This is a genomic window from Acinetobacter sp. SK-43 (genome assembly GCF_015351505.1).
Classification (GTDB): Bacteria; Pseudomonadota; Gammaproteobacteria; order Pseudomonadales; family Moraxellaceae; genus Acinetobacter; species Acinetobacter junii.
Window position 1 is genome coordinate 1 of record NZ_JADKPY010000008.1, and the last position, 57671, is coordinate 57671.

Sequence of the window (57671 nt, forward strand, 5' to 3'; positions counted from 1 at the left end):
TTTTCACCTCGTCGGTGAAAAATTCAACACAATAAAGTTAATCAACTTAACCGTTTAAAGCTAAGTTATTTGCTTCATTGCGTCGGGATGTGTGCATTATAGGAGGTTTTTTTTGGTGCGCAAGTGTTTTTAGAAAAAGATTGTGGTGAGTGTTGTTTTTTTACCCACAACACCCATAAAAATACAGCAAAAATCACATTAAAATATTGAATTTAAACAAATAAATTAAATTTTCTTTTAATTTATTCGTTATTTCTTTATTTGCACACTGATAATTTTAATCGGTTGCTTTGGTACATTTTGATGCATTCCATAATTACCTGTAGGCACATTTACGATTTTATCAACAACATTCATTCCTTTGGTGACTTTACCAAATACGGCATAACCTGCATCCATAGCTGAACGATTCAAGAAGCTATTATCAGCAACATTAATAAAAAATTGACTTGTGGCAGAATTAGGATCACTCGTGCGTGCCATTGCTAAAGTTCCACGTGCATTTTTGAGACCATTATTTGCCTCATTAATAATTGGAGCTTTAGTTGCCTTCTCAATCATATTGGCATCCATCCCCCCACCTTGAATCATAAATCCTGGGATGACTCGATGAAAAATGGTTCCAGCATAAAAGTTACTTTTTACATAACTCTCAAAATTTTTTGCTGATACGGGTGCTTTATCATTAAAAAGTTCAATTTCAATATTCCCCATTGAGGTTTTCATATCAATAATTGTATTTGCAAATAGCTGACTACTTGCTAAAACCAAACTGGTTGCGAGGAATAGTTTTTTCATGATTACTGTTCTCAATTTAAAGTCTATTTAGAATGGGTACCGATTTTAGTTTTCTATCTATAATTTTGCTATTTCTAATTGTTAATTAAAGCATGCCGATGTTCCACGTGAAACATAGGCATTTTTGAATCAGCTATGTTTATCCCAAAATTTTCTAAAGTTCTTGGCTATTTCGATTGTATTGCGCTTAGCCTTGCTAGAAATAGGTGTCAAATTGATAAATCCATGTGTTTGATCTGGATAATCTACATATTGAACTTTAACTCCGCTTTGTCTCAATTTATGGCTGTAAATTTCCCCTTCATCATGAAGCAAGTCATGCCCAGCTGTAATAACATATGCAGGTGCAAGCTTTCTCAAATTACCATAGGTTGGAGAGATCAGTGGATTATCCAAAGCGATGTTGTGTTGAGTCGCATAATACTGAGTAACATAATCAACATCCTTACTCGTCAATACAAACCCTTCACCGTATGCATAAAATGATGGATGTCTACTTTTGAAGTCAACAACTGGATATATAAGTAACTGAGCTTGTGGAGCATAAGATTTACCAGCTGTGTGTTGTGCAACGACTGTACTGATATTTCCGCCTGCACTATCACCAGCAACAGCAATTCTATTTTTATAAATCTTTAATTGTCGACGATTCTGATAGACCCATGCTAATGCATCTTCACATGATTTGATTAAAAGCTGCGGAGAAGCTTCAGGTGCAAGTGGATAATCGATACTTAATACCTGTACTTTGGCATATTTGGCAATGAGTCGACACACCTCATCATGAGTATCCAATCCACCAACCACAAAACCACCACCATGATAGAACAAGATCATAGGTAGTTTTTTATTGGGTGCAGGATGATAATGTCTAGCGAAGACTGTTCCACTTTGTAAAGGTAATCGAATGTCTTCTACCGATTCAATCTGTGTCGCTTTGTTTAGGATAGCCAACATTTGTGCATCAAACTGGCGGCGTGATTCAATTGGATCTTCCCCGATAAACCCTATACGCCCTTGTTTAATTTGCACCGCCATTAAGCACTTGGTAAAGGCGTCTAAGTCAGGATATTGATAAGGATAACCTAAAACTTTTGCGAGAGATTCTTGAACTATTTTGGGAAGTTTATCTAATGCACGTGCAGCTGTACCTTGTCCTTTATCTAAAATCGTTTGAATTTTCTGAGGTAATGCTGTCACGTTTGTCCCCTTTATCGCACTGTTCATAATTCTTGTTCTTTCCGACTATATGCTTTTATAAAGCCAGAGATCAAGATCAAGATCAAGATTTCAAAAATATGATGTACGCTAAAGAGCTAAGCTTAAAAAGTCATTAACTATTCTGCTTAATCCAAACTGATTATTTTGCCAATCTATGTCAAAAAATGCTTCATGAGCGTCATTAAAGGATGAGAGTTTTTTCTATTCACTCTCATCCTCTGGATCAAGATCCATTTGTGCTTAACGAGTAAATTGATGCAATGTATAGCAGTACATTTTGATCAATTGGATTGGGCATCTATCGCACCAATTAATCATATCTTTTACTCAAGAACGAAGAAATTATTGTGCCGAAGCATCTGCTGAGCCTGAAACAGAACCAGAAACACCTGCTGAAGCGCCACCAGGTTGAACATCAACAGATGAACCCGCTTGTACACCTACGCCACCTTGTACGCCTGAAGGGCTAACACTAGTTTGTGCTGAACCAGAAGCATCAAGACCACCTTGTGTTGAACAACCTACAGCTGTGAATGCAACACCAGATACAACCATAGAGATTAGGGCTAACTTTTTCATTGTGTATTTCCTTTCATTATGACAAAAAGCAAAGTTGTCTTTGCGTTGCCTATGATTCACAATTTTTTCGATGAACGTGGTGAGGATTGGTTGCAGTTTGTTGTTTAAGCCGTATTGTTTTGCAATTTTTATTAAATCAGTTTAGATGAGCATTCACTTAATTTTGCAATCCTTTGAATTAGATTAAATATTTATAATTTATTATTTTTCTGCAATACGATTCGGATCAGATCATACAAATATAGTCTTATCTTCAATATTTATCATTTATACAAAGTGCTATTAACACTGCTAAAAACTTACAATTAAAAAGTTTGAGTTAACAATAGATGTATTAAAAATAAAAAAACCGTGAAAATTAATCACGGCTTTCTTCGTTTACAGCGAATCTAAGGCCACTGCATTTCACCTTTTACCACTTTAGCACCTAATTCCAGACTGCTTGATTCGCTTAAAGTTGGATATTCTTTTTGCATCATTTGAATTAAATCAGTCGATGTTTTCGTAACTTTTGCTGCTTTCTCATATTGCTTCAAATAATCGATAGAAAAGTTAACTGCATCCAATCCTTCTGCTGCACTCGCTTTCATATGTGCAGGAACGACTACATTCGGTTTTAATGATTTGATACTTTCTAATGCCTGTACCACTTCGTTACGATCTTTTGTTGTAGGAGTATCCGCCATCCATAAATGAATCCCAGAAGAGACTGGAATACCGCCTACAACTGCTTTAGCACTTGGAATCCACAAATAAGTCAGCTCATTTTTTCCTTAATCTCAATATTTTCATTTTCAAATTTTAAGATCTTAGCCGTATACGCTTGCGGAACAATAATTTGACTCGGTGCATTGGCTCCCATTTTGGGTCCCCAATAAGCAACTTTTAAAGCCTGAGTATCTTGAATATGTTTTACCGTTTCAGGAGTTGCAATGATTTGCACATTTGGGAAATATTGTTTAAATACATCTAAGCCAAAATAGAAGTCAGGGTCACCGTAACTGACAAAAATTGTTTTTAAAGTTTTACCGCTGTCTAAAATATCTGCCGCAATACGTAAAGCTTCCGATTTAGAAAATTGCGCATTGACCAGTAAGACTTCTTTGTCACCTTAGATTAATGTTGAAGTCACGCCAAAATGTTCAGGCTTTGCTAGGAAGTTCTGAATTTTTAAGTCCTGCGCAAAGCTTGTTGATGTTGCCGCTAATGCAGTAAGTGCAAGTGTGAATGATTTGATATTCATTAATATGTCTCCTATCTGATAAGAAACACTTTAAGTTGCAATTATTGCCAAATAAACACCCTAAATTAAGATAAAATGTTGCATAAATTGCAACAATAAGAATTCTATATGGATACTTTAAAAGCCATTCAAGTTTTGTATGTATTGCTCAACAAGGCAATTTGAGTAAAGCAGCAGAACATTTAGACTATTCGAAAGCGATGGTGTCACGCTATCTTGAACACTTGGAACAAACCTTTTCTACTCGTCTATTTCAGCGTAATACACGTAAAGTTTCTCTTACCCCTGCGGGTGAAAAAGCCTTGGTCTATTGTGAGAATATTTTACAGCAGCAACAGTTGCTTGAAGGTTTGGCTGCACCTGAACAGCATAGTGGTACGATCCGTTTTACTTGTGGTTTATTTTTGTTTCAACTTGGGGTAAATGAATGCATTAAGCAATTTAAAAAATTATATCCACACATTCATTTTGATGTGTATTTAACTGAAAATACGGTTGATTTGATGGATGCTCAGTTTGATCTTGCACTCAGAATTACACAAAAAGTTGCTGATGGTTTAATTGCTCGCCCTGTTTGTGATATTGAATCTATCTTTTGTGCGCATCCACATTATTTACAAGATCACACTCCCCTTTCACACCCAAGCCAACTGATTCAGCATGAATGTATAGCCCACCATACGCATAATCAGTATTGGACTTTGTTTGATACAGATCAACAACCTCAGAATTATCCATTAAATGTTACGTTTAAAAGTAATGATGTGATTGCGCTCTATCAAATGTGTCTCAAAGCAGAAGGCATTGCCATGTTACCAACGCTATTGGTGCGTCAGGATATTGCACAACAACGTTTGCAACAGGTATTTACAGATTTTTCTGCACCAGACCTAACCTTGTCGTTAGTCTATGCATCAAGGCAACATTTACCGAAAATCACACAAGAATTTATTGCTTTTGTCATCGAAAACTTAAATTTTTACTTAAATCAGCAAAATTAAAAGATTTAAATCAACCTGAACGCTTGAATTTTGTCGCCTTGCCCATACTTCATCCCTATCTATGAATGACCAAGATGTGGCAGTTCGGGTTTAACCCTATGAGCATTCACGCCAAAAGGACTGTACATGTTTAAGAACTTTTTTCAACGGAGATCATCAATGGCTAATGAGCACAATGAGCAAGCTCAAGACATTCAAAATGAGCAACAGACTGAACAAACTCAAGCTGAAGGTGTAGAGCAGGCAAACGAGCTTAGCGTTGAAGATTTACAAGCGCAAATCACCAAACTCGAAGAAAGCTTGAAACTCGAAAAAGCACGTACTGCCAATGCTGTTTATGAAGCACAAAAGAGTGTTGAACGTATCCAGCGTGAATCTGAAAAACACAAAGATACCGTTCTTGAGAAATTTGCTAAAGAGTTGTTGGATTCAGTCGACAATCTTGAACGTGCGATTCAAGCCGCTGGTGATGAACAAACACCTTTACTTGAAGGTGTAAAGCTGACTTTGAAATCGCTACTGACAACACTTGAAAAATTTGGTGTGGTTGAAGCAGATACACAAAATGGTTTCAACGCAGATCTTCATCAAGCAGTCGGTATCGATCCAAACGCTCAAGCGAACCAAATCGGCACTGTATTACAAAAAGGTTATACCTTAAATGGTCGCCTACTCCGCCCAGCAATGGTGATGGTTGGTCAATAAATTGACGTTGAGCATTTAAAATTTTGCTCAAAACACAATAATTCGAGAGTTTTTTGATTTTTTTTCATAAAAATGCTTGAAAAAAACCGATTGACTCTCATATCGAATAACAAGCAAATCCCCTTTTAAATTCCATTTATTAAATAGGAAATCAGGGGGTTCACAAAATTTTAGAGGAACATCCCAAATGGCAAAAATTATTGGTATTGACTTAGGTACTACCAACTCATGTGTTGCTGTACTTGAAGGCGATAAAGTAAAAGTAATCGAAAATGCTGAAGGCGCACGTACAACTCCATCAATCATCGCTTATAAAGATGGTGAAATCTTAGTTGGTCAAAGCGCTAAACGTCAGGCTGTAACAAACCCGAAAAACACATTATTCGCAATCAAGCGTTTAATCGGTCGTCGTTATGAAGATCAAGCGGTACAAAAAGACATCGGTCTTGTACCTTACAAAATCATTAAAGCAGACAATGGCGATGCTTGGGTTGAAGTAAACGATAAAAAATTAGCGCCTCAACAGATCTCTGCTGAAATCTTGAAAAAGATGAAGAAAACTGCAGAAGACTATTTAGGTGAAACAGTTACTGAAGCGGTGATTACAGTTCCTGCTTACTTTAACGATGCTCAACGTCAAGCAACTAAAGATGCGGGTAAAATTGCAGGTCTTGATGTTAAACGTATCATTAACGAACCAACTGCTGCCGCTCTTGCGTTCGGTATGGACAAAAAAGAAGGTGACCGTAAAGTTGCAGTTTACGACTTAGGTGGTGGTACTTTCGACGTATCAATCATTGAAATCGCAGACCTTGATGGCGACCAACAAATCGAAGTGTTATCAACAAATGGTGATACTTTCCTTGGTGGTGAAGACTTTGATAACGCGTTAATTGAATTCTTGGTTGAAGAATTTAAGAAAGAACAAAGTGTGAACTTGAAAAATGATCCACTTGCGTTACAACGTTTGAAAGAAGCTGCTGAAAAAGCAAAAATCGAGCTTTCTTCATCAAATGCAACTGAAATCAACCTTCCATACATCACCGCTGATGCAACTGGTCCTAAACACTTAGTGATCAATGTAACGCGTGCAAAACTTGAAGGTTTAGTTGCTGATTTAGTTGCTCGTACAATCGAGCCTTGCAAAATCGCGCTTAAAGATGCTGGTCTTTCGACTTCAGACATCTCTGACGTAATTTTAGTTGGTGGTCAGTCTCGTATGCCACTTGTACAACAAAAAGTACAAGAATTCTTTGGTAAAGAGCCACGTAAAGACGTGAACCCTGATGAAGCTGTTGCAATCGGTGCTGCGATTCAAGGTGCTGTATTGTCTGGTGACAAAACTGACGTTCTTTTATTAGACGTAACACCATTAACTTTAGGTATCGAAACAATGGGCGGTGTATTAACACCAATCATTGAGAAGAACACTACGATTCCTGCGAAGAAATCACAAGTGTTCTCTACTGCTGCTGACAACCAGCCTGCTGTAGATATTTCGGTTTACCAAGGTGAACGTAAAATGGCTCAACAAAACAAATTGTTGGGTAACTTCCAATTAGGCGATATCCCACCTGCTCCACGTGGCGTACCACAAATTGAAGTATCGTTCGACATCAACGCTGACGGTATCTTAAAAGTATCGGCTAAAGATAAGAGCACTGGTAAAGAGCAATCAATCCAGATTAAAGCGAACTCAGGTTTGTCTGATGCTGAAATCGAAGCAATGATTAAAGATGCTGAAGCGAATGCTGAAGAAGACCGCAAATTTGAAGAGTTAGCGAAAGCTCGTAACGAAGCAGATGCTTTAGTATCTAGCTCAAACAAAGCAGTTAAAGATCTAGGTGACAAAGTGACTGAAGATGAAAAAACTGCAATCGCTACTGCGGTTTCTGAGCTTGAAGCAGCAACTAAAGAAAATGATGTTGAAGACATCAAAGCAAAAACTGAAGCTTTACAAAACATCTTGATGCCAATCACTCAACGTGCTTATGAACAAGCACAAGGTGCTGGCGGCGCAGAAGGTTTTGATCCAAATGCATTCCAAGGTGGTGATGCGGGTCAACAACAAAAAGCGGACGATGGCGTTGTAGATGCTGAGTTCACAGAAGTTAAAGATGACAAAAAATAATTTGTCTCTTTAAAAAAGACCGCGCGAAAGCGCGGTTTTTTTTATTTTAAGATTCATTATTTTGATCGAAATATAGTTCACCTAAAATCGGCATAAATAATGGTTCGACTCCAGAAGCTTTTATTTCTTCTAAAAATTCAGGGATATTCACACCAGGTAATAATTTTGGTGGTTGATCAATAGGTGTGAGCATCGTATCCCAATGACATGGAATAATGTATTTAGGTTTCAGCAAGCGCACGACATCTTTGACATAGTTCGGGCGATATTTGCGTCCAATCGCACATAGACAAACAATATCTGCTTGCCTCCCTTGTAATTCTTGTTCAATAAAATCAGCTGAATCAATGTGTACAACGCGAAGATGCCCCGTATTAATCCACCAATTAAACACTTGGCCATGCCGTAGGTGATGAAATTTCGGTGGATAAGGTGGCGGTGTAGTCATATCCCCTGGTAATGGCACCCGACCAAACAATGCTTTGCCATGAATCGACGGCAGCCCAACAACTTGCCATTGCCCACATTCAATAATTTCCCGGCCTTTGGTTTCCAGCATTTGTGCTTCAGACAAACCTGCCGATCTCCCATACATCAAAGCAGCCTTCGAACCAATTAGGCGTGCACCTGTTTGTTTACATACCTCTGGTGCATCCAAGATATGATCGTAATGCGCATGCCCAATTAACACGTCATCGGCATTTGGAATATATTTTTTGACTAAAGTTGGGTCACTGAGCAAAGGTTGCGTGAATGTTTGCCAAAAATTCGGACGACTAATAAAAGGATCCAAAACTATAGTTCGATGTTGATCTGAAAGTATAAATCCTGCTGTTCCCAAGTATTGAATCTTTAAATTTTGGAAACTACTTTTTGCTGGTGAACTCGCATTCCACTGGTGATCAGGTACTTTTAATAAATAGTTGCGCATCTGCATTCCTTGATTATTTTTATCATTCCAAGTATTGCGTTATTAAAGCAAAAGCCTAAACACAATGATATATTTTCTTAATCCACTCTTTTACAGTAGTGCTACTTTATGTATGAAGTTAATATGCTTCTACAAGATTGATGCAATGTAAGCTTAGACAAGAATATTCAAAAATGCCTCGCCTTCTGATAGTTGTATTTATACTGATTGCTGTATTTTGGCTGAATTATCAAAGTCGGGAACATCCACAACTCAAATTTAATGCGCTTTCAGATCGAGTGCTTCATCCTTTTGATACCCGCCTACGTTATCGTATCGGCGATGTTGACCCACGTTTTAAACTCAGCATCGAACAAGTAAGACAAATTAGCGAACAAGCAGCGACGATTTGGAACGATGGAACAGGTCAGCAATATATTGTTTATGATCCAAATGCTCAGCTTACAATTCACTTGATCTATGATGAGCGTCAATTTGAGAGTGAACAACAACGCGCTCATCTCAATCAACTCAAAATGAATCAACAAGAATGGATCAATAAAAAACAAGAATTAGATCAAATGGAACAGCAATTAGCCTTCAATAAACAAAGCCTAGATCGAAAAAAACAAGAATTAAATCAACAAATTGAAAACTACAACCATCAAGTATTGTTGGCTAAACAAAATGCTACTGATCATGATCGCCAATATTTTCAACAGCAACAATACGAATTACAACAACTTGTACAAAAACTCAGGCTTGAGATTGATAACTTTAATCAAAACATCGTCGAACTGAATAGAAAAATTGACAGCTTAAATTCGCTAGATCAACAACTTGATAGTTCTGTAAAATTATATCGACAGCGCTTTCAGCCACGCCTTTTTCACAAAGGGCTATTTAACGGAAAACAGATTTTGATATATGAATTCCAATCTGAAAATGATCTACGGCTCACCCTTGCTCATGAATTTGGACATGCACTGGGGCTCGCCCATCATAATGATCCACAAGCATTGATGTATCCATTAATGCAAGACCAAGACCTCAATAATTTCCGTTTAAGACTTGCTGATTTGGAGTTACTTCAAAGCGTGCAATAAAGAAAGTTACAGAAGGTGAAGTACATCTCATTTAAAAATTAAATTACAAAAAATAACAATTTGATTTTTAACTAGAAAGAAGCTTAAGTTATGCATTTTCGGTCAATTGATCAATTTTAAAGCATTGATTAATCTAATGTTATGAATAAAAAAACAACAGTATAGACTCCATCTCTCTTTTATTTCGTTGTGCTATGAATCGCATTATTTTTTTATTTTAAGGAAAAAAATCACACTTTTTCATATTAATTATTAATTAGATGGCGTTTTGACGACATCAAAATTTTGCTCAAAAATGAATTTTATTTGGGGGGATGTTGCTCATGCGTTATCAAGCTTTGTCCATTATTGTTGCGTGTTTGAGTCTAAATATTAGTAGTTTAAGCCATGCTCAAAATAATCCGCACAATGCAACTCCGCATCAGCATCAAGTTGCTGACATGCCCCTACGCTATCGTATCGCTCCAATAGATCCTCGTTTTAATTTGAGTAGCAAACAAGTCCTAGAACTGACTCAGCAGGCTGCAAAAATTTGGGAAGAAGAAACGGGTAAAAAGCATTTCATTTATGATCCAAATGCTGAATTTACAATCAATCTAGTTTACGATGACCGTCAACAACACACCTCAAATCGCTTACAAGGTCTCAATCAACTTAAGCAAAAACAGCAACAATGGGAAATAGACTCTCTAGAAATACAACAAGTAAAAGATGAGATACAACGTGCAACTGCCTCAATTGCAAGCAAACAAAGCCAACTCACTGCACAATTCCAACAATACAATGCAGATGTACAACGCTTCAATCAAATGCGATCTTCCTCTAAAGAATGGGCAGATCAACTAGCACAACGTCAAAAAAAACTACAGCAACAATCTGCTGAATTGAAACAAGCAATCCAACAACACAGTCAAAAAACGCAACAACTAAATCAACAAATCAAAGGGTTAAACCAAAACAATCAACAATTAGCACTTTCAGCAAATCAGTTTAACCAAACGTTCCAACCACGCCTTTTCCACAAAGGTCAATTTAATGGAAAACAAATCTCTGTATATGAGTTCTCTTCTAAAGATGACTTACGTATGACTCTTGCACATGAGTTCGGTCATGCCTTAGGTTTAGATCATACTGATGATCCAACGTCATTAATGTATCCTGTCATTCAAAAACAAAATATGGAACGATTTGCACTAGCACATGCAGATCAACAAGAGTTGGTTCGTGCCGTCAATTAATCATATTAAGAACTTGATTTGCACCGATCAATTTAACCATTCGGTATATTTATTATACAAACAAACTTTTTTATTAGATGAATAGGAAAGTAAATATTGAGGTTAATTTCACATAATATTCAAAGTTTATTATTAAATCTAACATGCTGTAATTATTTTTATTATTCAAATTTAGTACATAAAAAACACAAAAAATGGCAATTTTAAAGCCAATTCCCTATTTTATTTAGAACTCCATTATTAAGAAAAAATAGTAAAAATGGTTTTTTAAGAAAATTGACTGATCATTTTAACTGAATAAAATACGTCCTTTTTCCAGTTTATCTCCTGTATATGCATCCGTTGTCTTGGCTGTTGTTTGATCCTAGCCAAAATAATGGACAGATAGTCCCTCTAAAGCTAACGTAAAGTTAACTTTGGAGATACAAGAAATGGCGAAACGCTTTAGTCCTGAATTTAAACAACAATCGATAGAGTACGCACTAGCAAACACACATGAACCATTAGCTGTCATAGCCAGGAAGTTAGGTGTGGGTTATTCAACACTAGATAAATGGGTACGTGCAATGAATCTGGCTGGAACCAGTAAACGACAACTTACACCAGAACAACAACGTATTGTTGAACTTGAGAAGGAAAACAGACAACTCAAGGAAGCCAATGATATTCTAAAAAAGGCGCATGTGTACTTTCTGACCGCCGATCAAACCAAGAAAAGTACACGGTAATAGCGGATTTAACGATGAAAAAGGCAGTCACTATATCTTCCGCCTGTAAATACTTAGCCGTCAGCCCTTCTGGTTATTATGCTTGGCGTAAGCGACGAGTTGATACTGCTCAGAAATATAAGGATTTAAAAGCAGTGTATTGGTACCATCATGCTCGCTTAGGTGCCCCATCACTAGTTCATGATATGCATGATTTGGGTTATAACCTGAGCGAACGTACGGTAGGAAGAATGCTCAAGCATCTCGGGTTACGCAGTAAAATTTCCCGTAAATATAAACATACGACAGATTCAAATCATCGTTTGCCTACAGCTCCCAATCTATTGGATCGCCAATTTACCGTCACAAAGCCGAATCGGGTATGGACGACAGACATTACATACATTCGAACCAAAGAAGGCTGGTTATATTTATGCGTGATGTTAGATCTGTTTAGCCGTCGTATTGTGGGTTGGCAAACCAGCTATCGAATAGACCGTCAATTGGTGTGTGACGCATTTAATTATGCAATGGCACGTCAGGGTTATCCAAAGGGGGTGATGGTTCACTCAGATCAAGGATCACAGTACTGTAGTCGTGATTTTAGAGCGATACTATTGACGAATGGGTGTATTCAAAGCATGTCTCGCAAGGGGAACTGTTGGGATAATGCTGTTACAGAAAGCTTCTTTCATACATTGAAAGGTCATGTGGTACACGGTAGTGTGTTTACTACTAGAAAAGAAGCCAATGCTGTCTTGTTTGAATATATTGAGATTTACTACAATCGAATGAGGCGACATTCTGCCAATGGTTGGTTAAGTCCAGAAGCCTTTGAACAGAAATATTTTAAGAATTTAGAGGGATCGATTGTTCACAATTCTGTCTAGGATCAGTTTATCATTATTTCAGCATTTACCTCAATCCATACTCATGCTCACCCTGTGTCTCAACATCTGAATGAGGCGGAAGATGATGATTCGCCTCTACACTATCGTATTGCCGATCTTGATCCTCGCTTAAACATTAGTAAGCAAAAAATGATTGAAATTAGTCAAGAAGCCGCCGCTATTTGGGAACAAGGTACGGGTAAACGATATTTTGTTTATGATCCCAAAGCAACATTTACTGTAAATTTGGTCTTTGATCAGCGTCAAGTTCGTAGTATGAAACGAACTGAAAATCTCAAAAATCTAGAACAGGAAAAGCAGCTCTGGTTAGATGAGAATCAAAAACTGCTAAAACTGAAGCAAGACTCTCAACAATTACACACCCAATTAGAATTACAAAAAATTAAATATCAGGCCCAACTCAATGCTTATGCAAGCGCTCAGAAAAAATATCTCAATAAATCAAATACAAAAAATTTAAACTTACTCCAAGAGCGCACAAAACTACTCAATCAGCAAAGAGATGTCTTAAAAATCCTGATCAATTACCATGATCTTAACCATCAACAAATTCAGGTTAAAACAGATGAATTAAAACAACTTCATGAACAGCTAACTCAGTCCGTTGATCGCTTTAATCAAAACTTTGCACCTCAACTCGTTCATAAAGGGCAATTTAAAGGAAAACAGATCTTTATTTATGAGTTTTCTTCGATTGATGATTTACGCTTAACCCTAGCCCACGAATTTGGACATGCTTTGGGATTGAAACATACACATAATCCTAAATCATTGATGTATCCACGAATTAAGGAGCAAGATCCCAAAAACTTCCAACTAACAGCAACTGATCTCGCACTGTTAAATCATACAAATTAATGATGATCCCTCTATAAAATCACATGAAATCTACATTTCTATTCAGGTAACAAGAATAGGTCGATTCTTTGGATTTATTCGTGTTATTGTGTTGATAAAACATCATCTTAGTCTTAACGGAGATCAACATGAGTTATTATCATATCCTCATTGAAGTGAACGACCACATCAGTACGATTGAACAAACTCGTGATATTGAGATCTTGAATATTCAAGATATTAGCCCTTATCTCCACTCGATTTTGATTCCATATTTCAATGAACAAATCGTTGAACTTGAAGATGAAAATGTGACTTGTGATGAGATTCTTCATCTAGAAGTAAAACAAACGCTATTACCTATCGAACATCTGATTGAAGAAGAGCAAAAACAATTACCAAGCGATACAGATGTCACTATTACTGCTTATGAAATCTTTAATGATCGAGATTTGAGCCAAGATGTGACTGCGGTTATTTTTGATATCTTAGAAGCGGTCAAATTAGACGTTGAACCATAAGAAAAAGGTCTACTTAAAGTAGACCTTTTTATTTCTAAATTATTGATAAATCATTTATTGCATCATTTGTTTTGCTTGTTCTTGACGGAAAGCTCGTAATATTTGCTGCCCTGCGCGTCCAGTTGGATTTAAACCGAGTCGTGTTTGTTCTTGTCGAATAGCTTGACGACTCTTATCACCTATTAGTCCATCTACTGCACCAATATCATAGCCACGCTGTAGTAAAAATTGTTGAATTTCGCGGCGTTCCGCACGTGAAGTACCTGCATCATCCGTCGGCCATGAAGTTAAAAATGGCGTACCTCCACGTAATCGGTCAGATAAATGAGCAATCGCTAATCCATAACTTTCCGCAGCGTTATAACTATAAATCGCATCAAAATTTTTGAAGACCAAAAATACTGGACCATTTGAACCTGCTGGTGCCATTAAACCCGCCAATGTACTACCAGAGAGATTTCCTTGAATTAAAGCGGTACCATCGGCACGTGTAAGACCTTGTGCAATCCAGTGATTAAGTGATTTTTTATTACGGCGACTTTCACCTGAAATCGACATTCCATCAGGAATTTTGACTTCAAATCCCCATGGCATTCCTGTTTGCCAACCTGCTCTTTTCAAGAAATTTGCTGTAGATGCTAACGCATCGGTTGTACTAGAAACCAAATCACGGCGACCATCTCCATCAAAATCTACAGCTAAGCTTTCATAGGTTGATGGCATAAATTGTGTATGTCCAAATGCTCCAGCCCATGAACCATAAAGTTGGTCTTGGGTTAAATCTCCACGCTGTAAAATACGCATTGTTGCAAAAAACTCACCGCGGAAATAACCTTGGCGACGTCCTTCACAGCTCAAAGTGCCTAAAGCCTGTAATAAAGGATATTTACCTGAAATGTCACCATAGTTACTCTCAACTCCCCAAACAGCAACGACTGTCTCTGCTGGAACACCATAGGCTTGTTCTACTCGGCGTAGTACGTCTTGATGCTGTGTAAGTTTCTGTTGACCTGCTTGCACACGCTCGTTATCAACCAAACCAGATAAATAATCCCAAATCGGTGTCGAAAATTCAGGTTGATAATTTAATTTATCAATCACTGAATAATCTGGCGTTAGATTTTGCGTATAACGATCATAGGTCGAAGCAGAAACACCAGATGCGATGGCTTGAGAACGTAAATTTGCCAAACATCCCTGAAAATTTGAACTTGGAGAATAAACGTTGCTAGTTGGCGTTACAGTGGTAGCTGAAATGGTAGCACCATTAATCACTAGTTCCGCATGAGCTTGATTGAATAAAGTGAATAAGGCAGTGCCTAGAAAAAAACGCAAAGAATGTTTCATGTCTTAACCAGAATTTTTAAATTTAAATTTCGTATTCAAGATAGCATGCAGCAACAACATGTATCGTTTGGAATCGTAACTTTGAATTCATTTCTTGTCTTTTAAATTTAAATGAATATTTTAAATTCATAAAACTTGCGATTTTTAAATTTAAAACTTCGACCTATCTTTTTAAATTCAAATCAGCACATCTTTTTTGAATTCAAAACACAATCCTAGTGATACAACTTGTTTTAAATTCAAAAAAACCACTCAATTTAAATTTATTTCTTTAGCAATCATCCTAAAACAATCAAGGAGATGAATTAAGCCAATTATCTCTTTAAAATCAGTATATAGTCATTGATACACACCACTAAAATTTAAATTCAAAACAACTTAAATCATCAAGTTTAAATTTAAATCTCACCCAATACTTTTGAATTTAAAAACATCCTAATAACCAAAACTCAGTTTTAAATTCAAATTAAGGACATCATATTTAAATTCAAAACACCATCAAAAGTTATCCACAACCAAACTCCTTATACATTTTTAAATTCAAAAATATTAAGCCAATAAAAAAGCGATCCGAAGATCGCTTTTCGTTGCGTTGTGGATAACTTAGATATTCATGTCAGTCGTCAAAGCTAAAGGCACAGGTAAAATTTGAGCCAATTGACGGCATAAATCTGTTAATTCATCAGAATTATTCGGCATCAAAGTGATATGTCCTAACTTACGACCAGCACGCTCAGACTTATTATAAAGATGTAAATGAGCACCTTTCAGCGCTAAAACGTCCTCAGATTTAGGATGTTGCCCGATGATATTTACCATCACAGTTGGACGAACAACATCTGTTGCACCAAGTGGTAAGCCTGCAACTGCACGAATATGATTCTCAAATTGCGAACAAATCGCACCTTCAATCGACCAATGTCCTGAGTTGTGTACACGACATGCCATTTCATTGGCATAAAGCCCTTGCTCAGTTACGAATAACTCAAGCGTAAGCACACCCACATAATTCAAATGGTTCAATAAACGGGTAATGTAATCTTGTGCAACAGGCTGTAAATCTGTACTGTTTGGCGCAGGAACAATCGAGTGTGACAAGATACCATTGTGATGATGATTTTCTGCCAATGCCCACGTTTTGACATCGCCATCTTGTCCACGTACTGCAATAATCGATACTTCTCGACTGAATTTCACAAAACTTTCAGCGATTAGACTTTTTGCAGGCCCAAGTTCTGCCCAAGCTGTATCAATTTGATCTTCTGAACGCAATACGAACTGACCTTTACCATCGTAGCCACCTGTTACGGTTTTTAATACGATCGGTAAGCCTAATTCAGCAACAGCTTGCTTTAAACTTTCCAAGCTATCCACTGCTCGATACGGCGCAACAGGAATAGCTAACTCATCAAACAAGCCTTTTTCAGCTAAACGGTTCTGAGCCGTCGCTAAAGCAAGACGAGGAGGATGTAATGTTTTGGTCTGAGTCAGAACATCCACATCAGCTACAGGTGTATTTTCAAACTCAAGGCTGAATACTTCAGCACTTGCGATGAAAGCTTGAAGTGCTTGTGGATCTTTACTTGAAAATACAGGACCTAAAATCGCCGCAGGGCAATCTGTTTCTGCTTCGAAAAAGCTACATTGAATATTGAGTGGTAAAGCGGCTTGCGCCATCATACGTCCAAGCTGTCCGCCACCAAAAATACCGATGGTTTTATTCATGATCAACCTCGTTATACTTGACCAGGAATGTTATTACTCGATACTTTTTCAGTTTGTGCAGTACGGAAATCTGCAACATTTTTAGCGATTTCAGGACGAGTCAAACCTAGAATTTGAGCTGCCATAATTGCTGCATTGGTCGCACCAGCTTGGCCAATTGCCAATGTGCCTACCGCGATACCTGCAGGCATCTGCACAATCGATAACAACGAATCAACACCATTTAAAATCGAAGATTTTACTGGCACGCCAAGCACTGGCAAATCAGTTTTTGCTGCGCACATTCCTGGTAAATGTGCAGCACCGCCAGCTCCCGCGATAATCACTTGGATACCACGATCACGTGCTGTTTCAGCATATTCAAATAAACGATCTGGTGTGCGGTGCGCAGAAACCACTTCAGCTTCAAAAGGCACACCCAACTGTTTGAGCATGTTTGCGGTATGTTCAAGTGTTGCCCAATCCGATTGAGAACCCATGATAATCCCGACTAAAGGTTGGTTATCTGTTGCGACCGCATTCATTGGCTTTTCCAAAACAAGATAAAAAGAGGAGAGTGTCTCGACTTGCGCCAAGCACAAAGGAATAAATTGGGGGATATTATAGCGTTTTTTTCAGGCATCCCCAACTACAGAAACGCTTAAGCATCGCATAGAAAAACTAGCTCTGATTACGAAAAACAAAGTAGACGCACCCAAGCAAACACAACATTGCCCAGACATAATCTAATTTAAATGGCTGTTTAAATAAAAAAATCATGAACGGAACAAAGACCAATAATGTCACGACTTCTTGGGTAATTTTCATTTCCCCCAAGCTCCAGCCATATTGATTTAATAATTTCGTTGCGGGGATCATAAAACTGTATTCGAGTAGAGCGATACACCAGCTAAATAGAATCGCTTGCCAAAGCGGAGCATCATGTAAGATTTTGAGATGTCCATACCATGCCAAGGTCATAAAACAGTTTGAAATAATCAATAAACACAGGGCTAAAAGCGTCGGGCTCAATTGTATTTACTCTAAAAATTTTGTAATAATTTTATAGTAAAATCCGTTTTTGAATAAGATTTGAGAAACATAAGGATTATGAAAAAGTTATTTCTACTGACTATTTTACTGTTTTCGATGAGCACAAACCACGCGATAGAATTAGATTTAGATAACCAAAATGAAGCCCTATCTGATTTAGCCAACATGTTCTATAGTGAAAAAAATGACCCTGTATATCGTTTTGAAGCCTTAGATCCTCAAAAACTAGATTATTCTGTAGAAAGTTTGAAATTTATAGATAAATATTTGTTAGATTTAAAGAAAAATAATTTAGATCAAATTTCTGATGATCAAAGATTTAAAACTGTTCTACGTACAGGTGCATATGTAGGAGAAACGATCAGAAAAAATGATAAAAATACAAATTGGCATTGGGTTGATTATGAAACAGCTAAGGAATTAAATCCTGAACTTTTTAATAATTTGGATCACTCAATTGAACTTGCTGCAGTACTAACAGATGGTGAACATTTCATCTTTCCACTGAATAAAGTTGTTAAATTTCTAAAAAATGGTGAAGAAGATAGTTTATATTTTTTTGCGACTACAGCGATGAAATTTTGACACTTCTCGCTTGAATTTTAAGTGAAGAACAACAACGAATTTTGACTATCTTTTCACTGCAAGCCTTGCTATCGTTGCGATTGAATTTTATTGATAACGACAATCATACACACGTGTTCCGTGCTGTATGCAAAGCAGTGGAGTAGGCGAGTTATGCATCTGCATATTTTGGGTATTTGTGGCACATTTATGGGGTCTTTGGCTCTATTAGCACGAGATTTAGGACATAAAGTCACAGGTTCAGATGCGAATGTTTATCCACCGATGTCGACTCAACTCGAAAATGCAGGCATCGAACTGATGCAAGGTTATGATCGTAGCCATTTGCAACCACATCCCGATCTTGTAATCGTCGGCAATGCCATGAAACGTGGTATTGATGCCATCGAGTATATGCTCAATGAAGGTTTACCTTATATTTCTGGCCCACAATTCTTAGCTGATCATGTGCTACAAGGTAAACATGTCCTAGGTGTCGCGGGTACACATGGAAAAACGACGACGACTACAATGTTGGCGTGGGTACTCGATCAAGCAGGTTTAAATCCAGGTTTCTTAATTGGTGGTGTACCGCTTGGTTTTAGCGAAAGCGCACGTTTAGGTGGTGGCAAATATTTCTGTGTGGAAGCTGATGAATATGATTCTGCTTTCTTCGATAAGCGTTCTAAGTTCGTCCATTATCATCCAAAAACTGCAATTTTAAATAATCTCGAATTTGATCATGCTGACATTTTTGATGATCTTGCTGCGATTCAAAAACAGTTTCATCATTTAGTACGCACCATTCCAAGCGAAGGTCGTATTATTGCTCCAATTACTGAAACCAATATTGATGAAGTATTAGCACAAGGTTGTTGGACGCCTGTGGTTCGCACCAGTCTTGAACCTAATGACCAAGCTGCTTTATCAGCGGAGCTGATCAGTGCCGATGGTAGTCATTTTAAAGTCCTTGAAAATGGCAAGGCAATCGGGGAAGTAAAATGGAATATGACAGGACAGCACAGTGTAGCCAATGCTTTGGCAACGATTGCTGCTGCTCAGCATGTCGGTGTCAGCCTTGAACAAGCCTGTGAAGCATTATCTAACTTTGGTGGTGTAAAGCGCCGTATGGAGCTGTTAGGTACTGTGCGTGGCATCGAAGTCTATGATGACTTTGCCCATCACCCAACTGCGATTGAAACTACACTCGACGGCGCACGTAAACGTCTTGGTGAACGTAAACTTTGGGCAATCATTGAACCACGTTCTAACACTATGCGTATGGGCAGTCATAAAGATGGTTTGGCGCACTCTGCGCGTTTAGCGGATGAGGTAATTTGGTATCAACCAGAAGGTTTAGACTGGGATTTACAACCTGTAATCTCAGCATCTTCAAACAAGGCTGAAGTCAGCCGCTCTTTGGATGACATCATTGCCCGTGTAGTGAATGAAGCAGGTGAGGGCGATGCTGTGGTGATCATGTCCAATGGTGGTTTTGGTGGTTTACACCAAAAGTTAATTAAGGCTTTGTCGTAATTAAAGTCAATACTTTCTGAAAAAACTATTCTCTTAACGGAGTCTTGCAAGTTCTTATCTAATTTCTGGATCAGCCTGCGGCTCGCCCTACTTTTCTTTCGGGAAAAGTAGGCAAAACCATTGTCATCTGCAAAACCTGTCCTTTTCTTGCATTTATCAACATATATCGCAGAAACGGACTTTTATTTAGACCACGCAGGTTGCAGATGACGTTTCCGAGTATCACATTTCTTCAAAGTTATGTTAATTCAGATCGTGACAAACGGAATCCCTGCCAAATAAACATATTTGTCCACGCATTTTAAATTGCCATCAACTCAATTTATTGACAATTTTCAACGGCAAAATCTTCATTGCTATGCCCATTGGCAACCACGGCCACTGCGGAACATAAGCTTTCACAGGTTCCTTCTCAATCGCTTTCAACAACGCCTTACAACCTGTCTTTTCATCCACTTCAAACGGTAGTTTTTTCGCACCCTCATTCATTTCAGTACGAATATAGCCAGGGAAAATGGTTGAAACTTTAATTGGCGTATCCAACAACTCTGCACGAATACCTTCCGCTAAATGTGCCACTGCTGCTTTACTCGCAGCATAGGTCGACAAATGCTTCGGTAAACCGCGCATTGCACTCATTGAGGAGATCACTACCAAATGACCTTTGTTTTGCGCTCTGAAGATTTCAACTGCTGCTTCGCACTGTGCCAATGCTGAAATAAAGTTGGTTTCCGCTGTGGCACGATTTACTTCAAAATGCCCTTTACCAATACGACGACCATCACCAACACCTGCATTGACAATAATTCGGTCAATTGTCCCAAATTCCTGCTGAAAAGCATGGAACACCGTAAACACATCATCGTAATGAGTCACATCAAGACTTTTGATTTTGACCTGAATTGCAAACTGGCTTTGCAATTCTTGTTGTAAGGATTCCAAACGATCTAAACGGCGTGCGCACAATGCCAAATTGTATCCTTTGGCTGCAAATTCACGTGCCATCCCAGCGCCTAAACCTGAACTTGCACCTGTAATTAAAATCGTCTTTGTCATTTCCTTCACCTATTCTTATTTATATCCATGTTAAGAGTTCAGCATCACGCGCTTTCAAATAATGATGCTCATTGAAACTGAGTAATTGCAAACGACCATCTGTCCAACGCAATGTGGTGATACTGGCATTGGCAATCGACCAATTCAGCGCAAAAATCTGTTTAGCATTCAAACCTAGAACCTTGCCAACCGCCACAGAAATCACACCACCTGAACTAAACACTACAGCCTGACGTGGTTGCGTGGCATCAATGTGCTGACATAAACCATGTAAAGCACCTTCTACACGTGTTTGAAAGCCTAACCATGTCTCATGATATTCATGGTCATATTGCTCTCCTATCCAGCGTTCAATCGCGCCATCAAAGATTTTGGCAAGATAAGCACGTGGATTGGCAATTAACTCAACATCCTGCTTCAATAACTCAGGTTGATTAAAACGTTCATCATATTTGGCAAATACTTGTTGATGATCAAATTCATTCCAAACCGACTCTGTATGAATTGGTGCATCATTAAAACCTTGAGCCAAGGCTAATTGTGCTGTTTGTTGATGCCGCTGCATTGATCCTGCAAGCACTAAAGGACGTTCTTTCAAGGTATGTTTAAAAAAATCACCCACCACCTGCGCCTGTTGTTCACCTTTGGCTGAAAGCTGATCATAACTCGCAGCACCAAATGATGCCTGCCCATGTCGTACCAAATAGATCGTGGTCATCGTTTTAAAATATCCTGTAATTTCGCCCCATATTCAGGAATTAACTGCTGTGCTTCAGCATTGTTTAGTGCAATTAATTTTAGTGCCCGAATATGTAAGGCATGAATCATGATCCAGAAATCCTTAAAGGCAGGATTATCAGTTTGCTGATGGTAATAACGATAATAAATCTGTTGCGCAATCACCGCCAAACGGAACAAACCAAACACCTCATAAAATGCCCAATTGGTAGGTTGCAAACCAGTTTTTTCCAAGTAGTAGTCCACCACCTGTTGACGTGTCAGCATGCCTAGTAAATTGGTTGGTTGACGACGACTAGACTTCATCAAAGCATCGTCATCTTCTTGAATCCAGTAGGCGAGAGCACTGCCTAAATCCATCAGCGGATCGCCAATAGTCGCCATTTCCCAGTCCAACACTCCGATCACTCTAGTTGGTTGTTGTGGATCTAAAATGACATTATCAAAACGCCAATCATTATGAATGACACAAGTTTTAGAATCCGCTGGAATATGTTGCTGTAGCCATTCCCGCACAAAGCTAAAATCAGGTACATTTGGGGTAAGCGCTTTACTATAACGTGCATCCCAACCTTCAACTTGACGGCGGCAATAGCCTTCGCCTTTGCCCAGTTTTTCCAGTTCTGTACCTTGATATGGCACTTGATGCAATTCAATTAATTTATCCAAAACATTCAGACACAACTGTTGAACTTGTGACTGATCCAATTGTAATTCTTTGGGTAAATTAGCTCGCGGAATGATGCCTTCAATCCGCTTCATGACATAGAAGTCACAGCCGATTATGTTCTCGTCCTGACACAATGCAACCATTTCAGGTAGGACTGGGTAGAATGGTGCAAGATGCTTCTGCACATTGTATTCACGCGCCATATCATGCGCTGATTTGGCTTTAGTACCTTTCGGTGGACGTCGTAGGATTAAATCTTGATTGTCGTATTGCAAACGATAGGTCCAATTCGAAGCGCCACCTGAGTATTGAGTGACTTGTGCTTGACCTTGCAGTTGAACACCTTGATCCTTTAACCACTTTTCAACAGCGGAAATATCCAATTCTTCACCGTGACGAACCTGACCGCCGATATCAATCATTGTCATTTTTTTATCCTTATTAACGACCATAGCCACGTTTTTTCAATTCTAATTTAGCAATCATGCCCTTATGCACTTCATCAGGTCCATCAGCTAAACGTAAACTGCGTGCTTGATTGAAAAATGCTGTCAGCGGAGTATCGCGTGACACACCTTCACCACCGTGAATTTGGATCGCCATATCAACGACGTTTTGCAATACAGTCGGTGCAACGACTTTGATTGCAGAAATTTCAGTGAGTGCTGCCATATTGCCTAAGGTATCCATCTTATAAGCAGCATACAGCGTTAATAAGCGAGCTTGATCGATCTGCACACGGGCTTCCGCGACACGTTCTAAATTGCCGCCAAGTTTAAGAATTTCTTTACCAAATGCCTTGCGTGACATGCCACGATCAATCATGAGTTCTAACGCTTTTTCCGCTGCACCGATACAACGCATACAGTGATGAATACGACCAGGCCCTAAGCGCCCTTGAGCAATTTCAAATCCTTGACCCGCACCACCAATAAAGTTGCTCACAGGTACACGCACATTGTCAAAACTGACCTGTCCATGTCCATGCGGTGCATCGTAATCACCAAACACAGGCAACATCCGTTCAATCGTTACACCTTGCGTGTCGATCGGTACCAATACCATTGAGTGTTGATGATGACGATCTTTGTTGGGGTCTGGCGTATAAGCCATAAAAATAATGATTTTTGCATTCGGATCACCCAAGCCAGATGACCACCATTTACGCCCATTCAGAACAATTTCATCACCATCAATCACTGCCGTGGCTTGCATATTAGTCGCATCGCTCGACGCGACCGCAGGTTCAGTCATGCAGAATACAGAGCGAATATCACCATTTAGTAGTGGTTGCAGCCATTGTTGTTTTTGTTCCTGACTGCCATAACGCCATAGCAGCTCCATATTGCCACTATCAGGTGCATTACAGTTGAATACTGTCGGAGCCAGTAAACTACTCCCCGTCAATTCAGCAATATGTGCATATTCCTGTACCGATAAACCTGCACCTAGTTCAGCATCAGGCAAGAACATATTCCATAAGCCTGCTGCTTTGGCTTTGGTTTTGAGTTGTTCGAGTTGAGCTGGCCACTGCCATTTGGTCCAGTCACCATCGACATTAAGTTGATGCACTTCATCCCAAAATGCTTTTTCAATCGGTTCTATTTCTTGTTGGATAAACGCCTGTGTGCGAGCAATAAAATCCTGTGCACGTTCAGATAATGCAAACATCATCATTTCCCTCAAGGTAAATATGTGGCGAAACTGAATTCGCTGCTTTACTTCACCTTAAGCGAAAACTTATTATGAATGAAATGATTTTATTTTATGCAAAACTATGAATCAGATTCATAATACAAATCCATTGGAAGTGGGTAACTTCCTTCGTATTGATATCAATCTGTATCCACTTTTTATTGCGATTTTTGAGCAAAAAAGCATTTCTAAGGCCGCTCAACTTCTTTGTATTAGTCAATCTGCGGTCAGTCATGCTTTACAACGTTTGCGTCTGCAACTTAAAGATGAATTATTTGTGCGTAGTGGACAAAAAATGCTTCCCACACCTTTTGCCGAACAAATTTATCAACCGATTCAAACGGCGTTATCAACGATTCAAAATATTGCGATTCCACAACACGACTTTGATCCTAGCATGCTACAAAGCTTGAAAATCGCAATTCATGATGAAATTGAACCGATTATTTTTCCTCAATTAGTGCATCATTTTAGTCAACTCAATCTCGATATTCAGTTTTTGAGTTCCAAACTTGATCGAAAAAATATGCTGGCTGATCTTTCAGCACAACAAATTGATTTTGTGATTGATCTAGTACAACCCTATCAAGAAAATTTACAGTTTGAAAACTTGATTGAAGATCATTTTGTGGCGTGTACACTTCAAACAGAGATGGATTTATCGCTCTATTTATCCTCACCACATATCGGTGTGTCCTCTCGGCGAACAGGATTATTGCTTGAAGATATTTATCTCAATCGACAGCAACTTTCTCGACAAATTTTTATGCGCTGTCAGCACTATTCCACTGCTTTACAAGTCTTGGCTCAGTATCCCAAGGCGATTCTCACCATTCCTCACAGTATTTTAAAACATCTGCATTATGCGCAAGATTTAAAAATACATCAGTTACCCATCGAGCTGCCTAAAATTAAAATGGGGATGTATTGGCACGAACACGTCAGAAAGAATCCTCGCCATCAGTTTCTTCGAAATGAAATTTTGAAAATTTTTTGAGCCTACAAAGTTAGCGTATTAAAACGCCAAACTTGGTGGTAGTTCAAATGGAAAGGAAGCTTAATGCGTTGTGATGCTTTGCTCATCATCACAATTCATCAAAAAGCTTTAGACAACATAAGACGAAGGATGTAGACAATCGCCATCACAAACACAATGTGTCCAATCTGATTAAAGATAAATGGCATACACAATAGAATAAAAACCGTGATTGGATAAATCTAACGTCTCCATCCCTTTAAATAAAACGCTTCATAAAATAGCCATACGCAGGTGCTATAAACAACTAAACTTGCGGCAATAATCAAACCCATCATTTGAGCTGAAATTTCGGCATGTTTCGTTGAAACATCGACCGCAGCGGCTAATGCAGCCCCTAACACAGCAATACTAATAAAAATGAGAAAGTGCCCATAACCCCATAAAAATGGTTGTACACCACGGCGTTGATGGTGGTGATGACTGCGATCAAAATAAACTCACCACATCGCAAACATCATCAATAGCCCATCTACAATCAGAAAAATCTCTTCAAGATTCAATACCTGATTCGAAAATGCATCTTGAGTAGCAGCAAAACATCCAATAATCGACTCATCTAATACGATAATCGTCAACAAGCCATAACGCTCCACAATATGATGTGGGTGCCAAGGTGTGATCGCATGTTTTCGGCATAGAATGGTACTGCTAATTCACATATTACCAAGACTAGAAAGAGCAACTGACTAAGATGAATCGAACTAAAATTAGTAATCAACCAACCTAATTAAACTATTACAATGCCGATGGCATATCGATAGGCGGTTACTTTTCGCAAAGGATCATGTTTAGCGACACGAATCCACTGAGTCACCAAAGCCAAACGCATAATCACATAACCGATAATGATCATGTCAAAATTATGCTGCTGAAATACCGCAGGAATACCTGCCGCCATGACTAAAGAACCAGCCATTTGCACAAAGGTCAAACAACGATACAGCGTATCGTCATTGTCATAGGCTGAAGCAAACCAAGAAAAGTTCATCCATGCCCACCAAAGTGCAAAAAAACACCATAAAGTAGGTCGGTAAAGCATGCCACAAATGACCTTCGATCATAGCGTGATGCAGTTGTTGACCTGCAGTTGCAATCGCAACAACAAAAACCAAATCAAATAACAACTCCAAAGGGGTAGCGGCACGATGTGATTCTTGGGGATCCCGTGGTGCAAATGCCTTTAATGTTGTGTGGTGAAGTTTTTCAGCACTCATATGTTTTTTCTCTACGCTGTATTTTGTTCATCATTGCAAAGAAAATCCTTCAGAATGAAAGGGCAACAACGAGCATGATAAAATATTGTTGAAAATTTATTCATTCAAAAATTGCACAAACACACAAATTATGTAATCCTATATACATATTTGGATGTTACCGTCCATACAGAATTAGTTTGACAAGGGGAGTAGCCTCCTCCAAGCCCAAGTGCATATCATGCCTTCGGTGTCAGAGTTTCGTCATTACACTTTGCAAAAAGTCGGACTCTGAGCATCACAGTACATTGTGATGTAGGCAAGACCTTGATCATGTTGAAACAGATGTTTTTTATTCATCTGGCAACTGGTCAAGGTTTTTTTATGCCCATTTGCCAGATAGGGAGTTGTGATGGACACTATCGGTAATATATGGCTATATGCCATCTTCTTTGGCATCGTCATCGTGATGCTACTGATCGATTTTTTGGGCTTTAAACAAAAGCAAAATCAGGATGTTCCAATTAAGCAAGCGGCTTATTGGAGTATTGCTTGGGTTTCAGTTGCGGTAATGTTTGGTGGTGGTTTGTGGTTCTATTTACAACAAACTGTTGGGGTAGGTATAGCCAACCAAAAAACCATGGAATACTTTGCAGGTTATTTGTTAGAAAAATCTTTAGCGATTGACAACGTTTTTGTTTGGTTAATGATTTTCTCTGCATTTGCGATTCCTTCTGCACTGCAACGTAAAATCCTACTCTACGGCGTATTAGGTGCCATCGTATTAAGAACCATCTTTATTTTTATTGGTGCATGGTTCGTTCAAGAGTTTTCATGGGTTCTTTACATCTTCGGTGCATTCTTGGTCTATACAGGTTTCAAATTCCTAAAAGGACAAGACGAAGAAACCAATATCGAAGATATCAAAACCTTAAAATGGTTACGCAAACATATGCGTATCACGCCACAACTTGAAGGTGAAAAATTCTTTGTTCGCCGTGATGGTTTGTTGTGGGCGACACCATTATTTTTAGTTCTGATTTTGGTTGAAGGTTCCGACGTTATCTTTGCGGTCGACTCAATTCCAGCGATTTTTGCGGTAACAAGTGATCCATTTATCGTATTGACTGCAAACCTAATGGCGATTTTAGGCTTACGCGCAATGTTCTTCTTGTTGGCTGGTGCGGCAACTAAATTGCATTACTTACCATACGGTTTAGGGATTATCTTACTGTTTATTGGTGCAAAAATGCTGATGCTCGACGTGTTTCACATGCCGATTTGGATTTCATTAGGCTTTATCGTGCTCGTCTTAAGCATTACAGCTTACCTTTCTCTGCGTCATAACAAAAAACAGCTACAATCATAAACGAATTACCCAAGACATCTGAGCTTCAGATGTCTTGAGATTTAAAAACCTAAAATTAGACTGTACATTAAAAAAACAGATCAATATGATATGTCGGCTTTACGATTTTATCTTTCTGATTAGAAACATAATAAACAAAGTTGCTTCGCCATGAAGGCGCTTACAACTGAATTAAATGAGTGGCAGATTATGCGTTCTAAAAAAATCAATCTCGTTGTCGTCCCGCTATTATTAACTGCATGTAGCCATAATGATGGTCCATTGGTTCAAGATGTTTACAACAACCAATATGACTGCGCAGCTGACTGGAATACTGACACTTGTGAAGAAGAGAATAACAACGCGAGTAGTGGTTATTACGCAGGTAGTTATGGATCAAACCGTTATCTAGGACCACAATACTACCAAAATAATCGTGAGGTCTCGTTTAGAGGTCATACTTTACGACCTAGAAGCAATCTTAGTATGGGACAACCCACTGTTTCAACTACGCTGAAAAGTTCTTCATTATCTTCTCCAATCCGTGGCGGATTTGGACGTGGTGGCATGTCTTTCGGTGGTTAAATTAGAACAACAATATGAAAAGAAAATTATTTTCCCCACGTACCGATTGGCAGCTTGAACACCAAAAGATTGGGTTCGATTATTTTAATCTACCTTCATTGGACGGTTCTATTTATTGGTCGGAAGGTGTCGCCTACGAGTTCACGCTAAAACAAATCGAACAGTTGGAAGATGCAGCAAACGAACTTCATCAAATGTGTTTAGCTGTAGTAGGGGATTTAATTCAACGTGGTGATTATCCCAATTATTTCCAGATTCCACAGGCTGCTATTCCACATATTGAGCATTCATGGCGACGGAATAGTCCAATGCTCTATGGACGTTTTGATTTCGCCTATGATGGACTGCAGATCAAAATGCTGGAATACAATGCTGATACACCCACGGGTTTATTGGAAGCCTCTGTAGCGCAATGGCTATGGATCGAACAAGTTTCAGGCATTGCAAATCGAGATCAATTCAACAGCATTCACGAAGACCTGATTAAGCGTTGGAAAACTATTTTACCTCGGGGAAGCCATCTCCACTTTGCAGCTTGTCAGGAAGCAGGGCGAGAAGATTGGGGCAATTTAGAATACTTAATGGATACTGCCTTTCAAGCTCATTTACAGGTCTCTGAACTGTCAATGGAAAATATTGGTTGGAATGGTCAGAGTTTTGTAGATCTAAACAATCGACCGATTCAAAATCTATTTAAGTTATATCCGTGGGAATGGATTTGGGAAGAATCATTTGCCCAGTATCTTCAGCCAGAAACGAACTGGATCGAACCGTGTTGGAAAATGTTGCTCTCCAATAAAGCGATTTTAGTTGAGCTATGGAAGCGGTATCCAAATCACCCACTGTTGGTTGAAACCTATGCCTATGACCCTGAACAAAACTTCAGTGGAAAATGGGTAAAAAAACCAATCTTGGCGAGAGAAGGGGCAAATATCCGTGTCTTGCAAGATGGTCAGGATCAGGGCGCTGCTTCAGGTAGTTTTTATTTTGATGATTATGACAAATATGGTTATGTGATTCAGAAGTGGGTCGACACGCCATTATTTTCTGGTCAGTTACCGACACTGGGGTTATGGATGGTCGGACATCAATGTGCAGGCATGTCTATTCGTGAAGACTGTTATGACATTATTGGCAATGATGCACATTTCGCAGCGCATTATTTTATAGAGTAAATCTAGATAACAATCATCAATCGGTCAGGGTTTAATGACATACATCCTGACCGTATCAAGTTTAAATCGTATGTGCTGCCACACGTTTCATATAAGACACTAAACGTGTAAAAAATAAAATTTGCAGAAAAATTGTAAAGGCTGACACACACCATTCATACCATATTGCAAATGCAGTTTGAGCCAATCCAAAATATTGATAGATCAGCAAAAGAACAACTCCAAAAACCACACCAGCAACCGTGGTTTGAATCAAGATCGGAAAGGAGAGGGCGGTGATCCGATTCAAAAAATTGATTCCCTCATCAGCACCATTGGCTTGATAGGTTCGTTGAATACCAATCAGCATAATCAATAAAGTTAAAATAGCTTCTAGGCTAATCACACGTACATCATAATAAGGTGAATACATCCCATAGTAATACACCACACTCACGACCAAAGCCGCAGCTAAATAATAATTTTTATAATGCTGTTTGCTCAAAGTATCTTCGGCAAGTTCATGTGCAAGTGCTTTGGTATTCCAAAAATACATGCTTATTTTTCCAAAAAGTATAATTATTGCTGACAATTTACTCATTTGAGCTTAAAAGTAAAGTGAATTGATTCAGATGATTAGTTCACTTCAATCCATTTTACTGCGTCAAAATATGAGAACAATCCAGTAAAATGATCAAAATCAGGTACAATCAACCGAAAAAAGTAAAATTGTAGGTTGTTATGACTTTGGCTACTCCCATCACGGTTGTTCGTGGTCGCTTCTTAGATATTCAAAACATAGTTTCACACGCGACAGAGATCGCAGAGCAGGTTCGTTATATTGAGGATGGTGTTCTGATCACTGAACAGGGCAAAATTCGCTGGTTTGGCCCTTGGGAAGCTGCTCAAGATCATCTTCCTACAGATGTTGAGATTCAACATTACCCAGAACAACTGATCATCCCTGGAATGATTGATACGCACATTCACTTCCCACAGACTGAAATGGTGGGTGCTTATGGCGAACAATTATTAAGTTGGTTAAATACCTATACATTTCCAACAGAAATCCAGTTTAAAGACAAAGCCTATGCACAAGAAATTGCCAAATTTTTTGTTAATGAACTACTCAAAAATGGTACGACCACAGCTTTAGTTTTTTGTACCGTACATCCAGAGTCTGTTGATGCCTTATTTGAAGCCGCAGAACAGCACCAAATGCGTTTAATCGCAGGCAAAGTAATGATGGATCGTCATGCACCTGAAGCGCTATGTGATAGCGCAGAAAGCGCTTATGTTGATTCTAAAGCATTAATACAGAAGTGGCATGGTCAAGGTCGCGCACTTTATGCGATTACCCCACGTTTTGCACCAACCTCGACACCAGAACAACTTGAACGAGCAGGGCAACTTAAAGCAGAGTTCCCTGATGTGTATGTGCACACACATTTAAGTGAAAATAAAGATGAAATTGCATGGGTGAAAGATTTATTTCCTCATCAAAATGGTTATCTTGATGTTTATCACCACTATGGTTTAACAGGTCAACGCTCCGTTTTCGCACACTGTGTACATTTAGAGGATACTGAGTGGAAATGTATGCATGATACAAACTCAGCAATTGCTTTTTGTCCAACATCAAACTTGTTCTTAGGCAGTGGCTTATTTCCCTTAAAGAAAACATGGGATCAGCAAGTCAAAGTTGGACTCGGTACAGATATTGGTGCAGGAACTTCGTTTAGCCTATTGCAAACAGTCAATGAAGCCTACAAGGTACAACAACTACAAGGCGATAAATTATCCGCATATGAATCGTTGTACCATGCCACTTTAGGTGGCGCAAAAGCGCTAGATTTAGATGATAAGCTGGGTAACTTTACTGTAGGTAAAGAAGCGGATTTTGTAGTACTTGATCTTAAAGCAACGGCATTACAACAATTGCGTCAATCACGTGCTAAATCCATCGAAGACAGTTTGTTTGCACTATTTACCATGGGCGATGACCGCAATATTGAGGCGACTTATATTTATGGACAAAAAGCCTATCAGCAAAACCAAAGCATTTAATTCAAAAAGCTTAGGACTTCTCTTATTGGCGATCGGATGTGCTGTCTTACTTCGACGAGACAGTCATTCCTCTCAAAATGATACATTTTCATCAGCATCAAAAGATGCATGAAAATTCATTTTGTTTTAAAATTCTCGTATTAACTCAAGATTTCGAGGTGTTGCAGGTCAACACCTTTTTTATTTTCCCATTTTTAAAGTTTTAGGAATCTATCGATGACTGTTGCAATGCGCGTAATGATTTCCAGTGAAGAGATCCAAGCCAAAGTGAAACAACTTGGTGACAAAATCAACGCACACTATGCTCAAAGTGATAAAGAACTGGTATTGATTGGCTTATTGCGTGGTTCAGTCATTTTCATGGCAGATTTATGCCGTGCAATTGAAAAGCCACATGAACTCGACTTTATGACGGTTTCAAGTTATGGCGGTGGTACGGTTTCCACGCGTGATGTCAAAATATTAAAAGATCTCGATGGTGAGATTAACGGCAAAGATGTCCTCGTTGTCGAAGATATTATTGACTCTGGGAATACCTTGAGCAAAGTTGTTGAAATGCTCAAAACACGTAATCCAAATTCAATCGAACTATGTACTCTGGTGAGCAAACCATCACGCCGTGAAATTGATTTAGAAGTGAAATTCTTAGGCTTTGAAGTCGAAGATCGTTTTATTGTCGGCTACGGCCTAGATTACGATCAGAAGTACCGTCATCTCCCATTCATTGGAGAAATTGGTCTTTAATTGGCATAGGTTCTTAGCATTTTTTAATAACGATGCTGTCATAACTAAAAGCAGATTAAATATTGATAAGGTACGCTTGCGTACCTTTTTTATACTTGAGCTTTCATCAAACACTGTTCAATTTTGCACAAAAATACGACACAAGTGGGCAATTGACTACAGACATTTCAAGGTGAAATCTAGCAGGATAAGACAAAATACTAATGTTAAAACAAGGAGAAAATACAATGTGGTCTCTTATTGTAGCAATCGTCGTTGGTTTCTTTGCGGGTTTGATTGCTCGCGCTTTGCATCCAGGAAATGATAAAGCAGGCTTTATAGTGACGACTGCGCTTGGTATCGCAGGTTCTTTACTCGCGACTTATGGTGGCCGACTGTTGGGTCTTTATGGCGATAATTCAGCAGCAGGATTTATTGCTTCTGTGATAGGGGCAGTGATTATTCTGTTTATTTATAATTTAATTATGAAAAAGACCTAATCAATCTGATAGCTCCCAAATCATTAACTTGAATTGGGAGCATCTGATGTCATAAACCTAGTTCTTTCCAAATCATTTGAATATCAGCGGCACTTCGCCCACCCACCATTTTTAAACCATTTGAAAAGATTAACGTTGGTGTACCATTCACACCCAATTTACGTCCTAAGCTCAGGTTTCTCTCAATTGGGTTTTCACATGTTTTTGCTTTCGGCTGAACATTTTTTTGCAACAAGTTTTTCCACGCTACACTTTGATTTTGCTCACACCAGACCTGCTTAGATACAGTGAGTGATTGTGCTTTTAATGGATAAATAAATGTATAGATGGTCACATCATTGAGTTTATCAAGTTCTGCTTCTAGCTGTTTGCAGTACGGGCAATTCGGATCTGAAAAAATAGCCAACTGACGTTTACCACTACCTTTTACCGTTTTAATTGCATCCTGAAAAGGAAGTTGTTTCCAATCAATAGAGTTTTGTTTGAGCACTAAATCCTTGGTCAGATTTTTCTGATCTTGTAGGCGAATCATAGATCCTATGAACATATGTTGTGCATTTTCATCCAAGTAAATAATTTGATTATCAAGATTGGCACTATACAAGCCTGACATTTCTGTTTTTTGGATATTTGTGATCTCCATATTTGGATACTGTTTGCTTAAATTGCTTTTCAATGTCTCAACATTCGCCATTGCTAGAGTAGACACTCCTCCCAACACAGCCAGCATTCCAATTTTTTTTAGCATAGTGCAACTCGAATAAAAGGTTTTCCGTATTGTACGCATATCATGTTTAAGGGGTAGCTGAGCTTACCGAGATACAACCAAACTTGAACTAAATACAGCAATGTTTCACGTGGAACATCATAGCGCTAAATTCGATTTGAAATGGATCACACTTTTACAAACACGCGAAGTAAAAAAGCGACAAAAATTATCACAGCACATTGATATAAAAACAAAAAATACATTAAAAGTAGAACGTTTAGTCGCTTTTTGAAATAATCTGATGATTCAAAAAACCGTGTTGTCCTTCATTTAAAAGAAACAAGGAGATGTTTTCTTTTGATGAACCATTTTCCAACAAACAACACTCATTAGTCTCGTTTTTACGTTAGGTTGACCCATGTATACCACTGAATTATTAGAAGAAGCCAAAACCTTTATGTTTCATATGCTCACTAAAGTAGTTGAGTATGGGGGATCTGATTTATTTATTACCGCAGATTTCCCACCTAGCATTAAGTTACAGGGTTTGATGCGCCCTTTAGGACAACAAGCGCTTACTGCAGAAAAAACCAAGTTGTTTGCTTATAGTTTAATGAATGACAAACAACGTCTAGACTTCGAAAATGATTGGGAATGTAACTTTGCCATTAATGTCCCGAATGTTTCAAGGTTTCGGGTCAATGTTTTCAAACAACAATTACAAATAGGCATGGTGATTCGAACCATTACGTCTGAAATTCCAACCTTTCAAAAACTAAAACTCCCAGAATCACTAAAAAATGTGATTATGGAAAAACGAGGTTTGGTACTGGTGGTTGGCGGAACAGGATCAGGAAAATCAACCTCTTTAGCAGCCATGATTGATCATCGAAATGAGAACTCTGCTGGACATATCATTACCGTTGAAGATCCTGTTGAATACGTCCATAAACACAAAAAATCCATGATCACGCACCGTGAGGTTGGAGTTGATTGTCATACATGGCATCACGCGTTGAAAAATACGCTACGCCAAGCACCAGATGTGATTTTAATTGGTGAAATACGTGATACTGAAACGATGGAACATGCGATTGCTTTTGCTGAAACAGGGCATTTATGTTTGGGAACACTGCACGCCAACAATGCCAATCAGGCACTGGATCGTATTATTAACTTTTTCCCAGAGGAACGTCGCAATCAACTGTTGATGGATCTCTCATCCAATATGAAAGCGATTATTTCTCAACGTCTCGTGCGAACTCAAGATGGTCAAGGTCGTCGAGCTGCCATTGAAATCCTCCTCAATACGCCATTAATCGCAGACAATATTTTGAAAGGGCAATTCCATGTGCTCAAAGAGATCATGACCAAATCTCGCGAGTTAGGTATGCAGACCTTTGATCAGGCTTTGTTTGATCTATATAACGAAGGTGCAATTAGTTACGATGAAGCATTGCGTAACGCCGACTCTGTCAATGAGTTACGCTTGCAAATTAAATTAAAAAGTTCACGCCAAGATGGGATGCCGGTTTCAACCACTTCACTGAACATGGTCAAAGAAGAGGAAGTTGAGGAACAAGAAGAAGCTTAATAATTTTGACACAAGAATAAAGCCTAGTTACCTGTAAAGTAACTAGGCTTTTTTATTATTTACCAATACAAAATGAACCGAAAATCTTACCCAACAAATCATCAGCACTAAAATCACCTGTGATCTCGCCCAAGGCATTTTGAGCAAGTCTTAATGATTCAGCAACCAATTCTCCTGCATTAAACACAACGAGTTGCTCACGCGCCTCTGCTAAATAGCGCTGAGTACGCTTCATTGCGTCTAAATGACGAGTTCTCGCAATAAAGGTATCTTCTTCTGGTTGGAAGCCAGCATGCGCTGTAATCGCATCTATCAATGCCTGAACACCCATATCTTGTTTTGCTGAAACACGAATATGACGGAAGCCCTGATAATCGCTTAATTCGGCCGCTTGTCCTGTCAAATCACATTTGTTTCCAATTAAAAGTAAACGTTTCGGCTCTAAATGTTCAGCAAAATATTCTTGAGCCAACAACAATGGATCATCGTTTTGGTTTAAATCATAAACCAGTAACAATAGATCAGCTTGTTCAATTTCTTTGATTGCTCGGCGGATCCCTTCACGTTCAACAATATCTCCTGTTTCACGCAAACCTGCTGTATCCGTCAATGTGATCGGTAACCCATTTAAACTAATTTTTTCATGCAACACATCACGTGTCGTACCAGCAATATCGGTAACGATCGCACGCTCATGTCCTGCGAGCGCATTCAAGAGGCTCGATTTACCAGCATTTGGTTTACCTGCGATCACAACCTGTAATCCTTCGCGTAACAACTGACCTTGACGCGCAGATTGTTGTACTGCCTTAACTGAATTTTGTACATCATCCAGCAATGCTAGAATCTTCCCATCCGCAAGGAAATCAATTTCTTCTTCTGGAAAATCAATTGCAGCTTCGACATGCAAGCGTAAATGAATTAATTTTTCTAATACTGTGTTGATTTTGGTGGAAAACGCACCTTGTAATGAACGAACTGCTGAACGTGCGGCCGCTTGAGAGCTTGCATCAATTAAATCTGCAATCGCTTCAGCTTGTACTAAATCCATTTTGCCATTTTCAAAGGCACGCATTGAAAATTCACCTGCTTTGGCTGCTACAGCACCTAAGTCAAGTAATCGGGCAAGTAATGCATTTTGAATGACAGGACCACCATGTCCCTGTATTTCCACCACATCTTCACCTGTAAAGGAATGTGGATTTGGAAAACATAAGAGAATTCCTTCGTCCATGACCGTACCATCAGCATCATAGAACTGACGAAATCCAGCCATACGAGCTGCTGGTAAACCTTTCGCTGTAAGTTGTTCAGCGATCGCATACGCTTTTGGTCCTGACAAACGAATCACGCCAACACCGCCACGACCTAAGGGAGTAGCTATCGCCGCAATAGTGGTTTGATGTTGCATAGTGTTCATCTAAAAAATCCAAAAAACAGCCAAAGAAAAATCCGCTTAAGATTACCATCTTAAGCGGATTTATTCAGTAAAAGTTCGAGATTAAGACGCTGACTCTGACTTGTTCAGACGATCTTTCTCAACGCTTTTATTGATGAACGATTGCTGCAAAATAGTAATACTGTTGTTCACAATCCAGTAAAGCACGAGACCTGCTGGGAAGAACAACATAAATACCGTGAACATGATCGGCATGATACGGAATACTTTTGCTTGCATTGGATCAGTTGGTTGTGGGTTAAGCATCTGCTGAACATACATGGTGACACCCATGATCAACGGCAGAATAAACCATGGATCCATCGCAGATAAATCCTGAATCCAACCTAACCAAGGTGCGTGACGTAGCTCTACAGATTCCATCAATACCCAGTACAAAGCCAAGAAAATTGGCATTTGTAATAGTAATGGTAAACAACCTGATAACGGATTAACTTGCTCACGCTTATACAATGCCATCATTTCTTGAGAGAAACGCATACGGTCATCGCCAAACTCTTCTTTCATGCGTTGCATTTCAGGTGCAATCACACGCATTTTCGCCATAGAGCGATAACTTTTCGAAGAAAGTGGCCATAAAATCGCTTTCACAAGGATCGTCAATAGAATAATTGACCACCCCCAGTTACCTACGAGGTTATGGAAAAACTGTAAGCCTAAGAACAATAATTTAGCAATTGGCCATAACCAACCGTAATCTACAGTTTGGTTCAAACCAGGTGCTAAATCTTTGAGTTCTGATTGAATTTTTGGACCTGAATAAAGTTTAGCATCCACTTCCATTGAAGTACCAGCGGGTACATTGATCACTGGTGAAGTGAAGCCAATAATATTCATATTATCGGTAGATTGACGAGATTCTAACTTGGCAACATAAGGCTGACCATCTGCTTGTGTCAGTTTTAAATTACCTGGTACCCAAGCACTCACAAAGTAGTGCTGAACCATTGCAACCCATGCTGTTTTTGCTTCTAAACTCAGTTTTTCATCTGAGAAATTAGCAAATTTCAACTTATTATATGGCTCCTCAGGTGTACCCCATGCTCCACCTAGATAGGTACCTAGTGTGAAAATACCTTGAGAAGACTTCCCTGGATCATCAGAATTATCACGTTTCAGCTGACCAAACATTTGACCTTGCCAGTTTTGCTGGCTACGGTTGATGACTTGGTGCTTGACTGTAATCGGATAATCACCTTGCGTGAAGGTAAATGATTTGATGATCTCTACGCCTTCAGGTGTTTTGAAAACCAAAGGTACTGTTAAGACCTGTTGTTTTTTTCCATCCTGCGTCGTTATGCTTTTTGCATCAGCCAAAGTATATGTTGTTTTTTCAACATCATAAGTCGGACGACCACTACGGCTACTGTCAGGACCATTCAAACCAATTAAACCGGATTGAGCGACATAAGTACGTTTCGCATCACTTTCAAGCATAACAAACGGCTTTTCGCTGTCTTTGCTTTCATCATGGCTTAGTAGTTCAACACGGACAATATCTCCACCTTTTGGGTTAATCCAAAGATGATAAAGATCCGTTTTAACAGAAATCAGTTGCTGATTCACAGATGACTTTTCTGTGGTTTGTGATGCAGTCACATTTGCTTGTGGCAAGTCTGAAGCCGCTGTTGCATTTTGAGCATTTGGCAAATCTGCAGATACTTCATGCGTGGTGACTGCTGCTGCTTGTTGCTGCGGAGCAGGTTGTGCATGACCATAATCTTTTTGCCAAGCCAAAATTAGCAAATATGCGGTAACAAACATGGCTCCAAGAATTGCAAATCTGGCCCATTGTTGCATATCTATTATCCCAAATGGTTAGAGAGATTTTGCTTGAGTAAACGATCACGAAAGGGTACAGCAACGTGATGCATTTGAGAATCTATTTGATGAAACGAAATAAAACGAAGTGCTTTGGGTGGTACTGGGTCATAGCCTGATCCACCCCATGGATGGCAACGACAAATCCGCTTGGTAGAAAGCCATACACCTTTTGCCGCACCATGCGTTTGTATAGCTTCAAGCGCATATTGTGAACAAGTTGGAATATAACGGCACCGAGGCCCCAATAATGGACTGATTGCGATTTGATAACATCTTATCAACCAATGCAGTAGACGTACCATTGGAGATCTCTAATTTTGGAGGGAGGTCACAACGACTTTAGAATGCTTTTTTGCTAAACGTTGTAATTTTTGCCAAGCAAAATCTAATTGCTGATGTAATTCTTTATTCGCAATTGCTTCTATACCCACTTTAGGCATTACCACAATATCAATGTCTGCATCAAACTGTGCTTGATGTAAACGAAAGCTCTCCCGAGCAAGACGTTTTATTCGATTTCGCTCATGTGCACGACGCACCTTTTTTTTAGCAACGACAATACCCAAACGGCTATTCGGCTGTTCGGTTAATTTTGCTAAAAAAAGGAAATGGGGCTGATGCACTTTAAAAAGCGCACCATCAAATACACTTTTATAATCTGCAGCACAACGAATACGAGATTCAGTGCCAAAACTGTAAAGTGCCATCACCCAAGTCTGGTCGGCTTAACAGTAATTAAACAGTTAAGCTGTGACGACCTTTCGCACGACGACGAGCTAAAACCTGACGACCAGCTTTAGTTGCCATACGAGCACGGAAACCATGAACGCGTTTACGCTTTAATTCAGATGGTTGGAAAGTACGTTTCATATCGAAACTCCCAAAAATGATCTTTCTATAAAGGTCCGCGATTTTATTGCGCAATCTTTATTCTGTCAATCAAAATGCAAAAACTTTACATATTGTTTGCTTTGTTTTGCAGCAAGTTGATTGTTCTCAACTAAATATATGAAATTAAGAAAAATAATTATTCACAAGCTATCTATTTAAATTTTATATGAAATACCTTATATTCACACCATACCAACAAGGTTATCAACAATTCATTTTTGATTTTAAATTTAGTTCTGGTATTTTGAATTTAAATTTAAAACATTTTAGTTATCCACATTTGGAATCTCACTTATAAGTAAATTCAAATTTTAAAATTTAAATTTATTACTATTAGGGTTGATGTTTTTTGTGGAAATCATACTATTTTCATTTTTAATCATTAGATTACGGTGTGGATAAGTGTGTTTTTAATGGTTTTATGCTTTGTGGATAACTTTGGTGTTAAAAATATCCACAGCTTGTGCTAAAAGTTATTCACAAGTGCTTTTAAATTTAAATTTATAAACAAATGCTTTCTTTTTCAGCAAAAGTCCCATAAATTTGCCTGACAGATGTGGATAACTTGGTTAGAATGGCGACCCCTTCGAAAGGTGGGGTGTAGGCTTTTTTACTTTTAAATTTAAAAAAATGGATATATAGGGGATGCACATGCTCTGGACAGACTGCTTAACTCGCTTGCGACAAGAGCTATCTGATAACGTCTTTGCGATGTGGATTCGCCCGTTAGTTGCAGAAGAAGTGGATGGTGTGATGCGTTTATATGCACCCAACCCTTATTGGACTCGTTATATTCAAGATAATCATCTCGAGTTGATTTCTATATTGGCTGAACAACTGTCTGAAGGGCGAGTGCGTCAAGTAGAGATATTGGTCGATTCAAGACCTGGAACGATTTTATCTTCGAGTGAACAGCCTGCAACAACGACAGCTGCTTTGAGCACAGCAGTGCCTTCCCCAATAAAAGTAAAAAAAGAAGCTGAATTGGTTCAAGCGAATCCCCCAGTTTCTAAAATTCCTAAGAAAAGACAATTAAACCCTTTATTCACTTTTTCTTTATTTGTTGAAGGTCGTTCAAACCAGATGGCAGCTGAAACTTGTCGAAAAGTTTTAACGCAGCTTGGTGCATCGCAACATAATCCATTGTTTCTCTATGGCCCTACAGGTTTGGGTAAAACACATTTGATGCAAGCTGTCGGAAATGCGCTGTTACAAGCAAAACCGAATGCGCGTGTGATGTACATGACTTCTGAAAGTTTTGTACAAGACTTTGTAAGCTCTTTGCAAAAAGGCAAAGTTGAAGAATTTAAGAAAAACTGTCGTTCTCTAGATTTATTATTGGTCGATGATATTCATTTACTTGCAGGTAAAGAAGCAAGTCTTGTTGAGTTCTTCTATACGTTTAATGCTCTGTTAGATGAATCCAAGCAAATTATTTTAACTTCAGATCGTTATCCAAAAGAATTAACTGAATTGGATCCTCGTTTGGTTTCTCGTTTTTCATGGGGTTTATCGGTGGGTGTAGAACCACCAGATATTGAAACTCGTATCGAGATTTTGCTTAAAAAAGCTGAAAATAGTGGTGTTGATTTACCTCGCAATTGTGCTTTATTTATCGCTCAACAAGTAGTGGCAAACGTTCGTGAACTTGAAGGCGCGTTGAATAAGGTTGTCGCTATTTCTCGCTTTAAAGGTACCTCTATTGATCTTGATGTGGTACGTGAATCATTGAAAGATGTGTTAGCGATTCGAGCGAGAACGATTAGTGTTGAGAATATTCAACGCGTCGTGAGTGAGTATTTCCGTATTCCCTTAAAAGAATTGGTTGGACCGAAGCGTACCCGTATTTATGCTCGCCCTCGTCAGTTAGCAATGGGGCTAGCACGTGAATTGACAGGGGATAGTTTCCCTGAGATTGGAATGGCCTTTGGTGGTCGAGATCACAGTACGGTGATGCATGCTTGTGAAAAGGTTGTAAGTCTTCGCGAAGAAGATCCGATTTTTAATGAAGATTATAAAAATCTACTTCGTCTGTTACAAAGTTAAACTCATTTTCAGAGTTGCAAACTCGTTTTAAGTGCAGCATAGTACACTGCTAACATTTTTATCGGCTTCCGTTGTAAGAGGAATAAAATCGTGCGTTTGAAAATCGCTAAAGAAAGTTTACTCAATGTTTTGTCACACGTTGTGGGTGCGGTGGAGCGCCGTCATACGTTGAATATTCTTTCAAACGTTAAAATTCAAACCACACAGCAGGCCTTGACGATCACAGGTTCTGATTTGGAAGTTGAGTTGGTGGCAAGTACGACCTTAGCTGATGGTGCTTGTATTGAAGCAGGTGAAACGACGGTTCCTGCGCGTAAATTAGTCGAAATTTGTAAGTCACTCCCTAGTGCGGCTTTGATCGATTTACAAATCACAGAAGATCAACGTTGTATCTTGAAATCAGGTAACAGTCGTTTTGTATTGGGTACTCTTCCAGCTGAAGACTATCCACTACTTTCTACTGAGAATAGTTTAGGCACGCAAGTTCAAGTCACTCAGCGTGAACTCAAACGTTTATTTGAAAAGACTGCATTTGCTATGGCAGTTCAGGATGTTCGCTTTTATTTAACAGGAACATTACTAGAAATTGATCAAAATCAGTTGCGTACAGTGACGACTGATGGTCATCGTTTAGCATTGTGTGAAGTATTGGCTTCATCAACAGCGACATCTTCAATTCAGGCGATCGTTCCTCGCAAGGCAGTAGGGGAGTTACAACGCTTGCTCAGTATTGAAGATGAACAACTCACTTTATTAATCGGTCGTGAGTTGTTGAATGTAACTATCAATACACCAAGTCGAGATAAGGAACAGGGTGATATTACAGTTCGTTTTACGACTAAGTTGATTGATGGTAAATTCCCTGACTATCGCCGTGTGATTCCACGTGGTGGTGACAAACATGTGTTGATTGCACATGATGTGTTTAAGCAATCGCTACAACGCGTTGCAATTTTAAGTAATGAGAAATTACGTGGTGTTTTCTTGAATTTTAGCCAAGATACATTGCAATTACGCGCCAATAACCCTGAGCAGGACGAGGCGAGTGAAGATTTGGTCATCCAATATCAAGATGCACCTCTTGAAATGTCTTTTAATGCTCAATATATCCTTGATGTGTTGAGTGTTCTTGATGGTGATGATGTGCGAATGAGTATGACAGAGGCGAATCAGTCGGTATTGGTACAAGATCCTGCGCATCCTGATCAAACTTATGTTGTTATGCCTATGCGAGTTTAATTTGCATTGTTGTATTAGGTTTAAATCATGCAAATCACGCGTTTAAATATAGAACGTGTACGAAATTTGAAGACGGTTGCACTCACTGAGTTGCAGCCGTTTAATATTTTCTATGGTGCGAATGGTTCTGGAAAAACATCAATTCTAGAGTCTATTCATTTGTTAGCAACTGGACGCTCTTTTCGCACGCATATTCCAAAACATTATATTCAGCATCAGTGTAATGATGCGATCGTATTTGCTCAGTCCGCAACTGAGCGTATCGGCATGAAAAAACTCATTTCTGGTGAGCAATTAATTAAGGTCAATGGCGATACGATTGCAACGCAAGGGCAGCTAGCAAAGTTGCTCCCTTTGCAGCATATTGATCCGCAAAGTACCGATATTATCGATCATGGTGCTAAACCTCGTCGTCAGCTCTTGGATTGGTTGATGTTCCACGTGGAACCTGAGTTTTATTTTGCTTGGCAGTATTATTCACGTGCTCTGAAACAACGAAACAGTTTATTAAAAACACGTCGAAATCTCAGTTTGTCTGAACTTGAGCCGTGGAACAAAATGCTTAGTGAATATGGTGAAATTTTACATTCACAACGGATCAGTATCGTTGAGCAATGGAATCAATATTTTCGTGAGGATTTACAGCAGCTTTTGCCAGATATTGATATTGAACTCGAATACTATTCAGGATTTCATACTGAGCAAGGGTTGTTTCAAGACCTTATTCAACAGCATCAAAAAGACCTTGAGCGTCGATATACTGAATACGGTCCGCATCGGGCTGATTTACGTCTAAAAACCCCACAAGGTAACGCTGATGATGTGTTGTCTCGAGGGCAAAAAAAGTTGTTAATCATGGCATTAAAACTGTCACAAATTGCAATGCTACATGCGAGTAACAAGGAAACTGTGGTATTATTAGATGATCTGACAGCAGAGTTAGATGTAGCTGCACAACAACGTTTAATTGAGCGACTGAGTCAGTTAGGAAGTCAGGTTTTTCTGACCACCTTAGACCATGCGTCGGTATTAAAACACTTACATGATTTGTCGATTTCCTTTCAATTGTTCCATGTTGTACACGGTCAAGTCAGTCTTGCTGCACCATAATTTTATTTCCTCATTTTTGGATAGATTCGATATTAACTAGGGAGTAACCATGAGTTCAGAGTCTCAATCAGTCTCTCAAACAGAACAAACAAATGAAAAGGCTTATGATTCCTCTAGCATTAAAGTATTACGTGGATTAGACGCGGTTCGTAAACGTCCTGGTATGTACATTGGGGATACCGATGATGGTACAGGTTTGCACCATATGGTGTTTGAGGTGGTGGATAACGCGATTGATGAAGCACTAGCAGGTCACTGTGATGAAATTCTAGTGACGATTCATGAAGATGAATCTGTTAGCGTATCTGATAATGGTCGTGGTATTCCGACAGATATTCACCCTGAAGAAGGTGTATCTGCGGCAGAAGTGATTCTGACTATCCTGCATGCAGGTGGTAAATTTGATGACAACAGTTATAAAGTTTCTGGTGGTCTACACGGTGTTGGTGTTTCAGTTGTAAATGCCCTGTCTAAAAAATTACATTTGACCATTCAACGTGCAGGTCAAATTCATGAGCAAGAATATTGCCATGGCGATCCTCAATATCCATTGAAGGTTGTGGGTGAGACAGATAAAACAGGAACAACTGTTCGTTTCTGGCCAAGTGAGCTTACTTTTAGTCAAACCATTTTTAGTGTGGATATCCTCGCACGTCGTTTAAGAGAGCTTTCTTTCTTGAATGCGGGTGTGCGTATCGTATTGCGTGATGAACGCGTTAATCTCGAAAATGTTTATGATTACGAAGGTGGTTTATCAGAATTCGTTAAATATATTAACGAAGGCAAAACACATCTCAATGAAATTTTTCACTTCACGACTGATGCTGACAATGGCATTGGGGTGGAAGTGGCATTGCAGTGGAATGATAGCTATCAAGAGAATGTTCGTTGCTTTACCAACAATATTCCACAGAAAGATGGTGGTACTCACTTAGCAGGTTTCCGTGCGGCTTTGACCCGTGGTTTAAACAGCTACATGGAAAATGAAAACTTACTCAAAAAAGAGAAAGTGGCCGTTTCAGGTGATGATGCTCGTGAAGGTTTGACTGCAATTATTTCAGTAAAGGTTCCTGATCCAAAATTCTCTTCTCAAACCAAAGAGAAGTTGGTTTCGAGTGAGGTTAAACCTGCTGTTGAACAAGCAATGAATAAAGAGTTTTCAGCTTATTTGCTTGAAAACCCTCAAGCAGCAAAATCAATCGCGGGCAAAATTATTGATGCAGCTCGTGCACGTGATGCAGCTCGTCGAGCGCGTGAAATGACACGTCGTAAGAGTGCTTTAGATATTGCAGGTTTACCAGGAAAATTAGCCGACTGTCAGGAAAAAGATCCAGCATTGTCTGAACTGTATCTAGTCGAGGGTGACTCTGCGGGCGGTAGTGCCAAGCAAGGTCGTAACCGTAAGATGCAGGCTATTTTGCCGTTGAAAGGTAAAATCCTAAACGTTGAACGAGCACGTTTTGACAAGATGATTTCAAGTCAGGAAGTTGGAACGCTGATTACAGCTTTAGGCTGTGGTATTGGTCGTGAAGAATACAACCCTGATAAATTACGTTATCACAAAATCATTATCATGACCGATGCGGACGTTGATGGTTCACACATTCGTACCTTGTTGTTGACTTTCTTCTTCCGTCAAATGCCAGAATTGGTAGAACGTGGTCATATTTATATTGCTCAGCCACCTTTGTATAAATTAAAGAAAGGTAAGCAGGAGCAATACATCAAAGATAATGATGCATTAGAAACCTACCTTATTTCGAATGCGATTGATGAACTTGCTTTGCATATAAGTGCAGATTCACCTGCGATTACGGGTGAAGCTTTGGCTAAAGTTATCGCAGATTATCAAGTGTCGCAAAAAAGCTTGCAGCGTTTAACACTACGCTATCCTGCGAGTTTGTTAGATGGTCTGCTTGAACTAGAAGCTTTTAAAGCGGATCACAATCATGAGCGTGATTATGTTGAGTCTTGGGCAGAACAATTACGTGCTGCAATTGAGAAACTCCAACCAAGTTTACGTCCAGAGATTTCTTTAGAATCATTTGAACGTGAGAATTCTCACGGCGAGAAATCAGCTCATTATTGGCCACGTGTCACCGTGTATGTACATAACTTGCCACATTCATATTTGCTTGACGCAGGATTGTTAAACTCTGCTGAATATGCACGCTTACTGAAGAATGCGAAGAGCTGGTTTACGTTGCTCGAAACGGGCGCTTATTTGCAGAAGGGTGATCGTCGTATTCAGGTGAATAGTTTCCATCAAGTATGGCAGCATATTTTGCAAGATTCTCGTCGCGGCATGATGATCCAACGCTATAAAGGTTTGGGTGAGATGAATGCTGAGCAGCTTTGGGAAACCACGATGGATCCTGAAAACCGTCATATGCTCCAAGTGACGATTGATGATGCCATTGAAGCTGATCGTATGTTCTCTTGTTTAATGGGTGATGATGTTGAACCACGTCGTGCATTTATTGAAGAGAATGCCTTGAATGCAGATATTGATGCTTAAGCGCTAAAAAGGATATTTTTAATGAAAAAAGGATTTTGCTTAGCTACTTTATTTGCAAGTGTGTTGATGTTCAATCAAGGTGTATCTGCTCATCAACTTGAAACAGATATGCGAGTATTGGCTAAAAGTATGACGGCTTTTGCTCAAACTCAGGATTTAGCAGAAGCGAAGAAACAATTGATGCTTATGCGCAAAGCAGCTGTTGCATCAAAGGCTTCTTCACCGCATAAGCTTGAAGGTGTGTCTAAAGATGATGAACAGCTTAAAGCATATCAACATGGCTTAGATCTATTGTTAGCTCAAATTGATTCAGTCAATGCTTTGGTTGAAAAGGGGCAACTCGAACAAGCCAAAGTACAGGCACTAGAGTTGGTTAAATTGCGCAATGAGTATCACCAACAATTTAAATGATACTTAGATTAACTTTAAGATCATTATAAAAAAGAGCTTAAAACTAAACTGGTTTTAAGCTCTTTTTTGTTCCACGTGGAACCTTTGCTATTGGTCAACTAAATCATTCACCTGAATTAAGGCATGACCAAATAAATATCCAGCGGTGACTAAAACACTGATCCATAACAATGCGCCTAAAACGTTATAGACTACGAAACGCATATAATTCATGTTGCCAGAGCCCGCTGCTAAAGGGGCAAAAGAGCGCGCAAAAGGAATAAAACGTGCGAGAAGAATCGTTTTACCACCATGAGTTAGGAAGAATGTATTAGTCTTTCTTAAATATTCTTGTTTGATAAAGCGTGAATCCATTTTATAAATACGATCACCAAAATGACGACCAATATGATAATTCACCATATAGCCCAATGTTGCGGCTACAAACAATAAACTAATCATATAGCCAAGATGCATCATTTCAATGACTGAGCAGAGTGCACCAACAGTGAGTAATAAACTATCACCAGGGAGGAAGAACATAAAAACAAAAGCGGTTTCTGCAAATATAATTAAAAAAAGAATAGCGTAGATCCAAACGCCATATTCTTGGATCAAGATTGGAAGAAAATGTTCAAAATTAAAAATAAAATCTAAAGAATTCATTCAGTTTGTATGAGTCCAAATCAGGTACTTACCAAATTGAAGTACAAAAAATATTAAGAAAGTAGACGTTTTAAACGTCAATCGAAAGTCACAACTTTAGAATGATGGGAGCTGAGTATATCGAGCCTAAACACAAAGCTCAATTTTTGAGGAAATTTCCATTTTTTAATTTAACTGATTAGATAGAAAAAGACATGATATTTAAATATGGATTATCAATGTAATTGAGTTTGAGTTTCTATTTTTCTTGTATTGATTAAATTGAAAAAACCTAACCACACATTTGGTGTGGTTAGGGGATGTTGCTTAGTTTTCAAATGAGCCTTCAAGTTCCTCTAAACTCATCATGAATTCAAGTAATTGCTCTTCAAAACTTTCCAATTTGGCTTTGAGTTCATTTTGTTCATTCATGAGCTTCATGAGATCATTTTTGCGATTTGCTTCATAAAGCGTCGTGTCGCCTAGAAGTTCTTCGATCTCAATGAGTCGTGGTTGAATTTTACCAATCTGTGATTCGACTTTTTCCATGTCTTTTCGGATAGGTCGAGTCAGTTCACGACGGCGAGCAGCTTCTTTACGTTGAGCTTCTTTATCAACTTTAGGAGCAGCAAATTGAGATGAATTACTCTCTTGTTGTGAAGCACTCTGTGCATTTATTTGTTGTTGGCGCGCTTCACGTAACCATTTTGCATAGTCCTGAAGATCACCTTCAAACTCTGTGCATTTTCCTGCATGAACAAGTAACAAATCATCGCACACACTTGCAATCAATTGACGTTCATGCGAAACCAAGACCACCGCACCCTCAAAATCTTGCAATGCCATGGTCAAAGCGTGGCGCATATCTAAATCTAAATGGTTAGTCGGTTCATCTAGAATCAGTACATTAGGACGTTGCCAAACAATTAAAGCTAAAGCTAGACGAGCACGTTCTCCACCAGAGAAGCTCTCACATGGTGTGTCCATGCGTTCACCACTGAAGCCAAAGCCACCCAAGAAAGAGCGTAAAGACGATTCACTGATTTGTTTATCTGCGATACGTGCCAGTTGAAGCATTGGGCTTGCATGCGCGTCTAAAGCATCCATTTGATGCTGAGCAAAATAACCGATATTAAGAAGTTCAGAAGCTTTACGCTCTCCAGCTAATAGTGGCAAGTCACCAACCAAGGTTTTGATTAGAGTGGATTTACCTACGCCATTCATTCCGAGTAAGCCTATTCGAGAGCTTGGCGTAATCTGCAAACGAATTTTTTCAGCGATGACTTTGTCGCCGTAACCGATCGTTGCACCATCAAGACTGAGTAATGGTGAACTCATTTTTGTAGGTTCACGGAAGCTAAAGGTGAAAGGTGTATCCACATGTGCAGGTGCTAATTGCTGCATACGTTCTAATTGTTTAATCCGACTTTGGGCTTGGCGAGCTTTGGTGGCTTTTGCTTTGAAACGATCAATAAATTTCTGTAAATGAGCACGTGTTTCTTGTTGCTTCTCAAAAGCTTGTTGTTGTTGTGCTAAACGTTCGCTTCGTGTGGTCTCAAATGTTGAGTAATTTCCTGTATACAAGGTTAATTCTTGGTTTTCGATATGCAGAATATGATCAGTCACTGCATCCAAGAAATCACGATCGTGTGAGATTAAAACCAGAGTACCCTCATAAGCTTTAAGCCAGTCCTCAAGCCATAAAATTGCATCTAAATCTAAATGGTTGGTTGGTTCATCTAATAATAATAAATCTGAACGACTCATCAGTGTTCTAGCAAGATTAAGTCGCATGCGCCATCCACCTGAAAAGCTGGCTACATTTAATCGAATTTGATGATCTAAAAAGCCTAGTCCAGCCATCAGTTGTGCTGCTTTAGCAGGGGCAGCATAACCATGAATTTCATCAAAACGACCATGAAGGTGTGCCAAATTCTCATTACTTAAATGATCAGGATGCGCGAGTTTTTCTTGAATCGTCCAATACTCTTCGTCACCTGAAAGTACGAAGTCGATGGCAGGAATATCTAAGGCTTTAATTTCTTGTGCCATATGAGCCACTGTCCAAACAGACGGACGACTTAGATTTCCCTCATCAGCGACCAAATCACCTAAAAGTGCTGCAAATAACGTAGATTTTCCTGCGCCATTTACGCCCGTGAGACCAATTTTCCAGCCTGGATGAAGTTGCATAGATGCTTTTTGGAAGAGAACGCGCCCACCACGGCGTAAAGAAACTTGGTCAAATTGGATCATGAGTATGCAAAATAGCGAATAGATAGCCGCATTTTAAGGTGATCCGAAGCGATTGCAAATTTTTATATGAATTTATGCAAAGCTGAAATCAAATGCATTTAGATGATAAAAATAGAGTAAAAACTCTACTTCTGTGTTTAAAATCAGATTATTATTTAGTTTAGATGAAAAAATAAGTAACAAGACCAAAACTATACGACAGGAATTCAGGATGAATAAGGGAATTTTGGCATTGGGGGCAATGTTAATTTTTGGGGTAAATACATCATCAAATGCGGCAAAAGTTTGTGTATTTGATCTATTAGGTAAGTCAGGAGAGGCTTACAAAATGATTGAATAGTGGGCGTTAGCTGCAAAAGTTTGGCGTGGTGATATTGATCTGATCAGTTACCAAAATGAAGCTCAGGCTGAAAAGGATTTTCAACAAGGGAAATGTGATGGCGTGTATATGACTTCTATGCGCGCGCGAACTTACAATAAATTTGCTGGGTCTGTTGATGCAATTGGTGCAGTTCCAACCTATGCAATAGCCCAAAAAGCAATCAGCTTTGCCTTAGATAAACGTAATCAGCGTCGTTTGGTAAGTAGGGTTGGAAATCAGAGCTAAGAAGTTGCAGGTATATCAGAAATTGCTCTGGCATATATATTCGTCCGAGATAAAAAGATCAACACCATTGAGAAAATCAAAGGGAAAAAATTTGCGGTGCTTGGATATGACGAAGCACAAAAAATTGTCGTTCGAAGTCTAGGTGGGCAAGCAGTATTGTCAGATATTTCGGATATCGCAAAGAAATTTAATAGTGGTCAAGCTGACATCATGGCAGCACCAGCCTACGCATATAAGCCTCTAGAGCTATATAAGGGGCTTGGAGAGGATGGAGCAATCATTACCTTTCCAGCTGTAAATATGACAATAGATCTGATTATTCGTCCTGAAAAATTTTCGAGTAATTTTGGACAAAACTCACGAGATTGGTTTCTTGGACGCTTAAAAAGTAATTTCACCTTGATACAACGTATTGAAGCGGATTTACCTGCAAAATATAAAATTAATTTAAGTTAGGAAGATAAAACCCGTTATCAACAAATTCTACGTGAAGCACGAATCAGTTTAACCAAGCGTGATATTTATGATTCAACCATGATGAGTGTTTTAAAACGTGCACGTTGCACGGTTGAACGCACAAACTTTGAATGCAGTCTTGGTGGTGAATAATTTTTTGTTTTTTTAAAGTGTGTTTTTATTTTTTTATAAGGGGAAAAATGAAAAAGGGGCTATTTGCTTTATCAATCTTAACATTGATGGGGTTTGCAACGACTGTTCAAGCAAAACAAAAAGTATGTGTATTTGATTTATTAGGAAAAGCAGGTGAAACATTTGGAGTGACGCAAGAATGGGCTGTCACGGCTAAAAATTGGCAAGCTGAAATTCAATTGATCCCATATCAGGATGAGGCGAAGGCACAAAAAGACTTCGAGTCAGGAATCTGTCATGGTGTGTATATGACCTCTATGCGGGCCCGCAAATACAATCGTTTTGCAGGTTCGATTGATGCGATTGGTGGTGTGACCAGTAATGATGTAGCACAAAAGGCGATTAGTTTTGCTTTAGATAAACGCAATAAGCACCGATTACTGGCAAAAGTTGATGATCAAAACTACGAAGTTGCTGGCATTTTACAATTTGGTTTGGCTTATGTATTTGTACAAGATAAAAATTTAAATACGATCGAAAAAGCCAAAGGAAAAAAGTTTGCCTATCTTCACTACGATATAACTCAAAAAGCAGTAGTAGATAGTTTACAAATGATTTCAGTACCTTCAGAAATCTCTGATTTTGTAAAAATTCAATAGCAAGCAGGTCGATGTAATTGCTGCACCTGCGTACGCCTATAAGCCACTCGAGATTGAAAAAGGGATTGCAAAGTCGGGTGTCATGTTTACCTTCCCAGTTGTAAATATCACAGGAGATTTAATTATTCGTCCTGAAAAGTTTCCTGTTAATTTTGGATTAAAGTCACGGGAATGGTTTGTTAAGCAGCTACCGAAAAACTTTACGATGGTTAAACGCCTAGAAGACTCTATACCCGCGAAATATAAATTGAGCTTAGGTAAAGAAAATGAGGTTCGCTATCAACGAATACTAAGAGACGAACGTATTAATCTGACGAAACAAGGTGTATACGATCCGATTATGATGAGTGTTCTGAAACGCGCACGTTGTACGGTAGAACGCACAAACTTTGAATGCTCCTTAGGTGGTGAATAGTAAATATCCTGATCCTAGTTCTGATTAGTCCAAATATTTCAATCAAATGCTTTGCTATGAGACATCGTCAATTGACTCTTTAGAAAGTGTGATCAGGATAGTTAAATATCTGAAAAACCCGACATATGTAGACAAAAGGACTAGGCTTTTAAATAAAACCTGACTATATTTGTCCTTAGCTGGTGGAAAAATATGCAAAAACAGCAATTAAGGGAAAACAAGATGAAAAAAGGACTTTGGGCACTGAGCGCTGCAACGCTTTTTGCCATGACCACTTCTGTGCAGGCAAAACAAGAAATTTGTGTATTCGATTTGTTAGGCAAGGCTGGGGAGTCTTATAAACTGATTGAAGAGTGGAAGCTTGCATCAAAAACTTGGCAGGGTGACGTTGAGTTAATTGCTTATCAAGATGAACAAAAAGCTGAACAAGACTTTGATGCTGGTAAGTGTGATGGGGTATACATGACCTCAATGCGTGCGCGTAAATATAACAAATTCGCTGGTTCGATTGATGCTGTGGGTGCAGTAACGAGTAATACAATTGCGCAAAAAGCAATTAGTTATGTGCTCGACAAACGTAATAAAAGCCGTCTGACTGCAACCGTCAATGGAGAAAAATACGAAGTTGCGGGAATCATTGAAGTCGGTCTTGCCTATATTTTTGTGCGGGATAAACGAATTGATACGATAGAAAAAGCGAAAGGAAAAAAATTCGCTTATTTGCATTACGATCAGGCACAAAAAACAATTGTTGAAAGCTTAGATCTGATTGCTGTGCCATCCGATATTTCTGATTTTGTGAAAAAATTTAACAGCGGTCAGGTCGATGTAATTGCTGCTCCAGCATATGCCTATAAACCGTTAGAAATTAGCAAAGGATTGGCAAATGGTGCTTTGTTTAATTTCCCTGTTGTGAATATCACAGGTGATCTGATTATTCGTCCAGGTAAATTTCCTGCAAATTTTGGTACTCAATCGAGACAATGGTTCATCAATAAACTTCCAAGTAACTTTGCCATGGTGCAACGTTTAGAATCAGGCATGAATGCCCGAAAAATTAACCTATCGAATGAAGACAAAGTACGCTATCAAAAAATGTTACGAGAAGGGCGTATGAATCTAACAAAACAAGGCGTTTACGATGCTACTATGATGAACGTACTCAAACGTGCACGTTGTACTGTTGAACGTACAAACTTTGAATGTACATTGAGTGGAGAATAGAAGTTTTACGTTATTTCAAATCGTGAACCTTAGCGTACAACTTTTGACTTATCACAAAAATGTCTAATAAAAGAAGTGGATGATATAAAAAAGGACAAATATTAAACAATCCTGACATAAAAATAGAGTACAAGCTCTATTTTTTTTCAGAAAACATGATTAATATTTGCTTCCAACAAGGAGACAAACATAAAGTTTGTGAAAGGATGAAAAATATGAAAAAAATTGCATTAGCTATTGCAGCAACTGCGATGATGGGCATGTCAGCATCTGCTCAAGCAAAAATCGATGTGTGTGTATTCGACTTATTAGGGAAGTCAGGTGAATCATACAAAATGATGCAAGACTGGGCACTTGCTGCAAAAGGTTGGGGTGCTGACGTTAACCTTCTAGCAATCACTGATGAGCAAGTTGCTGACAATAATTTCAAGGCTGGTAAATGTGCTGCTGTAGCAATGACAGCAATGCGTGCTCGCCCATACAACAAATTCGCGGGTTCTATCGATTCTTTAGGTGGTGCGCCGAGCAATGAAATTGCTCAACGTGCGATTACTTACGTTCTAGATGCTCGTAATGCTGCGAAGATGACGACTAATCTTGGTGGTAACAAATATGAAGTAGCGGGTATCTCTCCATTGGGTGCTGCGTATATCTTCGTACGTGACAAGAACATTAACTCAATTGAAAAAGCTGCTGGTAAGAAATTCGCTGTATTGGGTTACGATGATGCTCAAAAAATCATGGTACAACGCGTAGGCGCTCAAGCAGTACTTTCTGACGTTTCTAACTTCGCTGCTAAATTTAACAATGGTCAAGTTGATATGGTAGGTGCGCCTGCTTATGCATACAAACCATTAGAATTGAGCAAGGGTTTAGGTACTAATGGTGGTATCTTCAACTTCCCAGTTTTACAAGTAACTGCGGATCTTGTTATTCGTCCAGAAAAATTCCCTGCTGGTTTTGGTCAAAAATCTCGTGATTACTTTGTGAAGCAACTTCCAAAAGCATTCGCAATGATCAAACGTTACGAAGCTGAAATTCCAGCGAAGTACAAAATGAACTTAAGCGCAGAAGATACATTGAAGTATCAAAAATTATTACGTGATGGTCGTATGGATTTGACTAAGCGTGGTATTTACGATGCAGGTATGATGTCTGTATTGAAAAAATCTCGTTGTTCAGTGAACAAATCAAACTTTGAATGTGCATTACCTGGTGAATAATCAGTAATTGCCAAAAATGACACTTAAAGCCTAGATTTATCTAGGCTTTTTGTTTTTTTTGTGATCGTCATTTAAGTCATAGCCTTTACTTTAAAATCTCGTAATCATAATGAGATAAAAATCAAATGAAATCGTGAAGATTAAAATATATTTTGATCAGGAAGATTTACGATTGATGATGAGGGATTTCGTTTATATACCATTAGGGAATTAAACGTGGTTCTACGATTTTGGGTGTGATGTCACAACAATCACCAAAATGCAAAGGAAAAAAGAACATGCAATGGTTTAAAACATTAATGCTTGCAACAGGTGTTGCAGTCGTATCCGCAGGCGCTCAAGCAAAGCAAACAATCTGTGTATTTGATATTGTTGGTAAAAGTGGCGATGTTTACGCACTTATGAAAGATTATCAGCTCGCTGCAAAGACTTGGGGCGCTGATATCGAATTGAAAGTTGGCACCAATGAGGCTGTAATTGCTGAAGACTTTAAAGCTGGAAAATGTGATGGTGTGAGTATCACAGGAATGCGTGGTCGCCAATTCAATAAATTTACAGGTTCTCTCGATGCAATTGGCGCAATCACTGACTTAAAACTTGCAGTTAAAGTGATGCAAGGTCTTGCTAGCCCAGTGTTCGGAAAATCGATGGTCAATGGCAAATATGAAGTTGTCGGTGTGATCCCAGTCGGTGATGCTTATTTACTTGTTAATGATCGTAATATCAATACGGTGGCAAAAGCTGCAGGTAAGAAAATTGCGGTATTAGACTATGATGAAGCACAAAAAATTATGGCTTCACAAGTCGGAGCGCAGGCTGTAAGTTCAGATATTACAAACTTTGGTGCAAAATTTAATAACGGTCAGGTTGATATTATTGGTGCGCCAGCAGCTGCATTTAAACCTTTGGAATTGCATAAAGGTTTGGGTACAAAAGGCGCAATTGTGAATTATCCGATCTTACAAGTGACAGGTAATTTGATTATTCATCCAGATAAATTCCCAGCAGGATTTGGTCAAAAGTCACGCGAGTGGGTTAAAAGCCAACTACCACGTGCATTTGGTATCCTTGGTAAAATGAAGGCGGATATTCCGCAAAAATATTGGATGGAAGTTCCTGAGTCTGATAAGCCAGGCTATCAAAAACTTATGCGTGAATCACGTATTAACCTGACAGCAAAAGGGATTTACGATAAACGCATGATGAAGCTTTTGTGGCAATTCCGTTGTAAAGAAAATCCAAAGAATTTTGAATGTAGCTTACAAGACGAAAACTACAAATAATCTTGTAAAAGTATTTTGAATAGCCCTTTAAAACTTCAAATACAGACCCGATATTGAGTATGCTATACTGAATATCGGGTCTTTTATGTATGAAAGACAAAGAAAAGTCGAGGAATATCCATCATGAACGCACAAGCTCTTGAATTGTCAGATAATGCTGCCAAAAAAGTTCGCCAATTACGCGAAAGTGAAGGGAATAATGATCTTATGTTACGTGTCTATGTAACAGGTGGAGGTTGTTCTGGCTTTTCTTATGGTTTTAACTTTGCAGAAAGTGCCAATGAAGACGATGCTGAATTTACCAATGGTGATGTTAAAATGTTGGTTGACTCATTAAGTTATCAATATTTAGTCGGTTCAGTCGTTGATTATCTAGAAGGTTTGGAAGGTTCACGTTTTGTTGTACAAAACCCAAATGCAACAACGACGTGTGGTTGTGGATCTTCTTTCTCGATTTAAGTTTAAAAAAAATATAAAAAAGCTTCTCGATACGAGAAGCTTTTTGCTATTTACACCGAAGTAATTGTCCCCAAGATACGATTTCCTGATGCACCCGTGACAGCTGGTAAATTACCACTGAGTTGCTTCATAAAACGCATCGCTAACCAAGCAAAAGCTGTGGCTTCCACCCACGTTGGAGCAAGACCCAGCGCATCTGTGGTTTGCACAGACCAATTATGCTTGCGCAAACGCCAGCGTAGTTGTTCAAGTAAATATGAATTATATGCACCACCACCACAGACATAAATTTCACCTGTCGGCATAGCATCTTTACTGCGATAAATTGCTTTCTTAATTGCACGAGTTGTCAGTTTCATTAAGGTTGCTTGAACATTCTCTGGTGTATCTTCAAGTTCATCGTATTCTAAATCACTTCGCCAATCGCTGAGCTGCTCATCCAACCACTCTAAATTAAAGTCTTCACGACCCGTACTCTTCGGAGGTTCTTTGGCAAAAAATTCGTGTGTTTGTAAACGATCTAGCAATGAGCGAATGGGATTGCCGTATGCAGCCCAGTCACCATTCTCGTCATATGGATGACCTGTATGACGATGACACCATGCATCCATCAAAATATTGGCTGGACCTGTATCAAATCCATATACGCCGTCCGCATTGTTTGCAGGTAGCATACTGACATTTGCAATTCCGCCCAAATTTAAGATGACGCGATGAATGCTGTCATGCTGAAACAAGGCCTGATGGAAAGCAGGAACTAAAGGTGCACCCTGACCACCAGCAGCCATATCCCGACGTCTAAAATCCGAAATAACAGGGATACGAGTGATTTCAGTAATAATATTGGGATCACCGATTTGCAAGGTAAACCCATGTTCAGGACGATGACGAATGGTCTGCCCATGTGAGCCAATGGCTTTAATTTGATTTCGGTCTAAATTATTTTGTTTGATCAGTTCATTGATACCATATCCAATCATCTGTGCCAGAGCCACATCAGCTTTGCCCATACGATCGATTTCGTTATCATCAGGCAAAGTGAGCGCCATCAATTCATCACGTAATTCTGGATCAAACGGAACAGTCAGGGTTGCGTGCAAAGTTAAAGGATTAAAAGAAGCTGCAACAATATCAACACCATCCATGCTTGTGCCAGTCATTACACCAATATAGATTGCGCTCATATACAACTTCCCCTGCAAGACGCTGAAAAAATGTTAGTATATCGCACAAATTGAATAACTGATGTGTTTAGGTTTTGTGATGTCAAATTTCTTGCCCGCCGAAGAACAGCTTGCTCTCATCCAACGAGGCACGCACGAGATTATTTCTGAAGAAGATTTATTGAAAAAACTCAAAGAGAATCGTCCACTACGTGTAAAAGCAGGCTTTGACCCTACGGCTCCTGATTTACATTTAGGACATACTGTTCTCATCAATAAGTTAAAAACCTTCCAAGATTTAGGGCATGAAGTCACATTCTTAATCGGTGACTATACTGCGATGATTGGTGACCCAACGGGTAAAAGTGCAACACGTCCGCCGTTGTCAAAAGAACAAGTCCTTGCCAATGCAAAAACATACCAAGAACAAGTCTTTAAGATCTTAGATCCAAATAAAACTAAAGTCCGTTTTAACTCAGAATGGTTCAA

General features: G+C 39.0%; 49 protein-coding genes and 5 pseudogenes (1 of these 54 running past the window's edge). 30 read left to right on the forward strand and 24 right to left on the reverse strand.

Annotated elements, in window-relative coordinates; all coding sequences use genetic code 11:
• Positions 1 to 249 precede the first annotated feature (249 nt).
• The 4 genes and pseudogenes from IRT38_RS02910 to IRT38_RS02925 form a co-directional block, all read right to left on the reverse strand.
• The gene (locus tag IRT38_RS02910) at positions 250 to 798 is read right to left on the reverse strand and encodes a peptidylprolyl isomerase (RefSeq protein ID WP_126132305.1); all 549 of its coding nucleotides are present in this window, start codon (positions 796 to 798) and stop codon (positions 250 to 252) included.
• Between the two features lie 129 nt (positions 799 to 927).
• Positions 928 to 1998, reverse strand: coding sequence for an alpha/beta hydrolase (locus IRT38_RS02915; RefSeq protein ID WP_194596920.1), 1071 nt, complete (start codon positions 1996 to 1998; stop codon positions 928 to 930).
• A gap of 363 nt (positions 1999 to 2361) precedes the next feature.
• Positions 2362 to 2598 carry a hypothetical protein gene (locus IRT38_RS02920; RefSeq protein ID WP_004914451.1) on the reverse strand — a complete coding sequence of 79 codons (237 nt, stop codon included), beginning with the start codon at positions 2596 to 2598 and terminating at the stop codon, positions 2362 to 2364.
• A gap of 389 nt (positions 2599 to 2987) precedes the next feature.
• Positions 2988 to 3841, reverse strand: a pseudogene (locus IRT38_RS02925) (MBL fold metallo-hydrolase).
• Positions 3842 to 3949: 108 nt separating this feature from the next.
• Between IRT38_RS02925 and IRT38_RS02930 the strand changes: the two are divergent.
• From IRT38_RS02930 to dnaK, 3 genes and pseudogenes are all read left to right on the forward strand, one after another.
• Positions 3950 to 4842: pseudogene (locus IRT38_RS02930) on the forward strand (LysR family transcriptional regulator).
• Between the two features lie 159 nt (positions 4843 to 5001).
• The gene (gene grpE / locus IRT38_RS02935; RefSeq protein ID WP_194596921.1) at positions 5002 to 5547 is read left to right on the forward strand and encodes a nucleotide exchange factor GrpE; all 546 of its coding nucleotides are present in this window, start codon (positions 5002 to 5004) and stop codon (positions 5545 to 5547) included.
• Between the two features lie 187 nt (positions 5548 to 5734).
• Positions 5735 to 7678 carry a molecular chaperone DnaK gene (dnaK, locus tag IRT38_RS02940; RefSeq protein ID WP_004949942.1) on the forward strand — a complete coding sequence of 648 codons (1944 nt, stop codon included), beginning with the start codon at positions 5735 to 5737 and terminating at the stop codon, positions 7676 to 7678.
• Between the two features lie 46 nt (positions 7679 to 7724).
• Here the strand turns inward: dnaK and IRT38_RS02945 are convergent, their stop codons facing one another.
• Positions 7725 to 8609: an MBL fold metallo-hydrolase gene (locus IRT38_RS02945; protein WP_129261186.1), complete on the reverse strand. Its 885-nt coding sequence runs from the start codon at positions 8607 to 8609 to the stop codon at positions 7725 to 7727.
• 173 nt (positions 8610 to 8782) lie between these two features.
• Here IRT38_RS02945 and IRT38_RS02950 point away from each other — a divergent pair, with 173 nt between their 5' ends.
• The 5 genes from IRT38_RS02950 to IRT38_RS02970 all read left to right on the forward strand — a co-directional run bounded on the left by IRT38_RS02950 (position 8783) and on the right by IRT38_RS02970 (position 13908).
• Positions 8783 to 9694, forward strand: coding sequence for a matrixin family metalloprotease (locus tag IRT38_RS02950; protein WP_194596922.1), 912 nt, complete (start codon positions 8783 to 8785; stop codon positions 9692 to 9694).
• Between the two features lie 323 nt (positions 9695 to 10017).
• Positions 10018 to 10932: a matrixin family metalloprotease gene (locus tag IRT38_RS02955; RefSeq protein WP_194596923.1), complete on the forward strand. Its 915-nt coding sequence runs from the start codon at positions 10018 to 10020 to the stop codon at positions 10930 to 10932.
• A gap of 431 nt (positions 10933 to 11363) precedes the next feature.
• A protein-coding gene (locus IRT38_RS02960; RefSeq protein WP_087540997.1) for an IS3 family transposase occupies positions 11364 to 12529 on the forward strand; the annotation gives its coding sequence in 2 pieces (ribosomal slippage) (positions 11364 to 11610 and positions 11610 to 12529; 1167 coding nt in all).
• Between the two features lie 54 nt (positions 12530 to 12583).
• The gene (locus IRT38_RS02965; RefSeq protein WP_227592132.1) at positions 12584 to 13408 is read left to right on the forward strand and encodes a matrixin family metalloprotease; all 825 of its coding nucleotides are present in this window, start codon (positions 12584 to 12586) and stop codon (positions 13406 to 13408) included.
• 128 nt (positions 13409 to 13536) lie between these two features.
• Positions 13537 to 13908: a hypothetical protein gene (locus IRT38_RS02970; RefSeq protein WP_194596924.1), complete on the forward strand. Its 372-nt coding sequence runs from the start codon at positions 13537 to 13539 to the stop codon at positions 13906 to 13908.
• A gap of 54 nt (positions 13909 to 13962) precedes the next feature.
• Here IRT38_RS02970 and IRT38_RS02975 read toward each other — a convergent pair whose 3' ends face one another.
• The 4 genes from IRT38_RS02975 to IRT38_RS02990 all read right to left on the reverse strand — a co-directional run bounded on the left by IRT38_RS02975 (position 13963) and on the right by IRT38_RS02990 (position 17997).
• Entirely contained in the window at positions 13963 to 15255 is a 1293-nt protein-coding gene (locus IRT38_RS02975) for a lytic murein transglycosylase (protein WP_005403978.1), read from the reverse strand.
• A 603-nt stretch (positions 15256 to 15858) separates the two neighbouring features.
• The gene (locus IRT38_RS02980) at positions 15859 to 16980 is read right to left on the reverse strand and encodes a 5-(carboxyamino)imidazole ribonucleotide synthase (protein WP_004965262.1); all 1122 of its coding nucleotides are present in this window, start codon (positions 16978 to 16980) and stop codon (positions 15859 to 15861) included.
• 11 nt (positions 16981 to 16991) lie between these two features.
• Positions 16992 to 17504, reverse strand: coding sequence for a 5-(carboxyamino)imidazole ribonucleotide mutase (gene purE / locus IRT38_RS02985; RefSeq protein ID WP_004914484.1), 513 nt, complete (start codon positions 17502 to 17504; stop codon positions 16992 to 16994).
• Positions 17505 to 17640: 136 nt separating this feature from the next.
• Positions 17641 to 17997: a DMT family protein gene (locus tag IRT38_RS02990; protein WP_260523778.1), complete on the reverse strand. Its 357-nt coding sequence runs from the start codon at positions 17995 to 17997 to the stop codon at positions 17641 to 17643.
• A gap of 72 nt (positions 17998 to 18069) precedes the next feature.
• Between IRT38_RS02990 and IRT38_RS02995 the strand changes: the two genes are divergently transcribed.
• Entirely contained in the window at positions 18070 to 18597 is a 528-nt protein-coding gene (locus IRT38_RS02995; RefSeq protein ID WP_125299712.1) for a hypothetical protein, read from the forward strand.
• Between the two features lie 153 nt (positions 18598 to 18750).
• The gene (mpl, locus tag IRT38_RS03000; RefSeq protein WP_039047184.1) at positions 18751 to 20112 is read left to right on the forward strand and encodes a UDP-N-acetylmuramate:L-alanyl-gamma-D-glutamyl-meso-diaminopimelate ligase; all 1362 of its coding nucleotides are present in this window, start codon (positions 18751 to 18753) and stop codon (positions 20110 to 20112) included.
• A 312-nt stretch (positions 20113 to 20424) separates the two neighbouring features.
• On the opposite strand, the gene IRT38_RS03005 is transcribed toward mpl, so the two are convergent.
• Genes IRT38_RS03005 through IRT38_RS03020 form a run of 4 tightly spaced genes read right to left on the reverse strand, consistent with a single transcriptional unit; the run spans position 20425 to position 24247 of the window.
• Positions 20425 to 21168, reverse strand: coding sequence for an SDR family oxidoreductase (locus tag IRT38_RS03005; protein ID WP_194596925.1), 744 nt, complete (start codon positions 21166 to 21168; stop codon positions 20425 to 20427).
• Positions 21169 to 21187: 19 nt separating this feature from the next.
• Positions 21188 to 21886: a histidine phosphatase family protein gene (locus IRT38_RS03010; RefSeq protein WP_129261197.1), complete on the reverse strand. Its 699-nt coding sequence runs from the start codon at positions 21884 to 21886 to the stop codon at positions 21188 to 21190.
• Positions 21883 to 23004 (reverse strand): phosphotransferase family protein, encoded by a 1122-nt coding sequence (locus IRT38_RS03015; RefSeq protein ID WP_194596926.1) that lies wholly within the window; start codon positions 23002 to 23004, stop codon positions 21883 to 21885. Before IRT38_RS03015 ends, IRT38_RS03010 begins: the two co-directional genes overlap by 4 nt.
• Before the next feature lie 13 nt (positions 23005 to 23017).
• Complete coding sequence (locus IRT38_RS03020; RefSeq protein ID WP_194596927.1) at positions 23018 to 24247, reverse strand: acyl-CoA dehydrogenase family protein; 1230 nt, start codon at positions 24245 to 24247, stop codon at positions 23018 to 23020.
• Positions 24248 to 24353: 106 nt separating this feature from the next.
• Between IRT38_RS03020 and IRT38_RS03025 the strand changes: the two genes are divergently transcribed.
• The gene (locus tag IRT38_RS03025; RefSeq protein WP_112986344.1) at positions 24354 to 25268 is read left to right on the forward strand and encodes a LysR family transcriptional regulator; all 915 of its coding nucleotides are present in this window, start codon (positions 24354 to 24356) and stop codon (positions 25266 to 25268) included.
• A 60-nt stretch (positions 25269 to 25328) separates the two neighbouring features.
• Here IRT38_RS03025 and IRT38_RS03030 read toward each other — a convergent pair.
• A pseudogene (locus IRT38_RS03030) lies at positions 25329 to 26524 on the reverse strand (low temperature requirement protein A).
• 391 nt (positions 26525 to 26915) lie between these two features.
• On the opposite strand from IRT38_RS03030, the gene IRT38_RS03035 reads away from it, so the two are divergent.
• The 3 genes from IRT38_RS03035 (at position 26916) to IRT38_RS03045 (ending at position 29611) form a co-directional block, all read left to right on the forward strand.
• Positions 26916 to 27872, forward strand: a complete 957-nt coding sequence (locus IRT38_RS03035; protein WP_004914511.1) for a TerC family protein — start codon at positions 26916 to 26918, stop codon at positions 27870 to 27872.
• Between the two features lie 189 nt (positions 27873 to 28061).
• Positions 28062 to 28436 (forward strand): hypothetical protein, encoded by a 375-nt coding sequence (locus IRT38_RS03040; protein WP_194596937.1) that lies wholly within the window; start codon positions 28062 to 28064, stop codon positions 28434 to 28436.
• A gap of 14 nt (positions 28437 to 28450) precedes the next feature.
• Complete coding sequence (locus IRT38_RS03045; RefSeq protein ID WP_075695975.1) at positions 28451 to 29611, forward strand: glutathionylspermidine synthase family protein; 1161 nt, start codon at positions 28451 to 28453, stop codon at positions 29609 to 29611.
• A gap of 61 nt (positions 29612 to 29672) precedes the next feature.
• Here the strand turns inward: IRT38_RS03045 and IRT38_RS03050 are convergent, their stop codons facing one another.
• Complete coding sequence (locus IRT38_RS03050) at positions 29673 to 30146, reverse strand: hypothetical protein (protein WP_004914520.1); 474 nt, start codon at positions 30144 to 30146, stop codon at positions 29673 to 29675.
• A gap of 185 nt (positions 30147 to 30331) precedes the next feature.
• On the opposite strand from IRT38_RS03050, the gene guaD reads away from it, so the two are divergent.
• The 3 genes from guaD to IRT38_RS03065 all read left to right on the forward strand — a co-directional run bounded on the left by guaD (position 30332) and on the right by IRT38_RS03065 (position 32880).
• Positions 30332 to 31657, forward strand: coding sequence for a guanine deaminase (gene guaD / locus IRT38_RS03055; RefSeq protein WP_194596928.1), 1326 nt, complete (start codon positions 30332 to 30334; stop codon positions 31655 to 31657).
• 216 nt (positions 31658 to 31873) lie between these two features.
• On the forward strand, positions 31874 to 32401 hold the full coding sequence (gene hpt, locus IRT38_RS03060) for a hypoxanthine phosphoribosyltransferase (RefSeq protein ID WP_004914531.1): 528 nt from the start codon (positions 31874 to 31876) through the stop codon (positions 32399 to 32401).
• 227 nt (positions 32402 to 32628) lie between these two features.
• Positions 32629 to 32880: a GlsB/YeaQ/YmgE family stress response membrane protein gene (locus tag IRT38_RS03065; RefSeq protein ID WP_004914533.1), complete on the forward strand. Its 252-nt coding sequence runs from the start codon at positions 32629 to 32631 to the stop codon at positions 32878 to 32880.
• Positions 32881 to 32929: 49 nt separating this feature from the next.
• Here IRT38_RS03065 and IRT38_RS03070 read toward each other — a convergent pair whose 3' ends face one another.
• Complete coding sequence (locus tag IRT38_RS03070; protein ID WP_039047176.1) at positions 32930 to 33628, reverse strand: DsbC family protein; 699 nt, start codon at positions 33626 to 33628, stop codon at positions 32930 to 32932.
• Positions 33629 to 34007: 379 nt separating this feature from the next.
• Here IRT38_RS03070 and IRT38_RS03075 point away from each other — a divergent pair, with 379 nt between their 5' ends.
• On the forward strand, positions 34008 to 35183 hold the full coding sequence (locus IRT38_RS03075; protein ID WP_004914541.1) for a PilT/PilU family type 4a pilus ATPase: 1176 nt from the start codon (positions 34008 to 34010) through the stop codon (positions 35181 to 35183).
• A 55-nt stretch (positions 35184 to 35238) separates the two neighbouring features.
• Here IRT38_RS03075 and mnmE read toward each other — a convergent pair whose 3' ends face one another.
• The 5 genes from mnmE to rpmH all read right to left on the reverse strand — a co-directional run bounded on the left by mnmE (position 35239) and on the right by rpmH (position 39336).
• A complete protein-coding gene (gene mnmE, locus IRT38_RS03080) occupies positions 35239 to 36594 on the reverse strand; it encodes a tRNA uridine-5-carboxymethylaminomethyl(34) synthesis GTPase MnmE (protein ID WP_026057420.1) in 1356 nt (451 codons plus the stop codon).
• Between the two features lie 90 nt (positions 36595 to 36684).
• The gene (gene yidC, locus IRT38_RS03085) at positions 36685 to 38442 is read right to left on the reverse strand and encodes a membrane protein insertase YidC (RefSeq protein WP_112986339.1); all 1758 of its coding nucleotides are present in this window, start codon (positions 38440 to 38442) and stop codon (positions 36685 to 36687) included.
• A gap of 5 nt (positions 38443 to 38447) precedes the next feature.
• Positions 38448 to 38768, reverse strand: a complete 321-nt coding sequence (yidD, locus tag IRT38_RS03090; protein ID WP_194596929.1) for a membrane protein insertion efficiency factor YidD — start codon at positions 38766 to 38768, stop codon at positions 38448 to 38450.
• Between the two features lie 9 nt (positions 38769 to 38777).
• On the reverse strand, positions 38778 to 39173 hold the full coding sequence (gene rnpA, locus IRT38_RS03095) for a ribonuclease P protein component (RefSeq protein ID WP_004950005.1): 396 nt from the start codon (positions 39171 to 39173) through the stop codon (positions 38778 to 38780).
• 28 nt (positions 39174 to 39201) lie between these two features.
• On the reverse strand, positions 39202 to 39336 hold the full coding sequence (gene rpmH / locus IRT38_RS03100) for a 50S ribosomal protein L34 (RefSeq protein ID WP_000831329.1): 135 nt from the start codon (positions 39334 to 39336) through the stop codon (positions 39202 to 39204).
• Positions 39337 to 40008: 672 nt separating this feature from the next.
• Here rpmH and dnaA point away from each other — a divergent pair.
• The 5 genes from dnaA (at position 40009) to cybC (ending at position 46681) form a co-directional block, all read left to right on the forward strand.
• Complete coding sequence (dnaA, locus tag IRT38_RS03105; RefSeq protein ID WP_194596930.1) at positions 40009 to 41403, forward strand: chromosomal replication initiator protein DnaA; 1395 nt, start codon at positions 40009 to 40011, stop codon at positions 41401 to 41403.
• A 90-nt stretch (positions 41404 to 41493) separates the two neighbouring features.
• Positions 41494 to 42642, forward strand: a complete 1149-nt coding sequence (gene dnaN, locus IRT38_RS03115; protein ID WP_004914569.1) for a DNA polymerase III subunit beta — start codon at positions 41494 to 41496, stop codon at positions 42640 to 42642.
• A gap of 27 nt (positions 42643 to 42669) precedes the next feature.
• Complete coding sequence (gene recF, locus IRT38_RS03120) at positions 42670 to 43752, forward strand: DNA replication/repair protein RecF (protein WP_194596931.1); 1083 nt, start codon at positions 42670 to 42672, stop codon at positions 43750 to 43752.
• Positions 43753 to 43801: 49 nt separating this feature from the next.
• On the forward strand, positions 43802 to 46270 hold the full coding sequence (gyrB, locus tag IRT38_RS03125; protein WP_004950013.1) for a DNA topoisomerase (ATP-hydrolyzing) subunit B: 2469 nt from the start codon (positions 43802 to 43804) through the stop codon (positions 46268 to 46270).
• Positions 46271 to 46291: 21 nt separating this feature from the next.
• Complete coding sequence (gene cybC, locus IRT38_RS03130) at positions 46292 to 46681, forward strand: cytochrome b562 (RefSeq protein WP_004914578.1); 390 nt, start codon at positions 46292 to 46294, stop codon at positions 46679 to 46681.
• A gap of 87 nt (positions 46682 to 46768) precedes the next feature.
• On the opposite strand, the gene IRT38_RS03135 is transcribed toward cybC, so the two are convergent.
• Both IRT38_RS03135 and IRT38_RS03140 read right to left on the reverse strand, forming a co-directional pair.
• The gene (locus tag IRT38_RS03135) at positions 46769 to 47326 is read right to left on the reverse strand and encodes a VTT domain-containing protein (protein ID WP_042891861.1); all 558 of its coding nucleotides are present in this window, start codon (positions 47324 to 47326) and stop codon (positions 46769 to 46771) included.
• Between the two features lie 306 nt (positions 47327 to 47632).
• Positions 47633 to 49561: an ATP-binding cassette domain-containing protein gene (locus IRT38_RS03140; protein WP_194596932.1), complete on the reverse strand. Its 1929-nt coding sequence runs from the start codon at positions 49559 to 49561 to the stop codon at positions 47633 to 47635.
• A 211-nt stretch (positions 49562 to 49772) separates the two neighbouring features.
• Between IRT38_RS03140 and IRT38_RS03145 the strand changes: the two are divergent.
• From IRT38_RS03145 to erpA, 6 genes and pseudogenes are all read left to right on the forward strand, one after another.
• Positions 49773 to 50777, forward strand: a pseudogene (locus IRT38_RS03145) (putative solute-binding protein).
• A gap of 47 nt (positions 50778 to 50824) precedes the next feature.
• A pseudogene (locus tag IRT38_RS03150) lies at positions 50825 to 51830 on the forward strand (putative solute-binding protein).
• Positions 51831 to 52052: 222 nt separating this feature from the next.
• Positions 52053 to 53054 carry a putative solute-binding protein gene (locus IRT38_RS03155; protein WP_087540378.1) on the forward strand — a complete coding sequence of 334 codons (1002 nt, stop codon included), beginning with the start codon at positions 52053 to 52055 and terminating at the stop codon, positions 53052 to 53054.
• A 215-nt stretch (positions 53055 to 53269) separates the two neighbouring features.
• A complete protein-coding gene (locus IRT38_RS03160; protein ID WP_004965197.1) occupies positions 53270 to 54277 on the forward strand; it encodes a putative solute-binding protein in 1008 nt (335 codons plus the stop codon).
• 278 nt (positions 54278 to 54555) lie between these two features.
• Positions 54556 to 55560: a putative solute-binding protein gene (locus tag IRT38_RS03165; protein WP_194596933.1), complete on the forward strand. Its 1005-nt coding sequence runs from the start codon at positions 54556 to 54558 to the stop codon at positions 55558 to 55560.
• A gap of 123 nt (positions 55561 to 55683) precedes the next feature.
• Positions 55684 to 56019, forward strand: a complete 336-nt coding sequence (erpA, locus tag IRT38_RS03170; RefSeq protein WP_004914604.1) for an iron-sulfur cluster insertion protein ErpA — start codon at positions 55684 to 55686, stop codon at positions 56017 to 56019.
• Between the two features lie 50 nt (positions 56020 to 56069).
• Here the strand turns inward: erpA and IRT38_RS03175 are convergent, their stop codons facing one another.
• Positions 56070 to 57203, reverse strand: a complete 1134-nt coding sequence (locus IRT38_RS03175) for an anhydro-N-acetylmuramic acid kinase (RefSeq protein ID WP_194596934.1) — start codon at positions 57201 to 57203, stop codon at positions 56070 to 56072.
• 61 nt (positions 57204 to 57264) lie between these two features.
• Here IRT38_RS03175 and tyrS point away from each other — a divergent pair, with 61 nt between their 5' ends.
• Positions 57265 to 57671: the 5' end (the start) of a tyrosine--tRNA ligase gene (gene tyrS, locus IRT38_RS03180; protein WP_194596935.1), read on the forward strand. 826 nt of this gene lie beyond the right edge of the window; only the first 407 of its 1233 coding nucleotides appear in the window; it begins with the start codon at positions 57265 to 57267; its stop codon lies beyond the right edge, outside the window.

Coding starts and splice junctions, on each gene's coding strand:
- IRT38_RS03155 (WP_087540378.1), top strand. CDS start 52,053: ATGAAAAAAGGACTTTGGGCACTGAGCGCTGCAACGCTTTTTGCCATG.
- IRT38_RS03070 (WP_039047176.1), bottom strand. CDS start 33,628: ATGCTAAAAAAAATTGGAATGCTGGCTGTGTTGGGAGGAGTGTCTACT.
- rnpA (WP_004950005.1), bottom strand. CDS start 39,173: ATGGCACTTTACAGTTTTGGCACTGAATCTCGTATTCGTTGTGCTGCA.
- IRT38_RS02920 (WP_004914451.1), bottom strand. CDS start 2,598: ATGAAAAAGTTAGCCCTAATCTCTATGGTTGTATCTGGTGTTGCATTC.
- erpA (WP_004914604.1), top strand. CDS start 55,684: ATGAACGCACAAGCTCTTGAATTGTCAGATAATGCTGCCAAAAAAGTT.
- IRT38_RS03040 (WP_194596937.1), top strand. CDS start 28,062: ATGCGTTCTAAAAAAATCAATCTCGTTGTCGTCCCGCTATTATTAACT.
- recF (WP_194596931.1), top strand. CDS start 42,670: ATGCAAATCACGCGTTTAAATATAGAACGTGTACGAAATTTGAAGACG.
- mnmE (WP_026057420.1), bottom strand. CDS start 36,594: ATGCAACATCAAACCACTATTGCGGCGATAGCTACTCCCTTAGGTCGT.
- IRT38_RS02995 (WP_125299712.1), top strand. CDS start 18,070: ATGAAAAAGTTATTTCTACTGACTATTTTACTGTTTTCGATGAGCACA.
- IRT38_RS02975 (WP_005403978.1), bottom strand. CDS start 15,255: ATGAAACATTCTTTGCGTTTTTTTCTAGGCACTGCCTTATTCACTTTA.
- yidC (WP_112986339.1), bottom strand. CDS start 38,442: ATGCAACAATGGGCCAGATTTGCAATTCTTGGAGCCATGTTTGTTACC.
- IRT38_RS03160 (WP_004965197.1), top strand. CDS start 53,270: ATGAAAAAAATTGCATTAGCTATTGCAGCAACTGCGATGATGGGCATG.
- IRT38_RS03015 (WP_194596926.1), bottom strand. CDS start 23,004: ATGACAATGATTGATATCGGCGGTCAGGTTCGTCACGGTGAAGAATTG.
- IRT38_RS02950 (WP_194596922.1), top strand. CDS start 8,783: ATGCCTCGCCTTCTGATAGTTGTATTTATACTGATTGCTGTATTTTGG.
- IRT38_RS03005 (WP_194596925.1), bottom strand. CDS start 21,168: ATGACAAAGACGATTTTAATTACAGGTGCAAGTTCAGGTTTAGGCGCT.
- hpt (WP_004914531.1), top strand. CDS start 31,874: ATGACTGTTGCAATGCGCGTAATGATTTCCAGTGAAGAGATCCAAGCC.
- IRT38_RS03035 (WP_004914511.1), top strand. CDS start 26,916: ATGGACACTATCGGTAATATATGGCTATATGCCATCTTCTTTGGCATC.
- IRT38_RS03045 (WP_075695975.1), top strand. CDS start 28,451: ATGAAAAGAAAATTATTTTCCCCACGTACCGATTGGCAGCTTGAACAC.
- IRT38_RS02955 (WP_194596923.1), top strand. CDS start 10,018: ATGCGTTATCAAGCTTTGTCCATTATTGTTGCGTGTTTGAGTCTAAAT.
- IRT38_RS03165 (WP_194596933.1), top strand. CDS start 54,556: ATGCAATGGTTTAAAACATTAATGCTTGCAACAGGTGTTGCAGTCGTA.
- IRT38_RS02970 (WP_194596924.1), top strand. CDS start 13,537: ATGAGTTATTATCATATCCTCATTGAAGTGAACGACCACATCAGTACG.
- IRT38_RS02910 (WP_126132305.1), bottom strand. CDS start 798: ATGAAAAAACTATTCCTCGCAACCAGTTTGGTTTTAGCAAGTAGTCAG.
- guaD (WP_194596928.1), top strand. CDS start 30,332: ATGACTTTGGCTACTCCCATCACGGTTGTTCGTGGTCGCTTCTTAGAT.
- IRT38_RS02945 (WP_129261186.1), bottom strand. CDS start 8,609: ATGCGCAACTATTTATTAAAAGTACCTGATCACCAGTGGAATGCGAGT.
- IRT38_RS03065 (WP_004914533.1), top strand. CDS start 32,629: ATGTGGTCTCTTATTGTAGCAATCGTCGTTGGTTTCTTTGCGGGTTTG.
- IRT38_RS02980 (WP_004965262.1), bottom strand. CDS start 16,980: ATGAATAAAACCATCGGTATTTTTGGTGGCGGACAGCTTGGACGTATG.
- dnaK (WP_004949942.1), top strand. CDS start 5,735: ATGGCAAAAATTATTGGTATTGACTTAGGTACTACCAACTCATGTGTT.
- IRT38_RS03140 (WP_194596932.1), bottom strand. CDS start 49,561: ATGATCCAATTTGACCAAGTTTCTTTACGCCGTGGTGGGCGCGTTCTC.
- purE (WP_004914484.1), bottom strand. CDS start 17,504: ATGAATGCGGTCGCAACAGATAACCAACCTTTAGTCGGGATTATCATG.
- IRT38_RS03020 (WP_194596927.1), bottom strand. CDS start 24,247: ATGTTTGCATTATCTGAACGTGCACAGGATTTTATTGCTCGCACACAG.
- rpmH (WP_000831329.1), bottom strand. CDS start 39,336: ATGAAACGTACTTTCCAACCATCTGAATTAAAGCGTAAACGCGTTCAT.
- grpE (WP_194596921.1), top strand. CDS start 5,002: ATGGCTAATGAGCACAATGAGCAAGCTCAAGACATTCAAAATGAGCAA.
- yidD (WP_194596929.1), bottom strand. CDS start 38,768: ATGGTACGTCTACTGCATTGGTTGATAAGATGTTATCAAATCGCAATC.
- IRT38_RS03025 (WP_112986344.1), top strand. CDS start 24,354: ATGAATCAGATTCATAATACAAATCCATTGGAAGTGGGTAACTTCCTT.
- IRT38_RS03175 (WP_194596934.1), bottom strand. CDS start 57,203: ATGAGCGCAATCTATATTGGTGTAATGACTGGCACAAGCATGGATGGT.
- gyrB (WP_004950013.1), top strand. CDS start 43,802: ATGAGTTCAGAGTCTCAATCAGTCTCTCAAACAGAACAAACAAATGAA.
- IRT38_RS03050 (WP_004914520.1), bottom strand. CDS start 30,146: ATGTATTTTTGGAATACCAAAGCACTTGCACATGAACTTGCCGAAGAT.
- dnaA (WP_194596930.1), top strand. CDS start 40,009: ATGCTCTGGACAGACTGCTTAACTCGCTTGCGACAAGAGCTATCTGAT.
- IRT38_RS03135 (WP_042891861.1), bottom strand. CDS start 47,326: ATGAATTCTTTAGATTTTATTTTTAATTTTGAACATTTTCTTCCAATC.
- cybC (WP_004914578.1), top strand. CDS start 46,292: ATGAAAAAAGGATTTTGCTTAGCTACTTTATTTGCAAGTGTGTTGATG.
- IRT38_RS03075 (WP_004914541.1), top strand. CDS start 34,008: ATGTATACCACTGAATTATTAGAAGAAGCCAAAACCTTTATGTTTCAT.
- mpl (WP_039047184.1), top strand. CDS start 18,751: ATGCATCTGCATATTTTGGGTATTTGTGGCACATTTATGGGGTCTTTG.
- IRT38_RS03010 (WP_129261197.1), bottom strand. CDS start 21,886: ATGACCACGATCTATTTGGTACGACATGGGCAGGCATCATTTGGTGCT.